This is a genomic window from Acinetobacter sp. AOR01_HL (assembly GCF_027855455.1).
Taxonomy (GTDB): domain Bacteria; phylum Pseudomonadota; class Gammaproteobacteria; order Pseudomonadales; family Moraxellaceae; genus Acinetobacter; species Acinetobacter baumannii.
This window is the reverse complement of the sequence record NZ_JAKTIM010000044.1, coordinates 1-57,671: the sequence shown is the minus strand read 5'-3', so window position 1 is coordinate 57,671 and position 57,671 is coordinate 1. Positions and strand designations below refer to the sequence as shown.

Annotated in this window: 48 protein-coding genes and 3 pseudogenes (1 of these 51 running past the window's edge); 30 read left to right on the top strand and 21 right to left on the bottom strand. The window is 39.4% G+C overall.

The annotated features are described in order from the left end of the window. Both MKL62_RS14390 and MKL62_RS14385 read left to right on the top strand, forming a co-directional pair. Positions 1 to 527 carry the 3' portion of an AEC family transporter gene (locus tag MKL62_RS14390; RefSeq protein ID WP_001084923.1) on the top strand. The gene continues 379 nt to the left of window position 1, outside the view, so the window shows 527 of its 906 coding nt (coding positions 380-906); its start codon lies beyond the left edge, outside the window; it ends in the stop codon at positions 525 to 527. A 94-nt stretch (positions 528 to 621) separates the two neighbouring features. Further along, a pseudogene (locus MKL62_RS14385) lies at positions 622 to 1,637 on the top strand (molecular chaperone DnaJ). Between the two features lie 79 nt (positions 1,638 to 1,716). On the opposite strand, the gene MKL62_RS14380 reads toward MKL62_RS14385, so the two are convergent. After that, positions 1,717 to 3,474 (bottom strand): Shedu anti-phage system protein SduA domain-containing protein, encoded by a 1,758-nt coding sequence (locus MKL62_RS14380; RefSeq protein ID WP_005128009.1) that lies wholly within the window; start codon positions 3,472 to 3,474, stop codon positions 1,717 to 1,719. A gap of 116 nt (positions 3,475 to 3,590) precedes the next feature. Next, the gene (locus MKL62_RS14375; protein WP_005128011.1) at positions 3,591 to 6,470 is read right to left on the bottom strand and encodes a valine--tRNA ligase; all 2,880 of its coding nucleotides are present in this window, start codon (positions 6,468 to 6,470) and stop codon (positions 3,591 to 3,593) included. Positions 6,471 to 6,666: 196 nt separating this feature from the next. Here MKL62_RS14375 and MKL62_RS14370 point away from each other — a divergent pair, with 196 nt between their 5' ends. Genes MKL62_RS14370 through MKL62_RS14360 form a run of 3 tightly spaced genes read left to right on the top strand, consistent with a single transcriptional unit; the run spans position 6,667 to position 8,686 of the window. After that, positions 6,667 to 7,344: a hypothetical protein gene (locus MKL62_RS14370; RefSeq protein ID WP_000120758.1), complete on the top strand. Its 678-nt coding sequence runs from the start codon at positions 6,667 to 6,669 to the stop codon at positions 7,342 to 7,344. Positions 7,345 to 7,369: 25 nt separating this feature from the next. Beyond that, positions 7,370 to 8,176 (top strand): SDR family NAD(P)-dependent oxidoreductase, encoded by an 807-nt coding sequence (locus MKL62_RS14365; RefSeq protein WP_001086059.1) that lies wholly within the window; start codon positions 7,370 to 7,372, stop codon positions 8,174 to 8,176. 54 nt (positions 8,177 to 8,230) lie between these two features. Beyond that, positions 8,231 to 8,686 carry a nuclear transport factor 2 family protein gene (locus MKL62_RS14360; protein ID WP_005128013.1) on the top strand — a complete coding sequence of 152 codons (456 nt, stop codon included), beginning with the start codon at positions 8,231 to 8,233 and terminating at the stop codon, positions 8,684 to 8,686. Here the strand turns inward: MKL62_RS14360 and MKL62_RS14355 are convergent. The 9 genes and pseudogenes from MKL62_RS14355 to MKL62_RS14315 form a co-directional block, all read right to left on the bottom strand. Then, positions 8,665 to 9,096 (bottom strand): annotated as a pseudogene (locus MKL62_RS14355) (YbjQ family protein); the annotation flags it as partial. The gene MKL62_RS14360 and the pseudogene MKL62_RS14355 overlap by 22 nt on opposite strands. Before the next feature lie 7 nt (positions 9,097 to 9,103). Beyond that, complete coding sequence (locus tag MKL62_RS14350) at positions 9,104 to 9,454, bottom strand: YbjQ family protein (protein ID WP_002126310.1); 351 nt, start codon at positions 9,452 to 9,454, stop codon at positions 9,104 to 9,106. A gap of 109 nt (positions 9,455 to 9,563) precedes the next feature. Beyond that, positions 9,564 to 11,018, bottom strand: a complete 1,455-nt coding sequence (adeK, locus tag MKL62_RS14345; RefSeq protein WP_001174793.1) for a multidrug efflux RND transporter outer membrane channel subunit AdeK — start codon at positions 11,016 to 11,018, stop codon at positions 9,564 to 9,566. Next, positions 11,018 to 14,194, bottom strand: coding sequence for a multidrug efflux RND transporter permease subunit AdeJ (gene adeJ, locus MKL62_RS14340; protein WP_000046678.1), 3,177 nt, complete (start codon positions 14,192 to 14,194; stop codon positions 11,018 to 11,020). Before adeJ ends, adeK begins: the two co-directional genes overlap by 1 nt. 12 nt (positions 14,195 to 14,206) lie before the next feature. Next, positions 14,207 to 15,457, bottom strand: coding sequence for a multidrug efflux RND transporter periplasmic adaptor subunit AdeI (gene adeI / locus MKL62_RS14335; protein ID WP_000986589.1), 1,251 nt, complete (start codon positions 15,455 to 15,457; stop codon positions 14,207 to 14,209). 24 nt (positions 15,458 to 15,481) lie between these two features. Next, entirely contained in the window at positions 15,482 to 16,108 is a 627-nt protein-coding gene (locus tag MKL62_RS14330; RefSeq protein WP_002004370.1) for a phosphatase PAP2 family protein, read from the bottom strand. A 184-nt stretch (positions 16,109 to 16,292) separates the two neighbouring features. Next, positions 16,293 to 18,353, bottom strand: a complete 2,061-nt coding sequence (locus MKL62_RS14325) for a site-specific recombinase (protein WP_000547894.1) — start codon at positions 18,351 to 18,353, stop codon at positions 16,293 to 16,295. A 14-nt stretch (positions 18,354 to 18,367) separates the two neighbouring features. Continuing rightward, on the bottom strand, positions 18,368 to 19,345 hold the full coding sequence (gene sdsA / locus MKL62_RS14320) for an All-trans-nonaprenyl-diphosphate synthase (RefSeq protein ID WP_000234081.1): 978 nt from the start codon (positions 19,343 to 19,345) through the stop codon (positions 18,368 to 18,370). A gap of 47 nt (positions 19,346 to 19,392) precedes the next feature. After that, positions 19,393 to 19,692: a hypothetical protein gene (locus MKL62_RS14315; RefSeq protein WP_000667115.1), complete on the bottom strand. Its 300-nt coding sequence runs from the start codon at positions 19,690 to 19,692 to the stop codon at positions 19,393 to 19,395. 96 nt (positions 19,693 to 19,788) lie between these two features. Between MKL62_RS14315 and rplU the strand changes: the two genes are divergently transcribed. The 7 genes from rplU to MKL62_RS14280 all read left to right on the top strand — a co-directional run bounded on the left by rplU (position 19,789) and on the right by MKL62_RS14280 (position 25,609). Further along, positions 19,789 to 20,100 (top strand): 50S ribosomal protein L21, encoded by a 312-nt coding sequence (rplU, locus tag MKL62_RS14310; protein WP_000271409.1) that lies wholly within the window; start codon positions 19,789 to 19,791, stop codon positions 20,098 to 20,100. Between the two features lie 18 nt (positions 20,101 to 20,118). After that, the gene (gene rpmA, locus MKL62_RS14305; protein WP_000201632.1) at positions 20,119 to 20,376 is read left to right on the top strand and encodes a 50S ribosomal protein L27; all 258 of its coding nucleotides are present in this window, start codon (positions 20,119 to 20,121) and stop codon (positions 20,374 to 20,376) included. Between the two features lie 240 nt (positions 20,377 to 20,616). Next, positions 20,617 to 21,312 carry an outer membrane lipoprotein periplasmic chaperone LolA gene (gene lolA / locus MKL62_RS14300; RefSeq protein ID WP_001056757.1) on the top strand — a complete coding sequence of 232 codons (696 nt, stop codon included), beginning with the start codon at positions 20,617 to 20,619 and terminating at the stop codon, positions 21,310 to 21,312. 127 nt (positions 21,313 to 21,439) lie between these two features. Further along, positions 21,440 to 22,228 (top strand): RsiV family protein, encoded by a 789-nt coding sequence (locus tag MKL62_RS14295; RefSeq protein ID WP_001177773.1) that lies wholly within the window; start codon positions 21,440 to 21,442, stop codon positions 22,226 to 22,228. A gap of 118 nt (positions 22,229 to 22,346) precedes the next feature. Next, the gene (serS, locus tag MKL62_RS14290) at positions 22,347 to 23,618 is read left to right on the top strand and encodes a serine--tRNA ligase (RefSeq protein ID WP_005128017.1); all 1,272 of its coding nucleotides are present in this window, start codon (positions 22,347 to 22,349) and stop codon (positions 23,616 to 23,618) included. Positions 23,619 to 23,685: 67 nt separating this feature from the next. Next, positions 23,686 to 25,059, top strand: coding sequence for a siroheme synthase CysG (gene cysG, locus MKL62_RS14285; RefSeq protein WP_000350922.1), 1,374 nt, complete (start codon positions 23,686 to 23,688; stop codon positions 25,057 to 25,059). A 76-nt stretch (positions 25,060 to 25,135) separates the two neighbouring features. Beyond that, positions 25,136 to 25,609, top strand: a complete 474-nt coding sequence (locus tag MKL62_RS14280; protein ID WP_005128026.1) for a tRNA (cytidine(34)-2'-O)-methyltransferase — start codon at positions 25,136 to 25,138, stop codon at positions 25,607 to 25,609. 49 nt (positions 25,610 to 25,658) lie between these two features. Here MKL62_RS14280 and MKL62_RS14275 read toward each other — a convergent pair whose 3' ends face one another. Next, on the bottom strand, positions 25,659 to 26,039 hold the full coding sequence (locus tag MKL62_RS14275) for a winged helix-turn-helix transcriptional regulator (protein WP_001001259.1): 381 nt from the start codon (positions 26,037 to 26,039) through the stop codon (positions 25,659 to 25,661). 115 nt (positions 26,040 to 26,154) lie between these two features. Here MKL62_RS14275 and MKL62_RS14270 point away from each other — a divergent pair, with 115 nt between their 5' ends. Continuing rightward, positions 26,155 to 26,715 carry a flavodoxin family protein gene (locus MKL62_RS14270; protein ID WP_000071880.1) on the top strand — a complete coding sequence of 187 codons (561 nt, stop codon included), beginning with the start codon at positions 26,155 to 26,157 and terminating at the stop codon, positions 26,713 to 26,715. 38 nt (positions 26,716 to 26,753) lie between these two features. On the opposite strand, the gene MKL62_RS14265 is transcribed toward MKL62_RS14270, so the two are convergent. From MKL62_RS14265 to rpoD, 6 genes are all read right to left on the bottom strand, one after another. Continuing rightward, positions 26,754 to 28,139 carry an APC family permease gene (locus MKL62_RS14265; RefSeq protein WP_000183443.1) on the bottom strand — a complete coding sequence of 462 codons (1,386 nt, stop codon included), beginning with the start codon at positions 28,137 to 28,139 and terminating at the stop codon, positions 26,754 to 26,756. 265 nt (positions 28,140 to 28,404) lie between these two features. After that, positions 28,405 to 29,589, bottom strand: a complete 1,185-nt coding sequence (locus MKL62_RS14260) for an iron-containing alcohol dehydrogenase (RefSeq protein WP_001118410.1) — start codon at positions 29,587 to 29,589, stop codon at positions 28,405 to 28,407. A gap of 1 nt (position 29,590) precedes the next feature. Further along, positions 29,591 to 30,124: a hypothetical protein gene (locus MKL62_RS14255; protein WP_000626048.1), complete on the bottom strand. Its 534-nt coding sequence runs from the start codon at positions 30,122 to 30,124 to the stop codon at positions 29,591 to 29,593. 80 nt (positions 30,125 to 30,204) lie between these two features. Next, on the bottom strand, positions 30,205 to 30,858 hold the full coding sequence (gene lipB / locus MKL62_RS14250; protein ID WP_000050858.1) for a lipoyl(octanoyl) transferase LipB: 654 nt from the start codon (positions 30,856 to 30,858) through the stop codon (positions 30,205 to 30,207). 183 nt (positions 30,859 to 31,041) lie between these two features. Then, positions 31,042 to 31,329 (bottom strand): YbeD family protein, encoded by a 288-nt coding sequence (locus MKL62_RS14245; protein WP_005128029.1) that lies wholly within the window; start codon positions 31,327 to 31,329, stop codon positions 31,042 to 31,044. 97 nt (positions 31,330 to 31,426) lie between these two features. Further along, on the bottom strand, positions 31,427 to 33,313 hold the full coding sequence (gene rpoD / locus MKL62_RS14240; protein WP_001281941.1) for an RNA polymerase sigma factor RpoD: 1,887 nt from the start codon (positions 33,311 to 33,313) through the stop codon (positions 31,427 to 31,429). A gap of 358 nt (positions 33,314 to 33,671) precedes the next feature. Between rpoD and MKL62_RS14235 the strand changes: the two genes are divergently transcribed. After that, positions 33,672 to 33,878 (top strand): PA3496 family putative envelope integrity protein, encoded by a 207-nt coding sequence (locus MKL62_RS14235; protein ID WP_000099358.1) that lies wholly within the window; start codon positions 33,672 to 33,674, stop codon positions 33,876 to 33,878. Between the two features lie 75 nt (positions 33,879 to 33,953). Then, positions 33,954 to 34,478 (top strand): YecA/YgfB family protein, encoded by a 525-nt coding sequence (locus MKL62_RS14230; RefSeq protein ID WP_001274941.1) that lies wholly within the window; start codon positions 33,954 to 33,956, stop codon positions 34,476 to 34,478. 122 nt (positions 34,479 to 34,600) lie between these two features. On the opposite strand, the gene trhO is transcribed toward MKL62_RS14230, so the two are convergent. After that, positions 34,601 to 35,533, bottom strand: a complete 933-nt coding sequence (trhO, locus tag MKL62_RS14225; RefSeq protein ID WP_000994655.1) for an oxygen-dependent tRNA uridine(34) hydroxylase TrhO — start codon at positions 35,531 to 35,533, stop codon at positions 34,601 to 34,603. A gap of 111 nt (positions 35,534 to 35,644) precedes the next feature. On the opposite strand from trhO, the gene MKL62_RS14220 reads away from it, so the two are divergent. Next, positions 35,645 to 36,130: a DUF1289 domain-containing protein gene (locus MKL62_RS14220; protein WP_005128031.1), complete on the top strand. Its 486-nt coding sequence runs from the start codon at positions 35,645 to 35,647 to the stop codon at positions 36,128 to 36,130. A 70-nt stretch (positions 36,131 to 36,200) separates the two neighbouring features. On the opposite strand, the gene gltA is transcribed toward MKL62_RS14220, so the two are convergent. After that, entirely contained in the window at positions 36,201 to 37,475 is a 1,275-nt protein-coding gene (gene gltA / locus MKL62_RS14215) for a citrate synthase (RefSeq protein WP_001287579.1), read from the bottom strand. A gap of 954 nt (positions 37,476 to 38,429) precedes the next feature. Between gltA and sdhC the strand changes: the two genes are divergently transcribed. From sdhC to sucD, 10 genes and pseudogenes are all read left to right on the top strand, one after another. Next, entirely contained in the window at positions 38,430 to 38,831 is a 402-nt protein-coding gene (gene sdhC / locus MKL62_RS14210) for a succinate dehydrogenase, cytochrome b556 subunit (protein ID WP_001984863.1), read from the top strand. Continuing rightward, the gene (gene sdhD, locus MKL62_RS14205; protein ID WP_030423616.1) at positions 38,831 to 39,196 is read left to right on the top strand and encodes a succinate dehydrogenase, hydrophobic membrane anchor protein; all 366 of its coding nucleotides are present in this window, start codon (positions 38,831 to 38,833) and stop codon (positions 39,194 to 39,196) included. The genes sdhC and sdhD overlap by 1 nt, the downstream gene beginning before the upstream one ends. 12 nt (positions 39,197 to 39,208) lie before the next feature. Further along, positions 39,209 to 41,044: a succinate dehydrogenase flavoprotein subunit gene (sdhA, locus tag MKL62_RS14200; RefSeq protein ID WP_000500957.1), complete on the top strand. Its 1,836-nt coding sequence runs from the start codon at positions 39,209 to 39,211 to the stop codon at positions 41,042 to 41,044. Between the two features lie 14 nt (positions 41,045 to 41,058). Next, positions 41,059 to 41,769: a succinate dehydrogenase iron-sulfur subunit gene (locus MKL62_RS14195; protein WP_000086385.1), complete on the top strand. Its 711-nt coding sequence runs from the start codon at positions 41,059 to 41,061 to the stop codon at positions 41,767 to 41,769. Between the two features lie 283 nt (positions 41,770 to 42,052). Further along, positions 42,053 to 42,182, top strand: a pseudogene (locus tag MKL62_RS14190) (hypothetical protein). A gap of 157 nt (positions 42,183 to 42,339) precedes the next feature. Continuing rightward, the gene (locus tag MKL62_RS14180; RefSeq protein WP_001984866.1) at positions 42,340 to 45,180 is read left to right on the top strand and encodes a 2-oxoglutarate dehydrogenase E1 component; all 2,841 of its coding nucleotides are present in this window, start codon (positions 42,340 to 42,342) and stop codon (positions 45,178 to 45,180) included. Further along, positions 45,180 to 46,376: a 2-oxoglutarate dehydrogenase complex dihydrolipoyllysine-residue succinyltransferase gene (odhB, locus tag MKL62_RS14175; RefSeq protein WP_000179879.1), complete on the top strand. Its 1,197-nt coding sequence runs from the start codon at positions 45,180 to 45,182 to the stop codon at positions 46,374 to 46,376. The genes MKL62_RS14180 and odhB overlap by 1 nt, the downstream gene beginning before the upstream one ends. 62 nt (positions 46,377 to 46,438) lie before the next feature. Next, entirely contained in the window at positions 46,439 to 47,872 is a 1,434-nt protein-coding gene (gene lpdA / locus MKL62_RS14170; RefSeq protein ID WP_000082610.1) for a dihydrolipoyl dehydrogenase, read from the top strand. Positions 47,873 to 48,019: 147 nt separating this feature from the next. Beyond that, positions 48,020 to 49,186, top strand: coding sequence for an ADP-forming succinate--CoA ligase subunit beta (gene sucC, locus MKL62_RS14165; protein ID WP_001048573.1), 1,167 nt, complete (start codon positions 48,020 to 48,022; stop codon positions 49,184 to 49,186). Between the two features lie 14 nt (positions 49,187 to 49,200). Beyond that, positions 49,201 to 50,091, top strand: coding sequence for a succinate--CoA ligase subunit alpha (gene sucD / locus MKL62_RS14160; RefSeq protein WP_005128037.1), 891 nt, complete (start codon positions 49,201 to 49,203; stop codon positions 50,089 to 50,091). Positions 50,092 to 50,504: 413 nt separating this feature from the next. On the opposite strand, the gene trpS is transcribed toward sucD, so the two are convergent. Then, positions 50,505 to 51,518 carry a tryptophan--tRNA ligase gene (gene trpS, locus MKL62_RS14155; protein WP_000072941.1) on the bottom strand — a complete coding sequence of 338 codons (1,014 nt, stop codon included), beginning with the start codon at positions 51,516 to 51,518 and terminating at the stop codon, positions 50,505 to 50,507. A 207-nt stretch (positions 51,519 to 51,725) separates the two neighbouring features. Here trpS and MKL62_RS14150 point away from each other — a divergent pair, with 207 nt between their 5' ends. The 4 genes from MKL62_RS14150 to MKL62_RS14135 all read left to right on the top strand — a co-directional run. Next, positions 51,726 to 52,649 (top strand): DUF808 domain-containing protein, encoded by a 924-nt coding sequence (locus tag MKL62_RS14150; RefSeq protein WP_000146246.1) that lies wholly within the window; start codon positions 51,726 to 51,728, stop codon positions 52,647 to 52,649. A gap of 29 nt (positions 52,650 to 52,678) precedes the next feature. Next, positions 52,679 to 53,578, top strand: a complete 900-nt coding sequence (ypfJ, locus tag MKL62_RS14145) for a KPN_02809 family neutral zinc metallopeptidase (RefSeq protein WP_001267353.1) — start codon at positions 52,679 to 52,681, stop codon at positions 53,576 to 53,578. Positions 53,579 to 53,815: 237 nt separating this feature from the next. After that, positions 53,816 to 55,318 (top strand): cation:proton antiporter, encoded by a 1,503-nt coding sequence (locus MKL62_RS14140; protein WP_000526259.1) that lies wholly within the window; start codon positions 53,816 to 53,818, stop codon positions 55,316 to 55,318. A gap of 458 nt (positions 55,319 to 55,776) precedes the next feature. After that, on the top strand, positions 55,777 to 57,671 hold a 1,895-nt coding region (locus MKL62_RS14135), incomplete at its 3' end, for a BapA/Bap/LapF family prefix-like domain-containing protein (RefSeq protein ID WP_270899786.1).

The window sequence follows — 57,671 nt, the reverse complement described above, 5'->3', positions numbered from 1 at the left end:
TTTTATTGGCGCTTTGCATTCCACTGGTAAACGTTATTTCGGTGCTCGCTCTAACCTCTAAAGAACACATGGCAATTAAGCCTGTTTTGATTGCACTCCTTAAAAACCCGTTGATTGCATCATGTGTGGTCGGAGCAGCAGTCAATGCACTTCAAATCCCAATTTGGGAAGGCTTTACTCAGTTTATTAAGCTTTTTTCAGTGTCGAGTTTGCCACTAGGGTTGTTATGTGTTGGCGCAGCTTTACAGTTTATGCAAATTAAAAAAGACATTATGGTATTGGCAGCAGATACGTTTGCTCGACTTTTAGCAGTACCTGCTTTGGCTTATATGGTCTGCATGTGGTTTGATTTACCAAGTTTGCAAACACAAATTTTAGTCATTTTCTTTGCGCTACCGACTGCTTCTGCTTCATACATTTTAACTAAGGTTTTGGGTGGCGATAGTCAGCTTATGGCAGCCGTGATTAGCTTTCAAACTTTATGCGCCGCCGTGACTTTACCACTGGTGATTTGGTGGATTTCTTAAGATATAAATTTTAGGCTTTTTAACACTTAAAGAATGCTGGCTACCTTCCTCATCTGATTATTGCTACACTTTTTTCTTTTTCAGGTGAATGAGTATGCCCTTTGATCTCAAAGTGAGTTTGCAGCAAAGGTCTGAGCCGTCTGCACAGCAGAAAAAACTGAATCGCCTGATTGATAAAATAGAACAGCAAAAAGTTAGCCTGAGCACATGGCAAAATGCACAAGCTGAGATTCAACAGCACATACGACAAAAACTGATGCCTGTGTATGGCGATTTGCATGAAGTGTTATTCCAACAGTTAGAGCAACTTTGGAATATGTTACATAGCCATGAGTTTTCCAAAGCAGACATGCAACAACTAGACGAAAAATTGCCCAGCTTGCACAAATGTTGAAGCGCTCCAAAATGCTGTCTGCTGAACAATTGAAGTTAGTGAAGCAGATCGATACCTTTTATCAGCAACATGCGGGGAAGTCTGTAAAAAAGAATAAAAAAGTGCAGCCAATAAAATCTGAATACCAAGAAAGTGTTGATCAACGTGCAGAGTTAGAAGAAGAATTTGAAAAGTATGCAGCTGAGCAACAACAAGCGCGAGAACAAGCTAAACAGCAAAGGCAGCAACAAAAACGTGAACAAGCTGAGCAAATGGCAGCGCAGTCACTCAAAACAGTTTATTTAAAAATTGCCGCGATGATTCACCCAGATCGTGAGCAAGATGAAACTAAAAAATTAGAAAAAACGGAGCTGTTCCAACAGGCAAGTCAGGCTTATGAAAAGCAGGATTTGTTTTATTTACTCAAACTCCAGTTACAGCTTGAACAGAATAAAGGGCTAGGTGCTAAAGACTTATCTGCCGAGCAGTTGCGGTTTTATAAACTGGCTTTAGATGCACAAAGTCAGCAGCTTGAAAGCCAAATTGCTGAGATTTTGGATTCTTTTCAATTAGCCAAGAATGTGAAAGCAGAGCATGTGCATATCAGTGATGTTTATAAAGCTGTAGATGCGGACTGTGCTGAGCTAAAGCAGCAGGTGAAGTGGGAAAAGGAACGCTTAAAGCATATGAAAAAGGTGAGTGGGGTTGAGATGTTGTTAGGGCATAGGGTTTTGTAAAACCTCTCCTGAGAGGAGAGGTTGGTTTATTCACACTGAAAAGTAATTAAATTTATAAAAACTTTTTTCGGTTTAGTGGTTACTTTGAACCTAACTCTTTTAAAAGCCAATTTAATTGATTTCTTGCAGTTGAGATGATTTCATCAAATACTAGAATTTCAACATTAGGCTCTGAATAAACTCTATTAGTTAATTCAGATGATCTTTTTCCACCAATTAACATCACTTTTATGTCTTTATTAGTATATGGTAAAAAATCATGTCTATAATGAGTGACTTGTTGATAATCAGCAAAAGCTAGAGGGTGCTTAGGGCGTTTAAATTCTATAAGTAAATATTGAGAAAAATAATTCTCACTTAACATTAAGTCTGGTCTCTTATCTGCTCTATCACCTGAATAATGTTTTTCTAGATATTTGTTAATTTGTTTTTTAAGCGTAATGTTGCTACTGAAAATTGAATATTGAGCACCTAAAATCCATAAGTTGTTTTCTAAACTTTTATGAACTTCACTTTCTAGAGTTTCATTTTCATCACAAAGCTCTTCAAAATAATCTAAGAACTTTAATCGGGTCTTTGTTTGTTCAGCAATAATTGCCAATTCAGCTAATCCAAAATCGGAGAGGGCTTCAGCTAACTTAGAAATATCATTTTTATCAGCTTCATTGATATAGTCTAAAATTGCTCTGTAGTCTGATTTTTCTAAAGAATCTAATAAAACGTTAACGATAGGTTCAAGCTTGGAATCTGGTTCACCATAATATTTTTCAAGAATAGATTTGATCGCTTTATCAGCAAATTGGCGTTTGAATTCTGGTAATAGAGCTAACCTATCTTGAGTTTTTTTGCGTAAGCGAGCATTTGCTAAATCAATATCATGCCGATATTCTTCTCTTATCTTTGCGATTAAAATAGGTTGAATTGTTTCTTCTAGCTTTTCTAAAAGTAAACTATTTTCAATGAATGATCCCCAGTCAGCAGTTACATGCTCACTTAACCAGTCTGCTTCAATTTCACCATAAATCTTATCTAATAATTTGGAAGGGAAGCTTTCATGCTTATCTAAACCGAAAAATGAGGGTTTACCAATTATTTTACCTTGGACACGAATTGATATACCTGCTTGTTTCAATTTTGACTTTTCTGAAGAAACGGTTAGCTGAAGTCTGACTAACCCTAAATTGTTAATACTTAATTGTTCATCATGATATTTTCCCCTTAAATCATCAATGTCTAACGTTTTAGAATTAATAACAATTTTAAAGTCCTCACTTCTCCCATACTCTCTAATTAAAAGAGATTTGAACTTTTCAGGATTTGGGATATGTAAATTTTGTTTTAAATTATTTAATGTGATTTTAGTTCCTTTTTTCTTAGGTTCACAATCTTCAACCTTGATAGATAAATCTAATTTTCCTAATTCAAGAGAAGCTGATAATGCTGTCGATGAAATTTCAAAACTAGAGCATTTACCTTTAGCCCAAGTCTCTAATTTCATGTGATCTGCTATCATCAGCCCAGCAAATTTACCAATCCCTTTTTTACCTTTAACTTTTCTTTTAAAAAGATTAGTTAATTCACCTCTGCGTTTACGTCGGTCACTTGCAATAAAAAGGTATTCATGCGTTAGTTCGTGTTCAGTCATTCCAGAACCAAAGTCATGGATGACTAAAGGAGTATTTGTCATTGCCTGATCAGGCAACTCTACGAAAACCGTATCAGCATCAGCATCCCAAGCATTATCGATCAATTCTTTTAAGGCTTGTTCAGATGAAGAATATGATTGTGAAAGTAAGGTAACTAGTCGAGCATCAATTTGAAATTTACTTTTTGACATGAATTTATAAAATATGATTATTTAAAATTATTCTATCATTTATTATTTTATTTGTTTACAAAGTAACCAATAAAAATCCCCTCAATTGAGGGGATTTTTTGAATCAAATCACAGCATTAAAGCGCAGCAATCTGCTCCATATTCGCTTTAACTTTCTCTAACTGAGCAGCAAACTCAGCAAGCTTCGCTTTTTCACCTTCAACCACCGCTGCTGGTGCTTTAGAAACAAAGCCTTCATTTGCAAGTTTATTTGCAATTTGGTCGTGTTGCTTTTGGATTTTATCCAAGTCTTTTTGCAAACGAGCAAGCTCAGCTTTAGGGTCAATTAAGCCTTTCATTGGTACAAATACCGATGCATGGCTAACAACGCTAGAGCAAGATAAAGGTGGCTCTTGGTCTTGATTCAAGAACTCAATGCTTTCAACTTTAGCCAATGCTTTGAACAATGCTTCAATACGAATGATTTGTTCACGTTCAGCGTCAGATGTGTTTTGAAGTAATACTGGCAATAAACGCGCATTACCTAAGCCCATTTCACCGCGAATGTTACGTACCGCACCAATCAAACCTTGAAGCCATTGCATATCTGCTTCAGCTTGTTCGTTGATTTTTGCTTGCTCAGGAATAGGGTATTGAGCAGTCATAATGGTTGGGCCGCCTTGACCAAGCATTGGTGCAAGTGTTTGCCAGATTTCTTCTGTCAAATATGGCATTAATGGATGAGCCAAACGTAAAGAGGCTTCCATCACAGCAAGTAATACACGGCGTACTTCAGCTTTACGCTCTTCTGAAACTTCTGCATCGTTCAGAACTGGTTTAGTTAACTCAACGTACCAGTCGCAATATTCATTCCAGATAAAGTCATAAATCGCTTGAGCAGCAAGGTCTAAACGATACGTTGCAAACGCTTGGTGTACAGCAGCTTCAGCTTTTTGCAGACGGCTGATAATCCATTGTTCTGGAAGTTCCCAAAGGTCAGGGCGGGCTTCTTGACCAACAGTTTGACCTTCAACATTCATGAGAACGAAACGAGTTGCGTTCCAGATTTTGTTACAGAAGTTACGGTAGCCTTCAACACGTTTTAAGTCGAACTTGATGTCACGACCAGTGTTTGCAAGGGCACAGAACGTGAAACGAACTGCGTCAGTACCATAAGCATTAATGCCTTCTGGGAACTCTTTGCGCGTTGATTTTTCAATCTTCGCTGCATCTTTCGGGTTCATTAGGCCAGTTGTACGTTTCGCAACTAAGCTTTCTAAATCAATACCGTCAATCAAGTCTAATGGGTCAAGTACGTTACCTTTAGACTTCGACATTTTTTGACCTTCACCATCACGTACCAAGCCGTGAACGTAAACCGTCTTAAATGGAATTTGAGATGAACCATCTTCATTTTTCATGAAGTGCATGGTCATCATAATCATGCGGGCAACCCAGAAGAAGATAATGTCAAAACCAGTCACCAACACGTCAGTCGGGTGGAAAGTTTTGAGTTCAGGCGTTTGTTCTGGCCAGCCTAAAGTTGAGAATGTCCAAAGTGCAGATGAGAACCATGTATCAAGTACGTCTTCGTCTTGTTTAAGTTCAACATCAGCCGCGATGTTATTTTTCGCGCGAACTTCTTCTTCGCTACGACCCACATAGATATTGCCATCTGCATCGTACCAAGCTGGAATACGGTGACCCCACCAAAGCTGACGTGAAATACACCAGTCTTGAATGTCACGCATCCATGCCATGTACATGTTGCTGTACTGCTCTGGAACAAACTTAATACGACCATCTTGAACCGCTTCAATTGCAGGCTCAGCAAGCGGCGCAATTTTTACATACCATTGGTCAGTCAGTAACGGCTCAATAATCACGCCTGAACGGTCACCGCGTGGCGCTTTTAAGTCATACGGTTGGATTTGGTCTAACCAGCCTTCAGCTTCCGCTTGAGCAACTAGTTTTTTACGTGCTTCGAAGCGCTCTAAACCAGCATAATCTGCAGGTGCAGTAATGGTTTTAGAAATTTGTTCACCAGCTTTGGCAATATATTCAAACTCACTTAAAACTTCAGCGTTTTTGTTGAAGATATTAATGATTGGCAAGCTATTGCGTTTACCTAACTCATAGTCGTTAAAGTCGTGAGCAGGGGTGATTTTTACACAGCCAGTACCGAAGTCTTTTTCAACGTAGTCGTCAGCAACGATTGGAATTAAACGACCTGTAATTGGCAATACAATATTTTTACCAACAAGGTGCGCATAACGCTCATCTTCAGGGTGAACAGCAACAGCAGTATCACCAAGTAAAGTTTCAGGACGAGTCGTTGCAACTACGAGATAGTCTTTGCCATCTTGAGTTTTAACTGATTTATCTTCAAAGAAATATTTAAAGTGCCAAAGTGAGCCTTTTTCTTCTTTGCTTTCTACTTCAAGGTCAGAAAGCGCAGTTTGAAGTTTAGGGTCCCAGTTTACTAGGCGCTTACCGCGGTAAATTAAACCGTCTTCGTGCAATCGAACGAATACTTCTTTAACGGCGTTTGATAAACCTTCATCCATCGTGAAGCGTTCACGTGACCAGTCTACAGACGAACCTAAACGGCGAATTTGTTTGGTAATTGTGCCGCCAGATTGCTCTTTCCATTCCCAAACTTTTTCGATGAACTTTTCACGGCCTAAGTCGTGACGAGTGATACCTTGTAAGCCAAGTTGACGCTCAACAACCATTTGAGTTGCAATACCAGCATGGTCAGTACCCGGTTGCCACAAAGTGTTTTTACCCATCATACGGTTATAACGGGTGAGGGCATCCATAATGGCATTGTTAAAGCCATGGCCCATGTGCAAACTACCAGTGACGTTTGGTGGTGGAATCATGATACAGAATGATTCACCGTGACCAGAAGGTTTGAAGTAACCTTGTTCTTCCCACGTTTTGTACCACTTCTTTTCGATCTCGGTTGGATCGTAGGTGGTGGCAATATTTTGAGCGGTTTGAGCGTCAGTCATAGTAGCTTAGATCGAATATGCATAAAAAATTGCATCTATTGTAGCAAAAAATTGCCTCGAAATTAATGTGCTGAAAACAGATAAACGGTTTTGTATTTTTTTCAAAAAACGGTAGATTTATGAAGCATGGATCACAATTTAATCGTGTAGCGGCACGGCAGAAAAATTACAAAAGAATTGAAAAGGGATGCGACACATGAGCTACAAAGTTTTTTTAAAGATTTCCGATTCAACCTATACCCAATTTGCTTCAATTCGAGAGAAATTACATGCTGGGGTAAGAGAAAGCCAGTCGAAAGTATTGGGGGATGTTCTTTCCGATTTGTCTTGTGAAATTATTGAGCAAGTTTTCTCTGTATTGTTAAAGGATGAGCAAGACAACTCTACTATGACTCAAAAACAGCGGTATGAGTCCGAGAAAGTTCTTCAGCAAATTTTAGATACTTTCCGAAAATATATGCCTTGGTCAGTCTCTTTTTTCGGTAATGAACGACTATTACCTTTGGTTGATTATATGACCTCACTCATGAAAGAATGTGAGCAAGATGTTTATATTACATACCCGATCACCCCTCAACTTGTACAACAGGCCCAAACACTGACGGAACAAATACGTGAGGGCAATATGCAAAGCGTAGAAAAAGCTTTTCAGACCTTAATTCAAATTGTGGATTTAGGTGTAACAAGCCTAGTACGTGAACCTAAAAAACGTTTAAAATTTAATTTGGTTGTCGATAAAACCCTAAATGGGGTCATTAATATGACAACGCATTTGGGCTATAAACGTTTGGAAAAATTGGGGACGCAGGTTGATCAAACGACCGCAACTCACTATATCAACCACTTTTTGGCCTTCATGCATCAAGCAGCATAATTTAAAAAGATAATAGGAAGTTAAAATGGCCAAACTTGATACTTTGCAAAATAAAGTGGTGTGGATTACGGGAGCATCTTCCGGTTTAGGTAAAGCTTTAGCTGGTGAGTTTGCTTTGCAAGGTGCTCAAGTGATTTTAACTTCGCGTCGCTTTGAAGAGTTAGAAGAAGTTCGCGTTGGTTTACTCCATCCGGATCAGCACTTGTCGGTAGTTGCAGACATTACCAATCAAGAGCAAGTTCAAGAGGCTTATGAGCAGATTTTAAAAGCAAAAGGACGAATTGACTGGCTTATTAATAATGCGGGTTTAAGTCAACGTGCTCTTATTCAAGACACCACAATGGCAACAGAACGGGCCATTATGGAAGTCGATTATTTCTCACAAGTAGCATTAACCAAAACTGTGTTACCGACCATGCTTAAACAAAAGTCTGGTCGAGTTGTATTTGTCTCTAGCGTGGCAGGGCTTTTAGGTACGCAGTACCGTGCGAGTTATTCGGCTGCTAAAGCTGCTATTCATATGTGGGCCAACAGTTTACGTGCCGAAGTTGCCGATCAGGGTGTTGAAGTTTCGGTTATTTTCCCGGGCTTTGTAAAAACTAATGTTTCGTTTAATGCACTAAATGGTGCAGGGCAACCTCAAGGCCACCAAGATGAAGCAATCGAAAATGGACTAGAGGCCGATGTTTTTGCAGAACAGTCAGTTAAGGCTTTAATGCAAGGACAGGAATATATTGTAGTGGGTGGTACTAAAGAAAAATTAGGCGTGATGGTTTCCCGTATGTCACCGAAACTACTCTATAAAATGATCCGGAAAACAAAAGTGAAATAAAAAAAAGATTTCGCCGTGCTAAATTGATGGAAAAACCCGCATAGAAGGTTCACCATGGATCAAGACTACCATCGTATTTTAGAGGTCATTACGCGTTTTCAATTGGTTTTTGACCAGAAAAATTGGGATGCGTTTGATGAGTTGTTGGCCGATCAACTTGAGGTGGATTATTTGCAGTTTAGAGGGGAGCCTTTATGTGTAGTGTCTTGTCATGAATATAAAGGTTCACGGCAACAAGCTTTGTCACATTTGCGGCTACAGCACAATTTAAGCAATCCTCTTATTCGGATTGAACAAGACCAAGCATGGTTAGAATGTAATTATCAAATTTATCGTTTTTCGGAAAATGATTATTTTCATTCTTTTGGTCGCTATTATTTTACTTTGGCAAAACAACAGGGCATATGGAAAATTACCGGAATTTGCCAACACTTAACTAAAAATATTGGCAATCCGCGTATACATTTTTCTGCTATGGGGCAGTGTTCATCTTTGACTGCTGTTCCGTAGGCAAATACCTCTACCATTCCACCTTGCATACCCAGTTCGGTTGTACTCAGCCGAACTCCCATAATGTGATTGGCACCGACACTTTGAGCTTGTAGTTTTAGTCGTACAATCGCCTCGCGGCGAGCACGTTCAACAATACTTTCATAACTGGTCAGCCGACCACCTAAAATATTTTTTATAGAGGCCAGTACATATTTAAAGTAGTCATGCGAAATAACCACATTACTGCTAATAAAATGTCCCAACTGGTCGCTTGTGGCAAAACGATTGGTATCAATTCTGATATGGGCAAATTGTTGCTCTTTTTCTAGAAGTTCATTTAAATGTTTTCGTTCAATATGGCGGCCAAAAGCCCAACCAATACTGAAAAGAATGAGAAAAATAACAAGCTGAAAAATAAGATTGTCCATTTTCTACCTATGCACTAAATGGATCGGGTAGATGAGGTGTTTGAGGCTGCACAACTACTGCTGTGCCATATACAAATAATTCAGAAGCACCTTGGGCAATATTTGAGGTAGAAAAACGAATACCAACAATTGCATTGGCACCAAGTTGTTCTGCTTTAGCAATCATACGTTGCATAGCCTCTTGGCGAGATTCTTCTAATAATTCGGTATAACCCGTAAGTTCACCACCTACAATATTCTTTAAACTTGCCATCAAGTCGCGACCCACATGCTTACTACGGACGGTACTCCCGTAAACGACATCAAGCTGCTTTAAAATTTGGTGGCCTGGAACACTTTCTAAATTACTTAATAACATTGTTTTTTATCAAACTAAATTTCTTTAGCTTTCAAGATAAAAAATATTCAGATGAGTTGCAATAAAAAAGCCCACCGAAGTGAGCTTTTATAAGAAAGTGATTTAAAACTTATTGCTTTTTAAGTTCAGCACTAGATGGTTGGTGAACCACTGTATCTGAAGTATTTGCTTTTAAACCACCACCTAGAGTTTTGTATAACTCGATTTGGTTGTTTAAGTTTGCTTGTTGAAGCAATAACAAACCTTGTTCAGCTGCATATGAAGAACGCTGCGCATCAAGAACAGTCAAGTAACTATCAATACCAGCACGGAAGCGGGCATTTGAAAGTGTGTAGTTGCGGTTAGTTGCTTCTACTAGACGTTGCTGAGCGGTTAAACGCTCACCAATGTTGGCACGAGTTGCAAGCGCGTCATTAACTTCACGGAATGCAGATTGAACTGATTTTTCATAATCAGACAATGCAATTTTCTGATCAGTTTCAGAAATTTTTACATTGGCACGACGTGTACCCCAGTCAAAGATTGGTAAATCTAAGCTTGGACCAACTGACCATACAAAACCACCAGACTTAAATAGATCACTTAAGTCAGTTGATGCATAACCAGCTGAACCTGTTAAGCTAATGGTTGGGAATAAACGTGCTTTTGCTGCACCAATATTCGCACCCGCAGCGCTTAAGTTGTATTCAGCAGCTTTTACATCTGGACGGTTATTTAACAAGTCACTTGGTAAACCGGCAGTAAACACATTTTGTTGAGCAATGCGTTTTACAGGTTGTGTAGGTAACAAGTTTTGTGGAACAGGTTGACCTACAAGCAAGTTCAACAAGTTTTGTGCTTGAGCAATTTGAGTTTTGTAGTTCGCTACATCATTACGCGCAGTTTCTACAGAAATCTGTGCTTGACGTAATGGAACTTCACTGTCGATACCTACATCAAAACGTTTTTTGTTGAGATTGTAAGAATCTAACTGTGCTTTAAGCGTTTGCTCTGCCAGTCTTAAGTTTGCTGTTGCAAACGAATAATTTAACCATGCTTGAGCAACTTGGCTAATCAGACTGATTTGAGTCGAATCACGAGCACTTTGTGTTGCAAGATAACTATCTAAAGCAGCATCTTTGAGGCTACGAACACGACCCCAGAAATCTAGCTCATAAGCAGTTACACCCAAACCTACTTGATAAGTAGAGTAGGGGTTATTCGGATCACGGCTTTGAGAAACCTGACGAATTGCACTACCACTTGCACCGATTGTTGGAAGCTGGTTGTTCTGTGTAATCTGATATTGCTGTTGAGCACGTTCAATATTGAGCGTTGCTGTACGTAAGTCACGGTTATTGGCAAGAGCCAAATCAATCACTTCAAGCAAACGCGGGTCAGCAAAGAACTGTTTATAACCCTGTTCAGCAATAGACGTACCAGAAGCGCTGTTATATGCATAGCTTTGTGGTATATCGGTTTTCACGACTGGTTCTGGGCCGCGCATGCTTTGACAAGCTGCCAAAGCAAGCGCAAGTGCAGATACCGCAATGCTACGACCTGAAATAGACCATACTTTTTGCATCACGATTTATGCTCCTGAGTGTTTATGGTTTTTGGTTTGTACTTAAAGATACTACGAATCCACACATAGAATACAGGGATAAAGAAGATACCTAAGAACGTCGCGCTGAGTACGCCACCAAGTACACCAAAGCCTACAGAATGCTGACTTCCTGCACCAGCACCTGTTGAAAGTGCAAGTGGAAGTACACCGAAACCGAAGGCTAGGGTGGTCATGATAATTGGACGTAAACGCATTTTTGCAGCATGTAAGGTTGCATCAAGTAGATCTTCACCTTTTTCCTGCAATTCTTTTGCGAATTCAACAATCAAGATCGCATTTTTTGCAGAAAGACCGATAACCGCAATAATCGCTACTTGGAAGTAAATGTTATTTGAGAGATTTGGATCTCCTTTAATAATCATACCCAAGTAGGTCAATACGATTGCACCAATGACACCAAGTGGTACCACAAGTAAAACCGAGAACGGAATTGACCAGCTTTCATATAGTGCAGCCAAGCAAAGGAATACGATTAACAATGAAAGTGCGTATAAGAACGGCGCTTGAGCACCAGACTCACGTTCTTCAAGTGATAAGCCTGTCCATTCATAGTCGAAACCTTGTAAGCCCATAGATGGTAACTTACCAATAATTTCTTCCATTGCTTTCATGGCATCACCAGAGCTCACGCCAGGTGCAGGTGTACCTTGAATGTTAACCGATGACACGCCGTTATAACGTTCGAGACGTGGAGAACCATACGTCCATTCGCCTGTAGCAAATGCCGAGAATGGAACCATCTCACCTTTGTTATTACGTACATACCATTTGTTTAAGTCTTCAGGCATCATACGGCTGCCCGCATCACCTTGAACATAAACTTTTTTCACACGACCACGGTCAACGAAATCGTTAATGTATGAGCCACCCCATGCAATACGCATTGTATTGTTGATTTCGGCAATACTAACGCCCATAGCACCAGCTTGAGCCTGATCTACATTAATTTGATACTGAGGAGTATCTTCCTGACCATTTGGACGCACACCTACAAGACGTTTATCTTGTGATGCCAAACCTAAAATCGTGTTACGAGCTGCAATCAGTTTCTCATGGCCTTGACCACTTGAATCTTTAAGCTGCAAGTTAAATCCGGCAGTTACACCAAGTTCAGGCATTGCTGGAAGCTGTAACGGCATAACATATGATGCATCTTTAATGATCATATTTAATGCCATACCACGCTGAATCAATGAACCAATTTGAGTTTCTGGTGTCGTACGTTTGCTCCAGTCTTTCAACTTAACGAAGCCAATACCAGCGTTTTGACCAACACCTGTGAATGAGAAACCAGAAACAGTGAAAATAGATTCCACGGTATCTTTTTCATTCATAAAGAAGTTAGTCATGGTGTCAATCACTTTACCAGTACGGTCAAGCGTTGCATTTGGTGGTAATTGTACAAGTGTCATGACCACACCCTGATCTTCTTCTGGTAAGAATGAAGACGGGAGTTTTTGGAACAAGAAGACTAAAAGGGCAACTACAACAGCATAGAGCACGCCAGAGAAGATTTTGCCTTTAAGCATGCGGCTAACACCATTTTGGTAGCTATGTGACATGCGGTCAAAACCATTGTTAAAGCTTCTAAAGAAACGCGCAAAGATATTATTGCTTGGTTCTTTATTAGGATCATGCTGTTTCAAGATAGTTGCACAAAGTGCCGGTGTGAACGTCAACGCTACAATTAACGACAGAACCATTGCAGTTACAAGGGTAATCGAGAACTGGCGGTAAATTACACCTGTTGTACCACCAAAGAAAGCCATTGGTACGAATACCGCTGTCAATACGCTGGTAATACCTACTAACGCACCAGAAATCTGCTGCATTGAGCGAGAAGTGGCGGTAACCGGATCGGTATGGTCTTCACTCATCACACGCTCAACGTTTTCGACTACAACAATGGCGTCATCGACCAGAAGACCGATTGCCAATACCATAGCGAACATGGTTAAGGTGTTAATTGAGAAGCCAAAGATATTAATGACCGCAAATGTACCTAATACAACTACTGGAACTGCAAGCGTTGGAATAATCGTTGCACGCCAGTTTTGTAAGAATAGGAACATGACAATGAATACCAAAATCACGGCTTCAATTAATGTGTGTACTACACTTTCAATTGAAAGACGGATAAATGGAGTCGTGTCATAAGCCAGTTTATCTGCAAGACCTGTTGGATAGTTCTTACGTAGTTCAGATAAACGTTGTTCAACTGCTTCGGCTGTGTCGAGTGCGTTAGCACCTGTTGCAATTTTAATTGCAAGACCAGCTGCCGGTTTACCGTTAAACTTCGAGTCGAATTGATAGTTATCCGAACCTAATTCTACGCGAGCAACATCTTTTAATCGAACCTCAGCACCTGATGCTGTGTTCTTTAAGAAGATATTTTTAAACTGTTCAGGAGTTTGCAATAAGCTTTGTGCATTTACTGTTGCGTTAAGAACTTGACCTTGTACAGCCGGAGCACCACCTAACTGACCTACAGCAACTTGCGAGTTCTGCGCTTGTAAGGCAGTTGCAATATCACTAGGAGTAAGTTGATAGCTTGTTAATTTAGCTGGATCAAGCCAGATACGCATTGCGTATGAGCCACCGAAGACCTGTACCTCACCAACACCGGCAACACGGCTAAGCGGTTCTTTAATTGACGAGTTTACGTAGTCTTTAATGTCAGAGTCTGACAGGTTGTTATCTGGTGAATAGAATGCAATAACTTGCAAGAAGCTCGCACCAGATTTAGTAACTGTTACACCTTGACGTTGTACATCTTCAGGTAAAAGCGCAGTTGCAGATTGCAATTTGTTTTGAACTTGAACCTGTGCAATATCAGGGTCAACACCTTGTTCAAAGTTTAATTGAATAGATGCCTGACCATTACCAGCACTGTTAGATGAAATATAACGTAAGCCATCAAGACCATTCATTTGTTGTTCAATGATCTGGGTTACAGTATTTTCAACTGTTTCAGCCGATGCACCAGGATAAGTCGCAGCAATCGTTACGGTTGGTGGTGCAATCGTTGGATATTGTGCAATAGGCATTTTTGTTAGCGTAAGAATACCCGCCAACATAATGACTAATGCAATCACCCACGCAAATATGGGGCGATGAATAAAAAATTGTGCCATTCAATCTACCCCTTATGCATTTGAAGCTGCTTTCTGTTCTGCTTGAGGTTTACCTGATTGAGCCGGTTTCGCAGCATTTGGTGCTGCACCTTGAGAGTTTGCTGGTTGAGCTTGATAAGGTTTTGCTGATACTTCTTGCCCTTCTTTAACTTTGGCAACACCATCAACAATGACTTTATCGCCGGCTTTTAAGCCGTTAGTCACAATCCAGTTTTGTCCTTGAACACCAGAGGTTTCAACAGGACGGCTCTCAACAACCCCTTTAGCATTAACAAGCATCGCTACAGCTTGTCCTGTAGGTAAACGAGTAATGGCAGCTTGAGGAATCAGGTAAGCATTTGGAACAACGCCCTGAACAATTTGCGCAGTGGTATACATACCCGGAAGCAATAAATGATTCGGGTTAGAGAATACGGCACGTAATGTAATTGTTCCTGTATCTTGGTTTACAGAAGCGTCAGAGAAAGCAAGTTGCCCTTCGATTGGATAGGTAGAACCATCTTCAAGCTTTAATTTTACTTTCGTGTTGTTACTGTTATTTAAACTGCCTTTGCTTAGTTGCTGACGTAAACGCAATAACTCAGCACTAGACTGATTAATATCAACATAGATAGGATCTAATTGTTGAATCGTTACCAACGGGTCAGTCTGGTTTGCAGTAACCAAAGCACCAGCCGTTACTGAAGAACGACCAGATTGGCCAGAAATAGGAGAGCGAATTGTAGAATAACCAAGATCTACATTTGCATTTGTTACTTGAGCCTTAGCTGCTGCAACTTGTGCTTCTGCAACATTGACTTGACCAAGTAAGTCATCATATTCCTGTTTAGACACAGCATTACTAGAAACAAGTTGTTTATAACGATTTAACTTGGTACGTAGTGAAGCTAGATTTGCCTGTTGTTGTAGGAGTGATGCTTTTGCATTTTCTAACGTTGCACGGTTCGTTCTAGAGTCGAGCTCATAAAGCGCCTGACCTTCACGAACATAGCTTCCTTCAGCAAATAAACGTTTTAAAATCACGCCACTTGTTTGAGGACGAACTTCAGAAATTTGATATGCTGAAGTACGGCCTGAAAGCTCAACGCTTTGTTCAACACTTTGTGGTTGAGCAACAATAACACCTACTTCTGCAGGCGGCATTTTCTGAGCAGCAGCAGCTTGCTGTTTCTCATCGGAGCCTTTGCTACAACCAACAAGCGCGATACTTGTTGCTAATGCGCAAGCAGTAAGGGCTGGTGCCCAAAGCTTAGCCGACATCATTGTTCCACCTCGTTTAGATAAAATCTAAAAATATATTTGTTTTCTACTTAACCTACTTTGTGTTTGTAATAACCAGAGCCAAAGCAGTGCAATCCAAATAAAACCAATGCCCCAACCAGCGAGTACGTCTGTTGGGAAATGAACTCCTGCATATATTCTTGAAAGCCCCATACACACAAACCAAAGACAGGAGATCAAAACAATATAAGGAGAGTTAATGTTGTGCTTATGGCATAACATAATCATTGCCAGACAAGCCAGTGTTGATGCATAAACACTATGTGCACTTGGGAACGATGCACCGTAACTTTCAACAATATGATATGCCTCAGGAGGTCTAGGCCGGTTAACACACCACTTGAGCAGCCAACCCATGGTGATACTGCCAATAACTCCCAAGCTAATGAAAATAACAGTAATATATTTTTTATACCATGCTAAATATATACATACTAGAAAGGATAAAAAACATACAAAAGGCATGCCGCCTACGCGTGCAAGAAAGGTGGTTATAGTATTAAGATAATCTAAACGATGGTGACTCAATGTTTGAACGGTGAGCAAGTCCAAAGATTGAAGACTTGGTACAAAAAGACCAAGAACACCTAATCCTAAAAAAACGCAACCAATACAAAGCAATAGATAGGGCATAAACACACCTTTGCTTATTCATATAGTTTTTCACTATTGAACGCCGTTGAAAGTGTACTTGCCAGTACACTTTTTTTCAAGCCTGATAGATCATCGTAAATTCATTTTGAAATTTTTTTAACATTTGGAAAAACAATCACAACAAAATTGACGGACATCACATTTTGTGTACAAAGCAAAACATTTAGTGTTCTGCTTTTTTCCCACTATTGGCTTGGGCATTTTCTTCTAATTCTAGAGGCTGTTTCGGTGGCCAAAAGAAGTCACTTGGTCGGGTAAGAAAATGGGTCATGACCAGTTTAGCTAATGGCTTCCATTGTTCAAAGCGAACTCGACGTGCACGTAATGCCACAATAATAGTGAGTGTGAAACTCACAAATAAGTTGGTGAGACCAATACAGAGTACGCCTAAAAATGAAACTATAATCAAGCCAATATCAGGACTACCATTAATAGTCATTAAACCTTGAATGAAGTTCGCTGACGCAAAGGCAATGTGACGAATATCTAGAGGTAGGCCCAAAATAAAGCCAATTGTTCCCATACTTCCTAACATTACGCCAAATAGGAAATTACCTGCGAGCGCCCCTAAATTACGTTCAATATATTCTGCAAAACGGTTCAGGCGTTCTTGTCCAAATAAGTTTCTTAAACGTCGATGTGCTTTTAAACGTGGTCCTACTTTTCTATAAACTGCCATGTTGTCGAAGTAGCCCGCAATTAGGCCAGATAAAAACAAACACACCCCAGCAATCGCTGCATGCGGAACGGCTAATGAGGTAAAAGGGTTTAGGCTATGTAATAGATAAGTTGCCTTGGTATGAGTTAATAAAGGCTCATCAAGATAGAACTGCCAAGCAAAGGTAATAAGAGCAGCAGTAGGAATTGCAATCGAGATATTACCCAAAATAGCAATAAACTGAGTTCGAATAATATTGATAATAAGTGCGGCTAATTCTGCAATTTGTGCCGTTTTAGAGCCTTTCCGTTGCTGAACTGTGGCTGCAAGTGCGGCAGCTGTCATTGCGGGTTGTTTTGTTGCAACAGTAAAGTGCAATACATGAATCAGAATAAAGCCCAGTGAATAGTTCATACTGAACGTAAAGGCTTGCATGAGCGGAGCCATCGTCATACGTGCAGCAAGAATTTTTAATGAGGCCATACAGGCAATAATCACACCTGCACCAGCAGCGGCTTTATACATGCCCCAAAAGCCTTTGGTGTCTGTACTTACATAGTGTTCGCCAGTACGGCTTGCATTCTCTGTGACTTGAAAGGCAATAAGCTCACTGGTCGTGCTGAGTAACGAGCGAACACTTTTTTCACTATAATGTGCTTTAGTTAAGTCTGAAATTAAGTTTCCTAAAGAAACGTAGCGTCCCTCGCTATCATCTACAACTAGATAGAGTAATAATTCAATCCGATCTAAACACTGTTCAAGTAAAGACAAAAGATAGGTCAAACTTAAACTTACACCGATTCTTTTGGTCGCTCGGCGTATTTTTAAAACGACGTCTCGACACTGCTCTAGCATTACAAATGCTTGAGAGGCATCAGGAGGTGGAAGCACAGCAATGTCGTTGCTAGAAATATCCTGTTTTTTGTACTTCTCTATAAACTCAATAATTTCACGGTTTTGTACCAAAAATGGCGATTCATATTCGGTTAATTCAGGTTGAGCGTTAATAAATTCAGGATAAAGACCGATACCACTAATACGGTAAGATAAGACAGTAATTGCCTTAATCATTTCTCGCTGAATGGCATGCTTTTCATCGACATTACTGTTACTTTGCCCAATAAGTCCGAACAAAGTTGCCCAATCCTTGTCATCGACATTGTTTAACCAGATTGAATCACTTTCTAAATAGAAAATTTTTCCAATCAGAATTTTAAGCTGACTTGCATCTTCAATAAGTGGCAGAAAATGGCCGCCAAGTCTTTGCCCAAGCTGGTTCCAGAAACCATCTAAAGACAAAATACCGCTATCTGCATATAAGCTGACTTGCTTATATTGATTAATGAGGCGTAATAAAAAGGTTTGTAAAAGGGCTGGAGCGGTAGGAGTAAGTAATAGGCTATCAATAAAGGCTTGTATTTTTTGCTCTATTTCATCCGTATCTTGGGGATCGGATGGCCGTAAAGCATTGACTAGGTCAATGAGAATATTTTCGTCAATAACAGCTTGAGGGCTTTCAAGCTGTTTCTGGATTTTAAAAAAATGTTCTGAAAAATTTATATGCATAGGCAAAATAATATCTACTGTATTCGATGTAATGCAAGCCGAGTTAAATTAATCAATGCTTGACGATAAGGTGTATCAGGCAAGATTGATAAGGCTTGCAGTGCTGCTTCTGTTTCTTCTTGGGCACGACGCTGGCAATAGTCTAAAGCACCAGACTTTTGCACAATTTCAATCACTTTAGGTAATTGGTCAACACCACCAGTCGCAATACTGCGTCTGATAATGGCATGCTCTTCACCGGTTGAATGTGCTAATGCTGAAATTAACGGTAAAGTCGGTTTACCTTCCATTAAATCATCACCAATATTTTTACCTAATGTTTCAGCATCTGAAGTGTAGTCTAAAATATCGTCAATAATCTGGAATGCATTTCCGAAATGACCTGCAAATAATCTTAAAGGTTCGCGGTAAGCTTCTTGTCCTGCCAAAATAGCCGCACCTTCGGTTGCAAGTTCAAATAAACGAGAAGTTTTCCCGTGAATAATTTTTAAATATGTTTCTTCGGTTGTATCCGGTTGATGCTGAGATTGGAGCTGTAATACCTCACCTTCAGCAATTTCACATGTACCTGTTGAGAAGTCTTTTAATAAGGTCATGTTGTTTAAATCAACCAAAAGGTCAAAAGCGCGGGCAATAAGGAAGTCACCAACCAATACGGCCGTTTGATTGTTCCATGTTGCATTTGCAGTAGGGCGACCACGGCGAAGTCCAGATTCATCAACTACATCATCATGCACTAAAGTTGCGGTATGAAGCATTTCAATAATAGCTGCCAGACGCTGTGCATTTTGCATATTGTCGAGGCCGCAAGCGCGTGCTGCAAGTAAACACATGATTGGGCGCATACGTTTGCCGCCAGCTTCAACTACATGTTTACTCACTGACATGACCAAGCCGACTTTTGAGCTAATTCCTTCATTAATCAAGTGATCCATCGCAGCAAAGTCTGTAGCAACAGGAGCGAGAATGTCTTGCTTAAAATCGATGACCATATGAAGAAAAACCCCGTATTGGTAGATAAGTGGCGTTAGTGTATCAATTAAAAGTGCATTAAACAGGGAAACAAGCAATTGATATTAATCATTTGTATGTTCATGAAGAGTTCTTTGTTCTTTATTTCGGCAAAACCATGTGTTTCCGACAAAACAATAAATTTTAATAACGTCAACATGAATACAGCTTGTTCTTGTTGCAAGTTGTGTTTGGAACTGTATTTTAAATTCCATTCAGAATCAATGAAAAGTACTAAAATCAAATTGAAGCTATTTTTATTATGTAAGAATGATGGCTTCTGTTGCTTAGTTAAAGATAAAGCACTTGTCGTTTGATCAAATTTCACTTAAAATCTGTCGCCTTGTATAACCCCAGTGGCGTTCGTTTTAAGATCGATATATCCCTTTATCGGCACGACGACACGGGCTGATTGGAGTACGTTATGTACGCAGTAATCCAAAGCGGTGGTAAACAGCACCGTGTAGTTGAGGGTGAAACCCTTAAAGTTGAATTATTGAAGGCTGAATCTGGCGCAACTATTACATTTGATGATGTATTAATGGTTGTAAACGGTGACAACATTCAAATCGGTGCTCCAGTTGTAGCTGGCGCTAAAGTAACTGCAGAAGTGATTGGTCATGGTCGTCACGACAAAATCCGCATCATCAAAATGCGTCGTCGTAAACACTACCGTAAACAACAAGGTCACCGTCAATGGTTCACTGAGTTGAAAATTACTGGTATTTCAGGCTAATCACGAGGAGTAAGAGACATGGCAACTAAAAAAGCCGGTGGATCGACGAAGAACGGTCGTGATTCAAACCCAAAAATGTTAGGTGTTAAAGTTTACGGTGGCCAAACTGTAACTGCTGGTAACATCATCGTTCGTCAACGTGGTACTGAATTCCACGCTGGTGCAAATGTTGGTATGGGCCGTGACCATACTTTATTTGCTACTGCTGACGGCGTAGTAAAATTCGAAGTGAAAGGTCAATTTGGCCGTCGCTACGTAAAAGTTGAAACTGTTTAAGTTTTAGCTTAAGAAAAAGCCCACATTTTGTGGGCTTTTTTTATGGAAATACATCAATATTGTCTTCATGATGATGAATGAAATTCTACAAACAACATGAATAACATAACAAAATATCTTATTTTCTCAATGATTAGCACAAAGTTTGTCGGTTAATATAAGTCTTGAATGAAGAGCTTGTTTAGCTGGATTAATTGAAAGGCTAGCAAGTTATCTTACAGCAACTAAAAAGGTGATGACATGAATATGCTTCGTAAAACCATGTGTGCTATTACACTCAGCGCCTCAGTGCTTGCTCCTGTAATGAGTACTACAGCGTTCGCTGCACCCGTAGCAGCACCGGAGCAACAGGCAATTGGGAACTTGGTAAATCAGTTATCAGGCTTACAGCGTTTGACTGCCGATTTTGAACAAACAACGAAAGCGAATACAAAAACTGTAGCACAGAAAAAAGGCTTAAGTGCTCAGCATATGAACCAGACATTTAAAGGTTCAATGAAAGTTGAACGTCCGGGGAAATTTTATTGGGAAACTGTAAGTCCCTCTAAGCAAACTATTGTAACAAGTGGAAAAACAGTCTGGATTTATGACCCTGATCTACAACAGGCTGTGCGCCAAAGCCTAGATGATCAAGTCGCTGATACACCGGCTTTATTACTCTCTGGTAATACTAACCAAATCATGAAGTCTTACCGAGTAACTCAGCCAGATAAATCTAAGTTATATTTCACTTTATTCCCTAAAAAAGAAGATGGAGCTTTCCAAAGCTTAACGATTAGTTTTGGTGCCAACAAAGCACCTACACTCATGGTATTGCAAGATTCTTTAGGTCAAACGACTTATGTTCGTTTCAAGAATGTTAAAGTAAATGCCTCAATTCCGGCTTCAACTTTCAATTTTACGCCTCCGAAAGGTACCGATATTATTGATCAATAAGTCTGATTATTTAGAAAGCCATCTTTACGATGGCTTTCTTTTTATATATCAAGCCTAGATACATTTTTTAACCCCGTCTTAAACTTACGCTTTGTATAGTGGTAGGAGTGAGTTTACGGGGATTAACATGCAACTTTACGATAAAAAAACTATTTTCATTCTTCCAATGTTAGCTGCCATGGTTGCGGTGAGCGGTTGTCAGCCAAAATCTACGGCTAAAGATGAACAACCGGCTTCTAGTGCTTCAGTAAAAGAGCAAAAGCAAGCTGAAGTCCCTGTCATTCAAGCAAAAGTTGTTCCTGTAAAGCTGCCAAAACCTAAAGTTTGTCTTGAAGACGGCTGCACTGAATATGATTTTCAGACCGTACAAACCAATCAAAAATGGATTAATGATTATTTTACGAACCGTATAAAAAAAGCAGACCCGAATGCTTTTGCAAATTTGGCTGATAAACCTGTTGAGGTACCGGAAGGGGAGCCGAGCTCAAGTCAGAGTGCCATCTATGTCCGTTATTTAGGGCAAAATTATAACCTTGCAACCTTTGCATTCCAGACATATTCATACTCTGCGGGGGCAGCACATGGTATGTCACATCAAGAGTTTGTAAATTTTGACTTGCTAAATAAAAAGCACATTACCGTTGAAGAACTTATTAAGCCAGATGTTGAAAAACAGTTGGTTGATGCACTTTTTGATGCAAATACTAATTGGCTTCAAGAGCACAATATTAGCCGCGAAAAACTGCAATTAAGTGATAATTTCTACTATGGTGCAAATGGGATTGTTTTTGTCTATCCAATTTATGAATTAGCTTCTTATGCAGAAGGTATGTCTGAATTAACCTTGCCATATTTTGAAGCAGCTAAATATATTAAACCTGAGTATTTACCGAGTGTACCGAACTATAACTTATAAAATATAAGATCTATTCTAAGAATTGTGTGAAAGCTATTCGTTATGAAGATGATCACTATATTTTTTAGTGTTAAGGGCTTACACTATAGCCAGTTTTTTACCCATATTATGATTGATTATGATCGACCCTAAGTTACTCAGAAATAATATTGAAGTCGTTAATGCAGCTTTGGCAAAACGTGGTGTTCAGTTAGATGTTCAAGAATGGGCATCTTTAGAGACTCGCCGTAAAGACTTGCAATCAAAAACTGAAAAGTTACAGGCAGAGCGAAATGCCGGTGCTAAACAAGTGGGTCAGATTAAAAAATCCGGTGGTGATGCTTCTGAAATCATGGCACGTATGCAAGCCATTGGTGATGAAATTAAAGCTGCCGAAGTTGCTTTATCAGATCTACAAAACGAGATTGAGCAAAAAGCGCTTAGCATTCCTAACTTGCCGGACGAATCTGTACCAGCTGGTAAAGATGAAAATGATAACGTTGAAATCTCAAAATGGGGTACACCTCGTCAGTTCGATTTTGAAATCAAAGATCATACTGATTTAGGTGAGTGGATGGGCGGACTAGAGTTTGAAACTGCCACTAAACTCACAGGCTCACGTTTTAGTGTGTTGAAGGGACCTTTAGCTCGTCTACAACGTGCTTTAACTCAGTTCATGCTCGATACCCATACTTTAAAGAATGGTTATACCGAAGCTTATGTGCCTTATTTGGTAAATGCTGATTCATTACGTGGGACAGGTCAGTTACCAAAATTTGAAGAAGATCTATTTAAACTTCAAGGTGAAAAAGAATACTACCTCATCCCTACAGCAGAAGTTCCAGTCACTAACTTTGTCCGTGATGAAATTATTGATGCAGATCGCTTACCATTAAAATATGCGGCCCATACACCATGTTTCCGTAGTGAAGCAGGTTCTTATGGTCGTGATACACGTGGTTTAATTCGTCAGCACCAATTTGATAAAGTTGAAATGGTGCAAATCGTTAAGCCTGAAACATCTATGCAGGCACTTGAAGAGCTTACTGCACATGCTGAGGGCATTTTACAGGCACTTGGTTTGCCTTACCGCAAAATTTTGCTCTGTGGTGGTGATATGGGCTTCGGGGCGACTAAAACTTATGATTTAGAAGTTTGGGTTCCAAGTCAAAATACTTACCGTGAAATTTCAAGCTGCTCTAATATGGGTGATTTCCAGGCACGTCGTATGAAAGCACGCTACCGTATGGATCAGAAGAAGACCGAATTGGTGCATACTCTAAATGGTTCAGGCCTTGCTGTTGGGCGTACTTTACTTGCAGTAATGGAAAACTACCAACGCGAAGACGGTTCAATTGAGATTCCAGAAGTATTACGCCCATATATGGGTGGTGTAACGTTTATTGATTAAGCTTTGCATCTAAATTGTGCACGGTTTTTGCTTAAACATAGTCAGATGATTGATGTAGAGGTTTAAGGTGGATATTTTTCCAATCTCTTTGAAGTTGCAACAGCAACGTTGTCTGATTGTGGGCGGAGGGCATATTGCTTTACGCAAGGCAACCTTATTGGCTAAGGCAGGAGCAATAATTGATGTTGTTGCTCCTGCAATTGAAGATCAGCTTCTGCAATTAATTACAACAACAGGCGGCGTGTCGTTTATTGAAGCTTTTGCTGAAAAGTTTTTAAGTACACCCTATCGTTTAGTTATTGCAGCGACCAATGACGCAGAAGTAAATAAAACAGTTTTTGAGCAGTGTGAAGCACGCAATTTACTTGTAAATAGCGTCGATGATATTCCACATTGTCGTTTTATGGTGCCTGCGATCATTGATCGATCTCCATTAATTGTTTCAGTGGCTTCAAATGGAACATCTCCTGTTCTATCTCGTCAAATCCGTACGCAGTTAGAAACCTCTATTCCACATGGCATGGGCAAGTTAGCTGAGTTTTCAGGAAAATGGCGCAATCAGGTTAAAGAAAAAATTTCTAATCCAGATGAGCGCCGTATTTTTTGGGAAAACTTGTATGCAAGCCCCTTAAAGGAACAAGTTTTTAATGACAATCTAGATGTTGCCGATAGCATGCTTGAACAAGCATTGCAGGAGTGGAAAGCACCTAAAGGCGAGGTTTATTTGGTGGGGGCAGGTCCTGGTGATCCTGAACTCATTACTTTAAAAGCTTTACGTTTAATGCAGCAAGCTGATGTGGTCATTTATGACCGCCTTGTTTCTGCACCTATTTTAGAATTGTGTCGTCGAGACGCAACAAAAATATATGTTGGTAAAGCACGTTCTAACCACAGTGTTCCTCAAGAAGGTATTAATGCATTATTGGTTGATTACGCAAAAAAAGGTAAACGTGTTTGTCGTTTAAAAGGGGGAGACCCTTTTATTTTTGGCCGTGGTGGCGAAGAGATCCAAGAGTTATTTCAAGCTGGCGTCCCATTTCAAGTTGTTCCCGGTATTACTGCTGCGTCAGGGTGTTCAGCTTATGCAGGTATTCCGCTTACCCATCGTGATTATGCTCAGAGTGTCCGCTTTCTTACAGGCCATCTAAAAGAAGGTTCTCCTGAGTTACCGTGGAATGAACTGGTATACGAAAACCAGACATTAGTACTGTATATGGGGTTAGTGGGATTAGAGCGTATTTGTGAGCAGCTGATTGCGCATGGACAACGTCCAGATATGCCAGTCGCATTAATTTCAAAGGGTACGACACCTGAACAGAAGGTTGTGGTGGGGTCACTTGCTGATATTGCATCTAAAGTGACAGAACATCAAATTCATGCGCCGACTCTCACAATTATTGGTGAGGTTGTACGTTTGCGTGAACAGTTACAGTGGAATTAGTCGGCTTATTGATATCTGCAAAAGAGATGTAATTATTGCCTGAGCTAACCAATAAGTAATTTAAGTGAGTAATTAAGTGATTCATGTTGTTCTATACGAGCCTGAGATTCCTGCTAATACAGGTAATATTATTCGTCTATGCGCGAATACAGGCGCTCAATTGCATTTAGTTAAGCCTTTAGGCTTTGAACTGGATGATAAAAAGCTTAAACGTGCAGGGCTTGATTATCATGAATGGGCAAGAATGCAAATTTGGGACAACATAGAGCTTTGTCTTGCGGACTTAAAAGCAAAAGGTGTTGAGCATGTTTTTCCTTTAACTACGAAAGGTTCTGCTACCCCTCATACAGTTGATTTAAATAGACCTGTGGCTTTATTGATGGGGCCAGAAACACGTGGCTTGCCTGAACATGTTCGTCTGAGGTTCCCTCAAGAACAATGGATTCGTTTACCAATGGCAGAAAACTCAAGAAGTTTAAACTTATCTAATGCAACTGCCGTAATTGTATATGAAGCATGGCGTCAGCAAGGCTTTAAAAAATTAGGTTAATTTCTTAAGTACTGAATAAAAATAAGGCCCTTAGTGGCCTTATTTTTATTTAAGCTTGTTCTAGTATTTTTTCGTCATAGATGATTTGGGCTGCTAAAACTTGCTCAATATTAGTTTCAGCCCACTCTTTTAACTGATACGCCATAGCAGCTACATTTTGCCCAAGTGGGGTGAGGGAATAATCGACACGAATAGGGGAAGTATCCTGAATTTTTCGTTCGATAAAACCGTCTCTCTCTAACATTTTTAACTTCTGAGACAAGACTTTAGGTGAAATCCCTTCAATATTTTTTTTAAGTAAGTTGAAGTGCTGAGTTTCATGCTCAAGAATATTTAAGATGAGTAAAACCCATTTGTCTGCAATTTTTTCAAAAAACAGTCGAGCAGGGCAATGTTGTTGAAAAATATTATATTTTAGACATTCATTCATCTAATTTACCCTCTCTTTTCTAAAAAATAGGATAGTTACCAAATGGTAACTAATTGACACCTAGTATCTAAAATATATCATTAAATGGAATTTAATAAAACATAGGTTTTCTTCCATGTCTAATTCTAATATTGCGGTTGTATATTTCTCGGGTTATGGCCACACTAAAGTAGTGGCTGAAACTTTTGCTAATGAAATTAATGCTCAACTTATCCAGATTAATCAGGAAGGTAATATCACTGACCAAGATTGGGAAACATTGAATAATGCAAAAGGCATTGTGTTTGGTGCGCCGACTTATATGGGTACAGCACCATGGCAATTTAAAAAATTTGCTGATGCAACTTCAAAGGTTTGGTTCACACGTGGTTGGCAAGATAAAGTTTTTGCAGGCTTTACGAATAGTGCAAGTTTAAATGGGGATAAACAAGTTACGCTTATCCAACTGCAAACTTTAGCATCACAGCATGGTGGTATTTGGGTGAGTCTGGGCTTATTGCCAGCGAATACCAAAGATGCAACACGTGAAGATGTAAACAACTTAGGCGGTTCGGTAGGACTTTTAGTTCAATCACCTTCGGATGCAAGTGTAGATGAAATTCCAACAGGAGATTTGGAAACAGCTAAAGTTTATGCAAAACGTGTACAAGCCATTGTAAATAAAATATATGGTTAATGAGTCCATAAAAAAGGCGCTTTTAAGCGCCTTTTTTATTATTCATGCTCATTATGTTGAGGAGCATTATATTTAAAGCCTTTGGTTTTATAGGCAAGATAACCTACTCCAAACACTGCCCAAGCTAAGCCAATTTGCAAAGCAAGCTTGTCAATTTCTAACCACATTAAGAACACACTAGCAAAGCCAAGCGTTGGTACAATAATGTAATTAATAATATCTTTGATAGATTTGTTTTTACCATCTCTAAGTGCGTAGCGCGAAATCACCGAGAAATTTACAAAACTAAAAGCAGTTAAGGCGCCGAAACTAATTAAGTTAACAATATGCTCAAGGTCTAAAAAACCAGCAGATAAGGCAACCACACCAACAATAAGAATATTGTAAGTCGGAGTATGCAATCTTGGGCTAATATGACCAAACAGCTTTTTATTGATAACCCCATCACGACCCATTACATACATTAAGCGAGATACACCAGCATGTGCTGAAATACCGGATGCCATTACTGCAACTACAGCAAAATATAAAACTAATGTTTTAAATGCAATGCTGCCAATTGCTGCAACCATAACAGGTTGTGATTCATCTAACGGTTTAAAATAGATGTTTGGGTTGCTAGGGAAATACAACTGGATAAAGTAAGTGCTTACAATAAAAATAATACCTGCGAGCAATGCTGTTGAGAAAATCGCTTTTGGAAGCGTTTTTTCAGCATCTTTAGTTTCTTCTGCAAGTGAAGATAAAGCATCAAAGCCTGTAAAAGAAAAGCACAGTACTGTTGCACCACCAATCAAAGCACTAATAGAAGTCATATCATTCCAAAAAGGAGTTAATGACCATAATTCGGCTTTATCGGGATTAAGCGTACCATCAGCATATACGCCTTGGGTAAGAAGAATATATACTTGATAAACAAAGTAAAAAATAACACCAAGTTGAATAACCACAATTGTACTGTTAAAACGCGCGACAAAGCGTGCGCCAAATAAGTTAATCACAGTCATTAATGCAGTTAAGCCAATAACCCATAGCCAATTATTTACTTCTGGAAATAAAGCTCTTAAATAAATATCGGCCAAAATGATATTGACGAGTGGTGAAAGTAGATAGTCTAGCCAAGATGACCAACCCACCATAAAACCAACATTAGGGTGAATTGACTTTTGGGCGTAGGTATATGCTGATCCTGAAGAAGGATAGCGTTTGATCATGTGTCCATAACTGATCGACGTCAATAAAATTGCAACTAAGGCAAAGATATAAGAAGTAGGTACATGTCCACCACTTCGTTCTGATACTAAACCAAAAGTATCAAATAAAGTTAATGGCTGAATATAAGCTAAACCAATAATAATGATGTGCCAAAGCACAAGATTCTTTTGAAGTTTAGCTGTTGGTTTAGTCCCAGATAAGTTTGTCAACGGCGTTATCCTCATAATCGTTGATCAAGGATCAGCTTGGTGTTAAGGATCGTTTGAGACGAACGATCCCCCCTACATAAAAGATAAAGTGCGCCAATCTATCCTAAATTGATGCAAATTGTCAGTACTTTCGTGGATTTTTTAGCAAATTTTTTGCCATATTTCCAAAGAAAATGATGAATAAAAATTCATAGATATAAAAAAGGTCTGATTTGTCATAAAAATCAGACCTTTAGCTTTTTGCTTTAGATATCTAAATCTTAACTTACCAAGCTTTTTGTAAGATCTCTCGTAGATCTTTTAAGCTTGCTTCTTTAGGATTATAAATAATTGAGCCATCATTTAGTGCTTTCTCTGCCACTTCATCAAGCTGTGCTTCAGTAACTTTACCTGTTTCACGTAAGGTACGTGGTAATTTGGTTAAGCTAAATAAACGATCACGCATTGCTAAAATAGTTGCGATTGCTCTGTCTGCACGCTGAGTAGCAGGAGTCTGGGCATAAATATCCGCACCTGCAAGTGGTAATAGCAACTCGCCAATTTTCTGACCATTGACTTGTTTATTGTACTCAAGCACATAAGGTAAGAATAAGTTCATGCACAGCCCGTGGGGCAGGTGAGCAACTGCACCTAATGCATGTCCTAATGAGTGTACAAGGCCTACCATCGAGTTAGAGAATGCAATGCCTGCCATTGTAGAAGCTTGTGCAAGTTCTAAACGACCTTGTGAGTCATTTGGATTTTCTAAGACATTAAATAGATTTTCGCTAATCTTTTTAATACCCGCACTTGCATAGGCATCGCTAAGCGGGTTAGCTGCCATACAGGTGTATGCTTCAACACAATGTGTTAATGCATCCATGCCCGTCATTGCAGTTAAGTGAGGTGGTAACGTTAATGTCATGCGTGGATCTAAAATCGCAGCATGTGGCATTAAGTAATATGAAGCAAATGCCAATTTAACATTCTTTTGTGTATCAGATACAACAGCAACCATGGTCACTTCAGATCCCGTACCTGATGTAGTCGGGATGACGAAAAATGGTTTTAATGGTTTTGGTAGGTTGTGTGCACCAGAATATTGAAGAAGATCATCTCCACCTTCTGATACTAAAATGTTAGTTGCTTTAGAGGTATCGATAACAGAACCACCGCCCACAGCAATAATCGCATCACATTTATTTGTGCGATAAGCTTCCGCGGCAAGTCGAACAACTTCAAGACTTGAGTCTGGTGGAACATCATCAAAAACATGACCAATGACTGCATCAGTTGTGCTAAAAGCAGCTTCAATAGGGTTTAACAAGCCATTTGCACGAACACCTTTATCGGTAATGATAAGAGGGCGTTTTGCACCTAAAGTCGCAAGTTCAAACGGAATATGTTCTAAAGCAGCATTACCGGCAATGACTTTTACAGGACAAAAGAATTCGTAATATGGTTTAGCCATGTTATGCGCTCCGCTTGAAGTAAGACTTAGCTACTTTTAAATAAATATTTGCAGCTTGGTTGAATTTTTCTTTTAGGGTAAGTTCAGTTGGGTATTCTTTAACAGCGAGTGAAGCCACCAATTTCGGTAAAATGAGAGACTCCATTTTATTGAGGCAGCGAACTAAACGAATTGCTGCGGATACATCACCATCAGCAATCATACGGTCATTTGCAAAGGCTTGAGCAGTACTTTCCTGAAAAGAGAAAACCAAAAAAGCATGAGTTACATGCTTAAACGTAATGGTTAAATCAGGCTTTTTTTCCGCTCTTTTCAGCAGTTCTAATTGTTTATCTTCTGTCACTCGTGCAAAAAATGCTGGTCCATTTGGGAAGACATTCATTGAAAGTACAAAGTGAACAGGAAATTTAGACACTTCCTCTTGTATTTCACTATCTACTTGACTCGCCATGACTAAGCCTCGACCAACAACGTCCATCATGAGCTTAACGTAGGCAAGTTGCAGAGTGGGCTTTACAGCTTTTGTCGAAATCACTTGCTATCCCTTCTTAAAATTATGCAAAAGCAAATTTAGAGTAATTACTCTAATATATTTTTATTCCATCTCAAAATCATTTATTCAATTTTGACTTCTGGGTCATTAAAGTACCCAGTAGCTTTAATATACTCAATAAAGTCCTGACAAAGTTGTTCAAATGATGGATATGGAGTCACTAAATCTTGTATGCGGACCATTTCTAGCCCTGCATAACCACATGGGTTGATGGTTTGAAAACCAGTTAGAGCACAGTCCAAGTTTAGAGCTAAACCATGATAACTACGTCCACGGCGAATTTTGAAGCCTAATGAACCAATCTTTCTGCCATCCACATAAACGCCTGGTGCATCAGGTTTTGCATATGCTTCAATGTTATATTTCTTTAAAACATCTATCATAAATTGTTCAGCAAAACTGACCAATGTGCGTACATTCCATTTCAGTCGATTAAGGTCAAACATAAAGTAAGCGACGAGTTGACCAGGACCATGCCAAGTTACTTGTCCACCACGGTCAGTTTGTACCACAGGAATGTTTGATGGAATCAGAATATGTTCTGGTTTTCCTGCCTGACCTTGAGTTAGTACTTCGTGATGCTGGAGTAACCACAGCTCGTCTGCTGTATTTTCATCACGTTGATTGGTCAGGTTCTTCATCGATTCGAATTTGCTTTGATAATCTTGTAAATCGTTCCACTGACGAATAATCAAAGTGGGTTTATCAAGGCTCATTAAACATTTTCCTGTGCATGGTACTTAACAGAAGGGAAGTCTCTCAACTTTAAATTATGAGAGTATGCTTTTGATGAGTTTAAAGTATTTTGCCTAAACGGTTCTAAATATTTGTAATTATTTCTATAAAGATTGGTATAAATAAAAATGCCATGACATTAAATTTATCATGGCATTTTAAAATTAAAGCGCAGTTCTTATTTGTGGACAAGCAGCCAAGTCTGCATACAAAGCATGCACTTGTTCCAATTCATCAAAGCGTAATTGCGCGGTTAATGAATGGTATTTGCCTGTACGTGATTCTTGTACTTTTAACGTTGTTTGGTCAAAGTCAGGAAAATGTTTCACTAGAATATCAACGACAGCTATACGTAATTCTTCACCCGCATCGCCAATGAGTTTAATTGGATAGTCCATTGGAAATATCCAAAGGTCTTCACGGAGTTCGCGAGATGGAGTGCGGTCTAACATAAGTAACCTCATCATGTGAAACGCCTGCATCATCGCAGGCGTTTATAGCTCTTTCTATTAAATGGGGACTAGTCTCGAAATTTCAAGATTTCAAAAATTAGTCATTCTCTAGGAAAGAACGCAAGTGTTCAGAACGAGAAGGGTGACGTAATTTACGCAATGCTTTCGCTTCAATCTGACGAATACGCTCACGTGTTACATCAAACTGCTTACCTACTTCTTCTAAAGTATGATCAGTTGGCATATCAATACCAAAACGCATCTTCAATACTTTTGCTTCACGTTCAGTTAAGTTTTCTAAAACTTCACGAGTTGCTTCTTTTAAGCCTTCTGAAGTCGCAGCATCAATTGGAGAAGTGATGTTCTGGTCTTCAATGAAATCGCCAAGATGCGAATCTTCATCATCACCGATTGGAGTTTCCATTGAAATTGGTTCTTTCGCAATTTTAAGAACCTTACGAACTTTAACCTCATCCATTTCTAAGCGTTCACCTAACTCTTCAGGAGTAGGTTCACGGCCCATTTCCTGTAATAATTGACGCGATACACGGTTAATTTTGTTAATCGTTTCAATCATGTGTACAGGAATACGAATCGTACGAGCCTGATCGGCAATAGAACGGGTAATTGCCTGACGAATCCACCAAGTCGCATAAGTCGAGAATTTATAACCACGACGGTATTCAAACTTGTCTACGGCTTTCATCAAACCAATGTTCCCTTCTTGAATCAAGTCAAGGAACTGTAAACCACGGTTGGTATATTTTTTCGCAATCGAAATTACCAAACGAAGGTTGGCCTCTACCATTTCTTTTTTCGCACGACGAGCTTTGGCTTCACCAATTGCCATACGTTTAGAAATATCTTTAATTTCACTAACGTTTAGGCCAAGCTCTTTTTCGATATCTGCAATTTTTTGCTGGAAGGCTAAAACATCAGGACGAACTTTTTCCAAGTGAGCCTTGATTTCAGCTGGAGCTTTAGCAATTTGTTCATCTAACCAAGCAGGATTAGATTCCTGTTTCGGGAAAGATGTACGGAACTGGTTACGGTCCATACGGCCACGACGTACTGCATAACGCATAATTTCACGTTCATTGGCACGAATTTGTTCATGAGTTCCGCGAATCATTTCTGAAATGATGTCAAATAAACGTGGAGTAAATTTAAACATCATAAATACAGTTGCTAAAGACTCAAGAGCTTCATTTGCTTCAGGGCTATTACGGCCATGTTTTTCGATGACAGCTTTAGTTTGAGCCCATGCAGCTTCTAATTCAGCAAAACGAACTTTTGCAACTTCAGGGTCTGGACCTGAATCACCTTCAGAATCATCATCACCTTCAGACTCTTCTTCTTCATCGTCATCATCAAGCTTAACTTCTTTCGTTGACTTTGTAGATGATTCGTCTTCTTCCTCAAGCTCTTCAACATCTTCTAAAACTTCAGGAATATCTTCGTCAGTTTCAGGGTCTAAATAACCAGATAAGATATCGGCAAGACGGCGTTCGCCAGTTAAAAAATCATTATATTCTTTTAATACAACTTCAACAGCATTTGGCCAGTAAGCGATTGAGTTCAAGACATCACGAATGCCTTCTTCAATACGTTTAGCAATGCTGATTTCACCTTCACGGGTTAACAGTTCTACTGTACCCATTTCACGCATGTACATACGTACAGGGTCTGTCGTACGTCCAGGCTCATTTTCAACAGATGCAAGTACGGCAGCAGCTTCTTCTTCAGCAACTTCATCAGTTGCATCAGCTGATTCGCCGAACATGGTATCGTCAGATTCAGGTGCACGCTCGTGTACAGGAATACCAACGTCTTGAAGCATCTGGATGATGTCTTCAATCTGTTCGCTTTCAGTAATCGAGTCCGGCAGATGATCGTTAACCTCAGCGTAAGTTAAGTAACCTTGTTCTTTGCCTCGGCTAATCAGAGCCGCTACTTGAGAAGTAGGGGAATGCATATCGCTCATCTTTGCTTACTCTTTGTTGAATCTGTGGCAGTGAAAAACCGTGCATGATAGCACAATTTGCTTGAAATGTTTGGGCTTTGATCGGTGACCGTTAAATAAAAAATATCTTTGAATTCACGACTATTTTTTGAATATTGGGCTAAAATCATTTTTTTCAAGGTTAAATCATAGAAAAATTTGTAGAAATCTTCGCTTATCAAAAGATTGTTCTGTTTTATAAATACACAATTTTTTGGGTGAAAAAAAGTACAAATGAGCAATTAAATGAAAAAAATATAAATAAAACTTGACAAGGAAAAGTAAGACAGATAAATAGCGGCTAGACCCATTCACATTTTTTCATTATGAGGTAGTTTTAGTGTCTTCTACAGATTTTGAACTAGATGATAACTACGGCGATGATGATGATGTCGGTTTTGATGAGTCATCAGGCAAAATCAGTGCAAAAGAATCGTTGGAAAAACGTAGATTAATTGATGATCTATTGGCACAGCGCCGTTTAGAGCGTGAGTTAAAAGATTTCGATTATGATTTAGACGATGATGATCTTGATGACGAAGACTAATCAAAACTAAATAGGGCATCGTCAGCTTAAGTGCTATGCTATCGTCAATTTCTTTTTAAAGTCAGGTAACACACAATGAGTGCATTAGATTTAGACCAATTAAGTGAATATCTAGATGGAGACCACAATGAGTATGGTCTAGACTTTGCTGCAACTCATGGATTTTTGTGTGCAATTGCAGTAGGCCCTCAGTTTGACCGTTGGTTAGATGAATTGTTCGAAGGTAACCAGAAAAAGGTTCCGGCTGAAATTATTCAACAAATCAAGGTTTGGCTAGAGTCGATTCGTCAAGATTTAGCAAATGAAAATGGGATTGAATTTCCATTTGAAGTTGAAGAAGCTGACGTTGAATCAAGCCTAGGCGATTGGAGTGTAGGGTTTGTTGATGCAATGTTCTTAAACGAAGAGGCTTGGTTTGCCCCTGAGTATGAAGAACAATTGGTTGATTTGACTTTACCAATCATGGTTTTTAGCGGAATTGATGAAGAAGATCCACAGATGGAATCTTTCCGTCGCAATGGACAGTTAATGGATGAACTGGCAGAAGAAATCCCAGATAATTTGAATGAGTTATATTTGATGTACCATACTCCAAATTAATTTATTAGAAGAAATAATAAATAACGTCCTTTCTAGGGCGTTTTTTATTGTCAGAATTTATTTATATGAATTAAAAAAGGCATCTAGAAAACTAAATGCCTTTTTTGAAACTCTATTAAATCTTATAGACGTTTACGTTTAGCGGCAGCAATTTGTGATTGGCGCATACGGAAGCCAGCTTTTTGTTTTTCAGTGGTTTTATCAATACAGTACAAGCAAGAAACACCATGTTCATAGCTTGGTAGCGCAGACTCTTCAGGAGTTAAGGGCCAGCCACATGCATGACATTTAATATTTGCACCTTCTTCAACACCATGAGTTACAGCAGTACGTCCATCAAATACGAAACATTCACCTTCCCAAAGGCTTTCATCAGGAGGAGTTTCTTCTAAATATTTAAGAATACCGCCTTTAAGGTGATAAACCTCTTTAAAGCCTTCTTGAAGAAGTAAAGAAGTTGATTTTTCGCAGCGAATACCGCCCGTACAGAACATCGCGATTTTCTTATCTTTATGTTGTTCTAACTCTTTTTTTACATATTCAGGAAATTCGCGGAAAGTTTCTGTTTTTGGGTCAATCGCACCCTTGAAAGTTCCGGCTTTATATTCATAGTCATTACGTGTGTCGATTAGAATCACATCATCACGTGCAATAAGCTCATTCCATTCTTTAGGATCAAGATAGTGACCCACTAAATCACGAGGTTTTACTTCAACGCCTAAAGTCACGATTTCTTTTTTAAGCTTGATTTTCATTTTACGGAAAGGTTTGTCAGAACTATGGGATTCTTTATATTCCATAGCGTTAAAACCTTCGTTTAACAGAAATTGATGAATCGTATCAATTGCTTCACGGTCCCCAGCAACGGTACCATTAATTCCTTCACCTGCTACAATCAGAGTTCCGCAAAGGTTAATTGTTTTCACTAAGTCTAAAAGACGTTGTTGAAGATCAGCTGGATCTTGAACTTCTTTAAATTGATATAGTGCTGCAACAACCCAACCCGCGGTCGCTTGCTGTTCTACAGGTGCAAGCTGTTCTACAGTAGCGTTCATGGAAAACTCCAAATGTATTAAGATAGAAATTTAAGGCGCATATTTTAGCGCGAAAATTCGTAATAAGCGAGAAAACCATAAAAAGTATATGGTTTATTTAAGGAGTCTGTTTTGAGTAGTGATCATCGAATGCTCTCTCTCACCCCATGTGCAGGGCGTTGTTCAACAGTTTTTGGTGATCAGGTGTGTCGTGGTTGTCGCCGCTTTAACCATGAAGTGATTCAATGGAATACCTATACGGCAGAGCAGCGTTTAGCTGTCTGGAAGCGTTTAGATGATCAATTAGACCAGATTTTAGTACCTATGTTGCCGCAGGTGAATCTACAGCATGTAGAAGGATTTATATTAGGTAAACGTGTCAGGTTAATGGAAGGGGCGAGTAAAGGGCGTAAACTCTACCATGCCTTAAAAATATGTGAAAAGAATAAGCATTTAGCTCATGAGAGTGGTTTGGGGATTTCAGAAGCACAAGTTAAAGAAGTATGGACTGAGTTTGAAAGACGTATTTTAGCTTTGGCTAAAGCAAGTTATGAGTTGGCTTGGCTAAGAGCTGATGGTATTAGTCATCACTTGTTAAATATGTTTGAAGAAGAATAACTTTTAAAAACTTATTTATAAAAAAAAGCTGCCATTAGGCAGCTTTTTTACATTAATGTTCTTTCGAATATTAACGCTTGATGTCACGTTGCACTTCACCAGTGTAAAGCTGACGAGGACGACCAATTTTGTAAGGACCGCTGTGCATTTCTAACCAGTGGCTGATCCAACCAACTGTACGTGCAAGAGCGAAGATAACAGTAAACATTTCTGTTGGGATACCAATCGCTTTAAGGATGATACCAGAGTAGAAGTCTACGTTAGGGTAAAGTTTACGTTCAACAAAGTACGGGTCGTTCAATGCAATACGTTCAAGTTCCATAGCAAGCGCTAATTGAGGATCATTGATACCTAATGCTTCAAGAACTTCGTCACAAGTTTGCTTCATCACTTTAGCACGTGGGTCGAAGTTTTTGTAAACGCGGTGACCGAAGCCCATAAGTTTAACTTCTTTGCGTTTAACTTTTTCCATGAACTCAGCAACATTTTCAACGCTACCGATTTCATCAAGCATTTTAAGAACTGCTTCGTTCGCGCCACCGTGTGCAGGACCCCAAAGAGCAGAGATACCAGCAGAGATACACGCATATGGATTCGCACCAGTAGAACCAGCAAGACGAACTGTAGAAGTAGACGCGTTTTGTTCGTGGTCAGCGTGAAGCGTAAAGATACGATCCATTGCACGAGCAAGAACAGGGTTTACTTTGTAGTCACGGTCTGCAGGAGTTGCAAACATCATGTGTAAGAAGTTTTCCGCGTAATTTAAGTCATTACGTGGATAGATGAATGGCTGACCTACAGTATATTTGTAGCTCCAAGCAGCAAGCGTTGGAATTTTAGCAATCAAACGAATCGCAGTAATTTCGCGGTGGTTGATGTCTTCAATGTCAAGGTTGTTGTGATAGAAAGCAGATAATGCGCCTACTACACCAACCATGATTGCCATAGGGTGAGCATCACGACGGAAACCATTGAAGAAACGGCTAACTTGATCATGAACCATAGTATGAGCACGAACTTTCGCATCGAACTCAACTTTTTGTTCAGCAGTTGGTAACTCGCCATTTAATAATAAATAACAAGTTTCAAGGTAGTCTGCTTGAGTCGCTAACTGGTCAATCGGGTAACCGCGGTGTAATAAAATACCTTTGTCACCATCGATAAATGTGATTTTAGACTCGCATGAAGCTGTCGCCATAAAACCAGGATCAAAAGTAAAGTGACCTGAGGCCAATACATCTTTAACGTCGATTACATCGGGACCTAATGTGCCACTGTAAATTGGTAATTCAATTTCTTTGCCATCAAGATGTAATACGGCTTTTTTGCCAGTTGCTTCAGACATTCAATAGATCTCCTGTCCTGGTGAATGATTATCTGACTCGAAATCCTAATTTTCTCATGTGCGAATCAGACGGTGTCAAAATTTGCTATAAGATTAGTGAGTACTGAAATTTTGTCAATTATACTTATGGATAAAAAATGACGTTCCCACAGAGAGTTAGTCATCAAGACCCGAGCAAAAAAAGTCAGTAAAATCACTGCATCGGGATGGTATCATAAGTCAATTCAAGAAGAACGTGCAGAAAAAAAATGAAGCGTGAGTACAATTGTAAGCAAATTTTTAAATAAAAATTAAGACTAGGGGAGCGTTATAAAATGCCAATCCGATTAAAAAAATCATAAAACTCAGGCTGTAATTTTAAATTGTGATTCAAAAATCGCCACATTATCACTATTTGATAATTCCAAAAGTTGTCTTTTTTTTAAGTTTAATTGTTTAAAAAATAGCTCATTGAACAGTCTAGAAAAAATTAAAACTCATTTTTTGTAAAAATAGTGATCATTGTTAACAGTCAAGTAGCACTTTATTTCTTTTGATATAAATACGGATAATCCCTCTTTATAGATAAAACTGAATAAAATTAGCAGGTAAGAAGAAGTTTTATTTATATTTTTGTCTTGAGTTGATGATTTATTAACTTTATCTTTAGTCTAAAATGCACTTATTTTAAATAAAACTGTAGAAAAGCAATTTTTTATAAAAGATGAGATTAAACAAGCACATGTTTTGTTTAATCTTAACTTCGGGATAGGAAAGGATGCTGTTTGGCTATGTGAATGATTCTTATTTGATGAGTTTTTGCGGAAAAGCCAAAGTCGATTGTTTGTATTTTGATATTTCGCGTTTTATAATTCAGTGTCGTTTATAGGTTAGGCATGAGCTGTGCTTGCCTAACAATGCCAGCTTTCCTTGGAATTAATTCAACAAACTCCGGTCGGAGTTTCTACCTACAGGATGCCCGCTGTGAAAAGCAACAGACCTGTCAATTTGTCCATGGGTCAGGTGTTAGCGGTAAATTTACGCTCACCCGTGGCTATTGCATCAATTTTACACCGTTTATCAGGTGTCATCGTTTTCTTATTAGTACCAGTTCTCTTATGGATTCTAGATAAATCATTATCTTCACCAGAAGGATTTGACTACGTTAAAAATGTCGTTTTTGGAAATATCCTCGTACGTTTTGTTGTGTGGGTATTTGTAGCCGGCTTGATTTTCCACTTTATTGCTGGGGTTAAGCATTTGCTTGCAGATCTAGGTTTTGCTGAAGAACTGCAAAGCGGTCGTATTGCAGCGACAATTTCATTGATCTTATCTGTGGTAGCCATTATCGCAGCCTTTGTATGGATTATGTTCTAATGAAAAGTGCTACAGGTTTAACAGGTTCAGGTTCTCGTGATTGGTTTATCCAGCGTGTAAGTGCTGTGGTATTGGCAGCTTATACTGTTGTTCTTTTTGGTTGGATCCTCTGCAAAGGCGGATTTGACTATCAACAATGGGCTGGCTTCATGAGGACATTACCAATGAAGATTTTCTCTTTATTGGCAATTTTGTCGCTTATCGCACACGCATGGATTGGTATGTGGCAGGTTTTTACTGACTATGTCACTACTCGTCAAATGGGTCCTTCAGCGAAAGGTTTACGCCTTGTACTGACTACGGCTGTCATTATTGCAGTGTTTGTGTACGCAATCTGGGGTATCCAGATTTTCTGGGCGAATTGATAGGAAGATATCATGGGCGCGATAAACCCTAAAGAAGATTATTCAAATATTCAAAACCTCACTTTCGATGCTGTTATCGTTGGTGGTGGTGGTTCTGGTATGCGTGCATCTTACCAACTTGCTCAAGCAGGTTTGAAAGTTGCTGTACTTACTAAAGTTTTCCCAACACGTTCACATACAGTTGCTGCTCAGGGCGGTATTGGTGCGTCGTTAGGTAACATGCAAGAAGATAACTGGCATTTCCACTTTTACGATACAGTAAAAGGTTCTGACTGGTTAGGTGACCAAGACGCAATCGAATTTATGTGTCGTGAGGCGCCAAAAGTTGTTTATGAACTTGAACACTTAGGTATGCCGTTTGACCGTAACGCTGATGGTACAATTTACCAACGTCCGTTCGGTGGTCACTCTGCAAACTATGGTGATAAACCAGTTCCACGTGCTTGTGCAGCTGCTGACCGTACTGGTCACGCTTTATTGCACACGCTTTATCAAAGCAACGTGAAAATGGGTACTCAATTCTTCGTTGAGTGGATCGCTCTTGATTTGATCCGTAACGAAGCGGGTGATGTACTTGGTGTAACTGCAATTGACCAAGAAACTGGTAACATTGCAGTATTCCAAGCAAAAGCAACATTATTTGCAACTGGTGGTGCTGGTCGTGTTTACCGTGCATCAACAAATGCTTATATCAACACTGGTGACGGTCTTGGTATGGCTGCTCGTGCTGGTATTCCATTACAAGATATGGAATTCTGGCAATTCCACCCTACAGGTGTTGCGGGCGCAGGCGTATTGTTGACTGAAGGTTGTCGTGGTGAAGGTGCGATCCTTCGTAACAAAGACGGCGAACCATTCATGGAACGTTATGCACCAACTTTAAAAGACTTGGCTCCGCGTGACTTCGTATCACGTTCTATGGACCAAGAAATTAAAGAAGGTCGTGGTTGTGGTCCAAAAGGTGATTATATCTTGCTTGATATGACTCACTTGGGTGCTGACACAATTATGAAGCGTTTACCATCTGTATTTGAGATTGGTAAAAAATTCGCAAACGTTGACATCACTAAAGAACCAATTCCAGTAGTACCAACAATCCATTATCAAATGGGTGGTATTCCTACGAATATGCATGGTCAAGTGTGCTTACCAGAGCCTGGTACAGACAACTACACTAAACCTGTAAAAGGTTTCTATGCAATCGGTGAGTGTTCATGCGTATCAGTACATGGTGCGAACCGTTTAGGTACTAACTCACTTCTTGACTTGGTTGTATTTGGTAAGGCTGCTGGTGAGCACATTATCGATTACGTAACTAAGCATCATGGTGATGAATATGCACCGCTTCCAACAAATGTATTAGAGCAAACTTTAGCTCGTGTACGTAAATTGGATGAATCAACTTCTGGCGAAAATGCTCAAGAAGTTGCTGATGCAATTCGTGATATCGTTCAAGACCACGCAGGTGTATTCCGTACTCAAGCATTGCTTGATAAAGGTGTTAAAGAGATTCTTGCTCTTGAACCACGCGTGCGTAACATTCACTTGAAAGATAAATCTAAAGTATTTAACACTGCACGTGTTGAAGCGCTTGAAGTTGAAAACTTATATGAAGTTGCAAAAGCTACATTAATTTCAGCTGCTGCGCGTAAAGAATGTCGTGGTGCGCATACGGTAGTTGATTATGAATTACCAGCTGATCACCCAACTTATTCATACGGTCGCCGTGATGATGAGTGGATGAAACACACTTTATGGTATTCATCAGATAACCGTTTGGAATATAAGCCAGTGCGCTTCAAGCCGTTAACTGTTGATCCAATTCCACCAGCACCACGTACATTCTAATCGGGAGTATAAAGATGAGTAGAGGTACTCGTACATTCGAAATCTACCGCTATGATCCTGATAAGGATAAAGCGCCGTACATGCAAACTTTCAAGCTTGAGTTGACTGATAAGCACCGTATGTTGCTTGATGCATTGCTTGCTTTGAAGGTTCAAGACGAAACGTTAACATTCCGTCGTTCTTGCCGTGAAGGTATTTGTGGTTCTGATGGTGTGAATATCAATGGTAAAAATGGTTTGGCTTGCTTGCAAAACCTTAACGATTTACCAGAGAAAATCGTAATTCGTCCATTACCTGGTTTGCCGGTTGTTAAAGATTTGGTTGTTGATATGAACCAATTCTATGATCAGTATGACAAAATTCAGCCATTCTTGATCAATAATCAACCTGCTCCACCTAAAGAGCGTTTGCAATCTCCTGAAGAGCGTGAACACTTAAATGGTTTGTATGAGTGTATTCTTTGTGCATGTTGTTCAACTTCATGCCCATCATTCTGGTGGAACCCTGATAAATTCTTGGGTCCTTCAGCGTTATTGAATGCATATCGTTTTATTATCGACTCTCGTGATACTGCAACTGCAGAACGTTTGGCTCGTCTTGACGATCCGTTCAGTTTGTTCCGTTGTAAAGGTATTATGAACTGTGTGTCAGTATGTCCTAAAGGTTTGAATCCAACAAAAGCAATCGGTCATATCCGTAATATGTTGTTAGATCAAGCGGGTTAATTCTGCGCAAATAGAGAACGCACATCCTTGATGTGCGTTTTTTTTTAATTTTATAATACGTGTCTTATACTTTAGTCGGTAAAAGAGGGGTTTTTATATAAAGCACCATATATTAATAGATAAAATTGGATATGTATTTCGCCAATTTATAGATGGTATGTGTCAAAAAAATCAATCGTTCGTTAAGAACATGATACGATTTGCCACAAAGTTATAGGTGAAAAAAGCGTATACTAGTGAAATTAAATTAAGTGGCACGATCTTAGATCTGTGCTTAATTTTTATGGTTAAAGTCATTTTAGAAAAGTTAATTTTAAAGTTAATTTTTCTAAAAAGATTTGCAAAAAATTGCTCGGTTTTTTATCGAGTATAAGGTGAGTGATGATGCCATTGAGGGCGTTGTGATTCATTAATTACCTATGGAGTTTTCTCTCTAGGTAGTATGACGCCCCATGGTCTTGAAGACCTGTTGGGTAAGTAGTGTCATTTTTACCAATTTGACATTATGCATCATGGGTATGCTTAAAAGGCAGCCTGTAATATTTTTTGCAATAGGAAATGGGTCCACAAATGCAAGAAGTTGCTGACGCATTGCGTCTTGACACTGAACTTTCCGCTGATAGTGCAGCGTATATTGAAGAACTTTACGAGCAGTACCTGACTTCCCCAACCTCCGTCGCTGAGGACTGGCGCCAATATTTCGATAAATATCCAAAGGGTGACCAACCACACAGCGCTGTGCGTGAGCAATTCCTATTACTAGGACGTAATGCTAATCGTGTTCAACCTGTTGTACAAAGTACTGTAAGTACTGAACATGAGCGTCGTCAAATTGGCGTTTTACAACTCATTGCTGCTTATCGCAATCGCGGACATCAAAAAGCTAAGTTAGATCCGTTAGGTCTTGCTAAGCGTGAAGATATTCCTGATTTAGATCTTTCAGCACACGGTTTAACCAAATCAGATTTAGACACAGTATTCAACACAGGCAATCTTGAGATCGGTAAAAGCGAAGCAACGCTTGCTGAGATGATTGAAGCAATGGAAGCAATCTATTGTGGTTCGATCGGTGTTGAATATATGCATATCGTGGACACAAAAGAGAAACGTTGGATTCAACAGCGTCTTGAAAGTGCCCGTGGTAAATTCAATTTCTCAAATGAACAAAAGAAAGGCTTCTTAGAGCGTTTAACCGCTGCTGAAGGCTTAGAAAAATATCTCGGTAATAAATACGTCGGCGCTAAACGTTTTGGTGTTGAAGGCGGCGAATCTTTTATTCCTATGGTAAATGAGATTATCCAGCGTGCTGGTGCCGTAGGTTGTAAAGAAGTTGTTATCGGTATGCCACACCGTGGTCGTTTGAACCTTCTTGTTAATATTATGGGTAAAAACCCTGCGGACTTATTTGGTGAGTTCGAAGGTAAAGCACTTCATAAGAAAGGTTCTGGTGACGTTAAATACCACCAAGGTTTCTCAAGTAATGTAATGACTCCAGGTGGTGAAGTTCACTTGGCATTGGCATTTAACCCATCTCACTTAGAAATCGTTGGTCCTGTAGTCGAAGGTTCTGTACGTGCGCGTCAAGTACGTCGTAGAGACATCGGCGGTGATGACGTATTACCAGTTATTGTTCATGGTGATGCTGCATTTGCAGGTCAGGGCGTAAACATGGAAACCTTCCAGATGTCACAAACTCGTGGCTATACGGTTGGTGGTACAGTTCATATTATTGTGAACAACCAAGTTGGTTTCACAACTTCTGATCCACGTGATGCGCGTTCGACAGAATACTGTACAGACGTTGCTAAAATGATTCAGGCTCCTATCTTCCATGTAAATGGTGATGATCCTGAAGCTGTTATCTTTGCTACTCAATTAGCACATGATTTCCGTCACGAATTCCGTAAAGATGTAGTCATCGATTTGTTCTGTTACCGTCGTCGCGGCCATAACGAAGCAGATGAGCCATCTGGTACACAACCATTGATGTATCAAGTGATTGCTAAGAAAGCAACTACTCGTACACTTTATGCTGATCAATTGGTACAAGAGAAAGTACTTGACCGTGCTGAAGCTGACCAAATGGTTGAAGATTATCGTGCTGATTTAGAAGCGGGTAATCATGTAGCGAATGCTTTGATTCTTGAACCGAACACTAAAATGTTTGTAGATTGGACTCCATATTTGGGCCATGAATATACAGACGATTGGGATACTTCATTTGACATAAACCGCCTTAAAGAATTAGGCGAGGGCATGAGCAAGCTTCCTGAAGGGTTTGTAATGCAGCGTCAGGTTCAAAAAGTAATTGAAGACCGCGTGAAAATGCAAACTGGTGAAACTCCATTGAACTGGGGTGCAGCAGAAACTTTAGCTTATGCAACTTTATTAGATGAAGACTATCTAGTTCGTATTACTGGTGAAGACGTGGGTCGTGGTACCTTCTCACACCGTCATGCAAAATTGCATAACCAAGTTGATGGTTCAACTTACATTCCTCTTTGCCATGTGAAAGAGAACCAACCACGTTTTGCGATTTACGACTCTCTTTTATCTGAAGAAGCAGTTCTTGCATTCGAATATGGTTACGCAACTACGATTCCTAAGAGCTTAATTATTTGGGAAGCACAATTTGGTGACTTCGTAAACTGTGCTCAGGTTGTGATTGACCAGTTTATTGCTTCTGGTGAGACTAAATGGGAACGTGTTTGTGGTTTAACAATGTTGTTGCCGCATGGTTTCGAAGGTCAAGGTCCAGAGCACTCTTCAGCTCGTTTAGAACGTTTCTTACAGTTATGTGCTGAAGACAACATGCAAGTGATCACTCCAACGACACCTGCACAGATTTTCCATGCATTACGTCGTCAGGCTGTACGCCCAATTCGTAAGCCATTAATCGTAATGTCACCGAAATCTTTACTTCGTCATAAACTTGCGACTTCTACTTTAGAAGAGCTAGCACATGGTTCATTCCAGACTGTAATTGACGAAATTGATCAAATTAACAAGTCAGATGTAACTCGTCTTGTACTTTGTGGTGGTAAGGTTTACTACGATTTACTTGAAAAACGTCGTGAACAAAACTTGACTAATGTGGCTATTGTGCGCATTGAGCAATTGTACCCATACCCAGAACAACGTCTTGCTGAGATTTTGGCTGCTTATCCGAATGTGAAAGAACTCGTTTGGGCACAAGAAGAGCCGAAGAACCAAGGTGCTTGGTTATTTATCGCACCACGTTTATATGACGATATCTTAAAATCTGGCAAACAAATCCGTATCAGTTTTGCAGGTCGTGAAGCTTCTGCTGCACCAGCTTGTGGCTCACCGTACTTGCATGCAAAACAACAAGCTCAGCTAATTAATGATGCATTGGCAATCGAAGCTGAACAATCAGGAGATTCTCAATAATGGCAACCGAAATTAAAGCACCGGTATTCCCAGAGTCTGTTGCAGATGGAACCATCGCAACTTGGCATAAAAAGGTGGGTGAACCTGTATCACGTGATGAAGTAATCTGTGATATTGAAACCGACAAAGTTGTTTTAGAAGTTGTTGCTCCTGCAGATGGTAGCTTGGTTGCAATCATTAAAGGTGAAGGCGATACAGTTCTTTCTGACGAAGTTATTGCTCAATTCGAAGCTGGTGCTGGCGCAGCGGCTGCTGCTCCTGCGGCAGTAGAACAAGCAGTTGCTCAGACTCAAGCTGGTGCTGCTCCTGTTGTTGAGCGTAATGAAACTGTATCTGATCAAGCTCCTGCGGTACGTAAAGCTTTAACTGAATCTGGTATTGCTGCTTCTGACGTACAGGGTACTGGTCGTGGTGGTCGTATCACTAAAGAAGATGTTGCAAACCATCAAGCTAAACCAGCTGCTAACGTTACTCCATTAAGCGTTGCTGTTGGCGAACGTATCGAAAAACGCGTTCCAATGACTCGTTTACGTAAACGTGTAGCTGAGCGTCTTCTTGCAGCTACTCAAGAAACAGCAATGTTAACTACATTTAACGAAGTTAACATGAAGCCAATCATGGAATTACGTAAGCAATATAAAGATGCTTTCGAAAAACGTCATGGTGCTCGTTTAGGCTTCATGTCATTCTTCGTTAAAGCAGCAACTGAAGCGCTTAAACGCTACCCAGCTGTAAATGCTTCAATTGATGGCGATGATATCGTTTATCACGGTTACTACGACATCGGTGTTGCAGTATCTTCTGATCGTGGTCTTGTTGTACCAGTATTGCGTGATACTGACCGTATGAGCTATGCAGAAGTTGAAGCAGGTATTGCTGCTTACGCTGCTAAAGCACGTGATGGTAAATTATCTATCGAAGAAATGACTGGCGGTACTTTCACAATCACTAACGGTGGTACTTTCGGTTCATTACTTTCAACTCCAATTTTGAACCAGCCGCAAACTGGTATCTTGGGTATGCATAAAATCCAAGAACGTCCTATGGCGGTAAATGGTCAAGTTGAAATCTTGCCAATGATGTACTTAGCGCTTTCTTATGACCACCGTATGATCGATGGTAAAGAAGCTGTAGGTTTCTTGGTAGCAATCAAAGAATTGTTAGAAGAACCAGCTAAACTCATTCTTGATCTTTAATTTCTTCGAATAAATACCTACCAGGATAGAGTAATCCTCTATCCTGGTTTATGGAGATAAAAATGTCTCAACAATTTGATCTTGTTGTCATTGGCGGTGGTCCTGGTGGTTATGAAGCTGCGATTCGCGCTGCTCAACTAGGCTTCAAAGTCGCTTGTATTGAAAAACGTATTCACAACGGTAAGCCTTCTTTAGGTGGTACTTGCTTAAACGTAGGTTGTATCCCTTCTAAAGCTTTGCTTGATTCTTCTCATCGTTATGAAGATACAGTGCATCATTTAGCTGATCACGGTATTACAACTGGTGAAGTGAATTTCGATCTTGCAAAACTTCTTGCTCGTAAAGACAAAATTGTTGACCAATTAACTGGCGGTATTGATCAATTGCTTAAAGGCAACGGTATCGAGTGGTTAAAAGGTACAGGTAAATTACTTGCTGGTAAAAAAGTTGAGTTTGTTCCACATGAAGGTGAAACTCAAATTTTAGAACCTAAATACGTAATTCTTGCGTCTGGTTCTGTGCCTGTAAATATTCCTGTAGCTCCTGTAGATCAAGATATTATTGTTGATTCAACTGGCGCATTAAACTTCCCTGAAGTACCTAAGCGTTTAGGTGTAATTGGTGCAGGTGTAATCGGTTTAGAACTTGGTTCAGTATGGCGTCGTCTTGGTGCAGAAGTTGTTGTATTTGAAGCAATGGATGCATTCTTGCCAATGGCTGATAAAGCACTTTCTAAGGAATATCAAAAAATCTTGACTAAACAAGGTTTAGATATCCGCATTGGTGCAAAAGTATCTGGTACTGAAGTAAACGGTCGTGAAGTGACTGTTAAATACACTCAAGCTGGTGAAGACAAAGAACAAACGTTTGATAAGTTAATCGTTTGTGTTGGCCGTAAAGCTTATGCTGAAGGTTTATTAGCTGAAGATTCAGGTATTAAATTAACTGAACGTGGTTTAGTTGAAGTAAATGATCACTGTGCAACTTCTGTAGAAGGTGTATATGCGATTGGTGACTTAGTACGCGGTCCAATGCTTGCTCATAAAGCAATGGAAGAGGGCGTAATGGCTGTTGAACGTATTCATGGTCATGCAGCTCAAGTAAACTATGACACAATCATTTCTGTTATCTATACACACCCTGAAGCGGCGTGGGTTGGTTTAACTGAAGAGCAAGCTAAAGAAAAAGGTCATGAAGTAAAAACTGGTCAATTCGGTTTTGCTGTAAATGGTCGTGCTTTAGCTGCTGGTGAAGGTGCAGGTTTTGTTAAGTTTGTTGCTGATGCAAAAACTGACCGTTTATTAGGTATGCATGTGATTGGGCCTGCGGCATCTGACATCGTTCACCAAGGTATGATCGCACTTGAATTTGTATCTTCTGTTGAAGATCTTCAGTTGATGACTTTTGGTCACCCAACATTCTCTGAAGTTGTTCATGAAGCTGCACTTGCTGTAGATGGTCGTGCAATTCACGCGATTCAACGTAAGCGTAAATAAAATAAAGAGCGGTCCTCCGCTCTTTTTCACATTCGATGGTGTGATTAAAAAATCATCAAGTTGATAGACGTAGACAGCAATTTGCTTATACAACATGAGAATGTTGCGCAAATTGAAGACAACAAACAAAGTTAAGTAGGTAACTAAATGAACTTACATGAGTATCAAGCTAAAGCGTTATTGAAAGAATATGGTATGCCGGTACAAGAAGGTATCTTGGCAACCAATGCAGACGAAGCAGTTGCTGCATTTGAACAGCTTGGTGGTAAATTCGCTGTAATGAAGGCGCAAGTTCATGCTGGTGGTCGTGGTAAGGCTGGTGGCGTTAAAGTTGCAAAATCTAAAGAAGATGTTATCGAATTTGCAAACAATATCATTGGTACTCGTCTTGTAACGTATCAAACAGATGCAAATGGTCAACCAGTAAACAGCATCATTGTTGCTGAAGACGTATATCCAGTTGAGCGTGAGCTTTACTTGGGCGCGGTTGTAGACCGTTCTAGCCGTCGTATTACTTTCATGGCTTCTACAGAAGGTGGTGTAGAAATCGAGAAAGTTGCGGAAGAAACTCCAGAAAAAATTATCAAAGTTGAAGTTGATCCATTAGTTGGTTTACAACCATTCCAAGCACGTGAAGTTGCGTTTGCTTTAGGTTTGAAAGACAAACAAATCGGTCAATTCGTGAAAATCATGACAGCTGCTTACCAAGCATTTGTTGAAAATGATTTCGCTTTATTTGAAATTAACCCACTTTCAGTTCGTGAAAATGGCGAAATTTTATGTGTAGACGCGAAAGTAGGTATTGACTCTAACGCACTTTACCGTTTACCTAAAGTTGCTGCTTTACGTGACAAATCTCAAGAGAATGAGCGTGAATTAAAAGCATCTGAATTTGATCTTAACTATGTTGCTTTAGAAGGTAACATTGGCTGTATGGTTAACGGTGCTGGTCTTGCAATGGCAACTATGGACATCATTAAACTTTATGGTGGTCAGCCTGCAAACTTCCTTGACGTTGGTGGCGGTGCAACTAAAGAGCGTGTAATCGAAGCGTTCAAAATCATTCTTGCTGATACGTCTGTACAAGGTGTTTTAATCAACATCTTCGGTGGTATCGTACGTTGTGACATGATTGCTGAAGCAATTATTGCAGCGGTTCAAGAAGTAAACGTAACTGTTCCAGTTGTTGTTCGTTTAGAAGGTAACAACGCTGAGTTAGGTGCGAAATTACTTGATGAATCTGGTTTGAAATTAATTTCTGCGAACGGTTTGTCTGATGCCGCAGAAAAAGTTGTAGCTGCAGTTAAAGCGTAAGGGGAGTATCAATCATGAGCGTATTAATTAATAAAGACACTAAAGTATTGGTACAAGGTTTTACTGGTAAAAACGGTACTTTCCACTCTGCACAAGCTTTAGACTACGGTACAAAAGTTGTTGGTGGTGTTACTCCAGGTAAAGGTGGTACAACTCACCTTGACTTACCAGTATTCAACACAATGAAAGAAGCTGTACGTGAAACAAATGCAGATGCATCTGTAATCTATGTACCAGCTCCATTCGTTTTAGACTCAATCGTTGAAGCGGTTGATTCAGGGGTTAGCCTAATCGTTGTGATCACTGAAGGTGTTCCAACAATCGACATGCTTAAAGCAAAACGCTATTTAGAAACTAACGGTAACGGTACTCGTTTAGTTGGTCCTAACTGCCCAGGCGTGATCACTCCAGGTGAATGTAAGATCGGTATTATGCCTGGTCACATCCACCAACCAGGTCGTATTGGTATCATCTCACGTTCAGGTACATTGACTTATGAAGCTGTTGCTCAAACAACTAAGCTTGGTTTAGGTCAGTCTACTTGTATCGGTATCGGTGGTGACCCAATCCCAGGTATGAACCAAATTGAAGCTCTTCAATTGTTCCAAGACGATCCAGATACTGATGCAATCATCATGATCGGTGAGATCGGTGGTACAGCGGAAGAAGAAGCTGCTGAATTCATCAAATCTAACGTGACTAAACCTGTAGTAGGTTACATCGCTGGTGTAACTGCGCCTAAAGGTAAGCGTATGGGTCACGCTGGTGCGATCATTTCTGGTGGTCAAGGTACTGCTGAAGAGAAATTCGCTGCATTTGAAAAAGCAGGTATGGCTTACACTCGTAGCCCAGCTGAGCTTGGTTCAACTATGTTGCAAGTATTAAAAGAGAAAGGTTTAGCTTAATTGCTTCCTTGAATCTTTAAAAAATACCGCATCTGAAAAATGATGCGGTATTTTTTTGTATTATTGAAAAGTTAAATAAAATTGATATAAGGAATAATTTGGTTAAAAAAGACAAAAAAAAACGCAATGATTGGGGTGATCACTGCGTAGAACAACGAATCTGTTAAAAACAGTTTCGGCTTAAGGAGAAATGTCGTGAGGTTCATATCAACCTACTCAAGTTATATTAGTGACGCATTCTTATTTGTTCATTAAGGTTCACGTTAATTAGTGTTACTTCACGTTAAAAGGGTAAAAGCGTGTGAATCATAATAAATATATAGAAATTCTAAAAAATTAAATTATTGAATCTAAATATAATTATAAAAAAAAGCCCCGTAGGGCTTTTTTGATTTATATCTCTAATATAAAAATTAGAACTTAAATAAGCCTAAGCCATCTTTAACTTCGTCCAAAGTCTGCTGGGTAATGATTCGACATTTATCAGTACCTTGGCGTAAAACATCCATAATGTAGTCAGGATCTTTAGCAAGTTCTTCTCGACGTTCACGTATAGGTGTAATTAATTCTTTTAGTACACCTTCAAGACGTTTTTTAACTGTACCATCACCAAGACCACCACGGCGGTAGTGTGCTTTTAGCTCTTCAACTTCTTCTTTATTTGGATCAAATGCATCTAAATAAGTAAATACAATGTTTCCTTCAACTTGGCCCGGATCTTCGATGCGAAGATGATTTGGATCGGTATACATCGCATTTACAGCTTTTTTAATGTCTTTGTCAGAAGCATTTAAAACAATGGTATTGCCTAATGACTTAGACATTTTCGCTTTACCATCAAAACCAGGTAAACGAGCCATATTAGAAAGCAATGCTTTACATTCAGGTAAAAGGTCTTGACCAATTTGACGGTTTACACGACGCACGATTTCGTTAGTTTGCTCAATCATTGGAATTTGATCTTCGCCTACTGGTACTACAGTCGCTTTAAAAGCCGTAATATCAGCTGCCTGTGCTACAGGGTAGCAAAGGAAACCGGCAGGAATATCACGTTCAAAACCACGCATTTGAATTTCAGATTTGATGGTTGGGTTACGCTCCAAACGAGCTACAGTTACAAAGTTAAGATATAACATTGTAAGCTCATTCAGAGCAGGCAAGCATGACTGTACACAAATTGTGGTTTTAGTTGGATCAATGCCTACCGCTAAATAGTCTAGAGCAACTTCTAAAATGTTACGGCGAACTTTATCTGGGTTATCGGCATTGTCTGTTAACGCTTGTGCATCTGCTAATAAGAGATGTTGATGATGGCTATCCTGTAGACCTACACGAGAACGCAAAGAACCGACAAAATGCCCGAGATGAAGTTGTCCGGTTGGGCGGTCGCCTGTCAAAATAATTGGACGCTGATCAACATTACTCATTATTTATTCCACTATGGTATTGGCTTAATCAGGGATAATAAGCCCTGCAATATAAAAGATTGGCATTATTGTACGGGAAATAAAATTTTTTCGTCAGCAATTGGGGAAACTTTTCTTAAAATAATATTGTGAATTTATTCAGTAAAATTACAAAAATTGAAAAAAATCATATTACAATAGTTTAATAAATACAAACTTGGATAAGAAATGGCAAGTGGCTTACTTTTACTACTAGATGATATTGCAACAATTTTAGATGACGTCGCCTTAATGAGCAAAATGGCAGCAAAAAAAACTGCTGGTGTTTTAGGTGATGATTTGGCTTTAAATGCACAACAGGTTACAGGTGTCCGTGCTGATCGCGAATTACCGATTGTGTGGAAAGTTGCTAAAGGCTCCTTTGTTAATAAGCTCATTTTAGTTCCTCTAGCTTTATTAATTAGTGTGATTGCTCCTTGGTTGATTAATCCTTTATTAATGCTTGGCGGGCTATTCTTATGTTATGAGGGTGTTGAAAAAGTTCTTCATACCATTACACATAAAAAAGCCTCAACCTCAGAAGAAGCACAAAAAGAGTTTGATAGTGAAGAGTTAGACTTGGCAACTTTTGAAAAAGATAAAGTGAAAGGAGCTATTCGTACAGACTTTATTTTGTCAGCTGAAATTGTGGTTATTTCTTTAGGTACTGTGGCAACTGCAACTTTAATGACTAAAGTTAGTGTCCTCAGCATTATTGCAGTTGTGATGACGATCGGCGTTTATGGTTTGGTCGGCATGATTGTTAAGATTGATGACTTGGGTCTATATTTAACAAAACAGGCTGCTTCTTTTAAACAAACTATTGGTCGCGGGCTGCTTGCATTTGCGCCACTTTTAATGAAGTTATTGTCTATCGTCGGCACTATTGCGATGTTCTTGGTAGGTGGAGGGATTATTAATCATACGATTCCTTTACTCCATCATGTCACTGAAAATACAGTTGACCATGTGGAAACTATACCTGCTGTAGGCAACATCATTGGTGCTTTAACCCCAACGCTTATTAACTTTGCAATAGGAATTGTTGCTGGTGCAATAGTATTGCTTATTGTTAGTTTGATACAAAAAATGTGGCCAAAAGCTTCTAGTTAATCAGGCCATCTACAAAGAAGAGGGAAATTATGCGCTGGAAAGGCCGTCGAGTCAGTACCAATGTTGAAGACCGTCGAGGTGGAGGCGGTGTTAGGGCAGGTGGTATTAGTATTATTGGTTTGGTTGTAGCATTTGTTGCATGGAAATTTTTTGGTGTTGACCCACAACAAGCATATCAGGCAACGCAGCAGGTCACTGCTTCGCAACAATCAAATGCAACTGCACCCGAAAGTTTAACAGCCGAGCAAAAAGAAGCTTCGGATTTTATTAGGACGATTTTAGCCGATACAGAGGATACATGGACTCCTATATTTAAACAGTTAGGTAAAACTTATACGCCACCAAAATTAGTCTTGTTTAGTGGGATGATTCAGTCAGGCTGTGGTACAGCTCAGTCTGCAATGGGTCCCTTTTATTGCCCGGCAGATCAGAAGGTTTATATCGATACAGAATTCTTCAAAGATATGCGTGAGCAAATGGGAATATCTGGCGAACAAAATCAGACAGAATTATCGAGACAAGATCAGGCAGGGGACTTTGCCCAAGCTTATGTAGTTGCCCATGAAGTAGGACATCATGTTCAAACTTTGCTTGGTATTTCATCTCAAGTACAACAGGCTCGTGCACAAGTCAGTCAAAGAGAAGGTAATCAGTTATCTGTACGTCAAGAATTACAAGCTGACTGTTTAGCGGGTATCTGGGCCAATCATAATCAACAGCGTACTCAGTTTTTAGAGCAGGGGGACGTTGAGGAAGCAATGGATGCCGCGCAAAAAATTGGAGATGACTACTTACAAAAACGAGCAACAGGACAAGTCGTTCCGGATAGCTTTACTCATGGTAGTAGTGAACAGCGAATGCACTGGTTCCAAGTCGGTTTAAAAACCGGTGATATTAGCCAATGCGATACTTTTAATAATTCTATCTAAATCTATAAATAAGATGAGTTTACAAGGTGTTTAAGTAGGCTCATCTTTTTAATCATCCCTCCAACATAATTAATGTTAAGAAATTTAACTAATTGATAGAATGATTAACGTAATTCGTTAAACTTGTATTTCAACTTTTTAATTGCTTGGGCACACATGAGGTGTCTATTTTCTCGTTCTGTTCAGTTCAGCTGTCTAGATTTTTTATTTGGTCATTGACCCAGAAGAAGGGTGTTCATGGGTAATTTTTTCTTATTACAAGCATTTACGGTTGTATTTGCCTTATCAATTGCGACCACCATATTTAATAAGCGTATTTTGGGCTTTCCTCAGGCTATCGGTGTACCTCTTGTTTCTGCGATTTTTGTCTTCATTTTGCAATGGGGAGCCAGTCTTTTAAATGGTAATCAATTCATTACTATCAATATTCATAATATTGAGGAAGCAGTACGTCATATCGATTTCTATGATTTTTTAATTAATGGTGTTATTTGCTTTATTCTGACGTCTTCAGCACTTAAATTTAAAATTTCAGATCTAAGAAGCTATTGGAAACAGATTAGTATTTTAGCCACTATTGCCTTGGTAATCTGCGCTGTATTGTTTGGTAGCTTACTTTACGGTTTCCAATTGTTAGTTGGGCATCATGTACCAATTTTGGTTCTTCTATTATTAGGTGCAGCATTAGGTGCAACAGACCCGATCGGTATTAAAGGTGTTTTAAGTTCAATTCGTGCTCCTCATCATCTCATTGTTAAATTAGAAGGAGAATCTTTATTTAATGATGCGATGTGTATTGCCTTATTTATGACATTACTGAATGTTTTACAGGGTGAACATTTTTCATTGGTTGCGACATTAGAAGCTTTGCTTTATGAAATTGTGGTTGCTGTTGGTATTGGGTGGGCATTTGGGATAGGTACTTTACGCTTATTGCGTGGTAAACACGAAATGGAATCCCTGATTTTAACAACTGCATTACTTGCAAGCGGAGCATATTTGGTGGCTCTATTTGCCCATGCATCCGCACCGATTGCCTGCGTAATTGGTGGTTTAATCGTCGGCAATAAATGGAAAGAAATTCGCGAAGAGCGTGAGATCAGAGAGGTTAACCATTTTTGGCATACAGTAGAAGGGATTATCAATTCATTCTTATTTACCTTAATTGGCCTTGAGTTATTTATTCTTGACTTAAACTTTAGCCTGATTTTAGGCGGAATAGTTGCTTTCTTTATTCTGCATATTTCTCGTTTTGCCGCCAACTTTATGTCTTTTGCTTTCTTCCCAACAATGCGTAAGACTAAAAGTTACAATGGTAGTTTAACTATTTTATCTTGGGGTGGTGTTCGAGGAGGGATTTCACTCGCTTTAATTTTGGCGGTTGCGAATATTCCGGCGCTGAGTCCTTATAGTAGTATTCTGATTGGATATACCTTTATTAGCGTATTGTTATCTGGTGTAGTATGTGGACTTGGACTTCCTGCGGTAATGAATGCGTTTTATTACAATCCTAATGAAGAAACGGAAGGGCTTAAAGGCTTTTATCAAAAGCTATGCCATAAAATGAATCGCCGTGGCTTTCAATATATAGTTGGAGAAGATGCATTAGGAAGAGAAACAATTACTATCTTTAACCCAGATGTTATTGTTGATCAAAAAACAGAAGACGGGATCGCAACCATGCATGATCCAAATAAGTTACAAGAAGTAAAACGTTTCGAAAGTCCCGATAATTTCTAAAAGTAAATAAAAAAATAATTTTTATTTGAATATAAAAATGAGGCTTTAGTGTAATAGTAAAATATTATCTAAGGCCATTTTTTTTCTATATATATCATTATTAATATATTTTATTTTATTGAGATATTAAAACTTGTTATATAAAAATTTAAATTAAAATAATTTTCAATGAATGTTCAATAATAAGAAACTAATTTTGTTTTATATATAAAACAGTTAATAAGCTCATTGAATAAATTATAAGTAGAAAAATCAGATTTTTATTTATATAAAATTTGTATTAATTAATTTTTTTTCTTTGAGTACTTTAGTATTTGTTTTTTTATTTTAAAGTGTTTAATGTAAAAATGATCACATTACTTAATGTTTTTAAGTTGTAGGTCAAAAACTCGAAAACATTAAGTAAAAAGAATTATACTTAAAATCATTTAAATCAATAATATAAAAGGAATATAGATATGCCTGAGATACAAATTATTGCCAAGGATAATCATAAAACCTTGGTAACCACAGAGGGAACTTCTGCAAAACTTTCAGAAGCGTCAGTTGTGTTGGTGAAAGTGGCTGCCAGTGATGTATTGGTAGTGAATAGGGAGGGTACCAATGCAGTCATACGTCTGAAAAATGGCGAGACTATTGTTATTGAAGGCTTCTTTAGTGGAACAGCTGAGCCTAAAGATAACAGTCTGGTTTTCCAAGATGAAAATGGACAGTTAATTTGGGCAAAATTCAAAGATGCTGAAAATGATGCAGATGCTGATAGTGATGCGGACTCAGATGCTGACAGTGACGTGGAACCACAAGCACTTTTAGGTGAAGATTTACCAGCAGCTCTACCAGCAGAAGCTCCACAAGAGTTGGTATCTGATGTTATTTACCAACCTATTTCTTCAATTGAGCCTCTACTTTATCATGATGCAGGCGTGAACCCATGGTTATGGGCTGCTATTCCACTAGTTGCAGGCGGTATTATCGCTGCAGCATCAAATCATGATAGTAATGATGATTCTTCAGTACCTGCTGACACCACTCCACCAAGTACCGGTGGCGTAACTTTCTCGGTTGACCCTGTTACTTCTGATAATGTGATTAATGCATCAGAAGCATCAGGTAATGTCACCATTACAGGTGTTTTGAAAAACATTCCAGCAGATGCGGCCAACACGGCCGTTACAGTTGTTATTAATGGGGTAACTTATAATGCGACTGTAGATAAAGCAGCAGGCACGTGGACAGTAAGTGTACCGGGCAGTGGCTTAGTTGCGGATGCAGATAAAACAATTGATGCCAAAGTAACGTTTACAGATGCAGCAGGTAATAGCAGCAGTATTAACGATACACAAACTTATACACTTGATACCACTGCACCAAATGCACCAGTGATTGACCCTGTTAACGGAACAGACCCGATTACAGGTACAGCAGAACCTGGTTCAACAGTGACTGTGACTTATCCGGACGGTAGTACGAAAACTGTTGTAGCAGGACCGGATGGTACTTGGACTGTGCCAAACCCAGGTTTGAATGATGGCGATGAAGTTACAGCTGTAGCAACAGACCCTGCTGGCAATACATCAGGACCAGGAACAGCTATTGTTGATGCAGTTGGTCCAAATACGGATGGTGTTAATTTTGCTGTTGATTCGGTAACAGCTGATAATGTGATTAATGCATCAGAAGCGGCTGGCAATGTCACGATTACAGGTGTATTGAAAAACGTTCCTTCAGATGCGGCTGCTACAGCCGTTACAATTGTTATTAATGGGGTAACTTATACTGCAACTGTAGACAGTGCAGCAGGTACATGGACAGTAAGTGTACCAGGTAGCGGTTTGGTTGCTGATACTGATAAAACGATTGATGCTAAAGTAACCTTCACTGATGCAGCAGGTAATAGCAGCACAGTTAACGATACACAAACTTATACACTGGATACAGCTGCTCCTTCAGCACCAGTGATTGACCCGGTTAACGGGACAGATCCAATTACAGGTACAGCAGAACCTGGTTCAACAGTGACTGTGACTTATCCAGATGGTAGTACGGCAAGTGTTGTAGCAGGACCGGATGGTACTTGGACTGTGCCAAACCCTGGTTTAAATGATGGTGATACGGTAACAGCAGTAACAGAAGATCCAGCAGGCAATACATCAGGCCCAGCAACAGCAGTGGTTGATGCAGTTGCGCCGACAGTAGCACTTGATGATGTACTCACTAACGACAGCACACCTGCATTAACAGGTACTGTAAGTGACCCAACAGCAACTGTAGTTGTCAATGTGGATGGCGTTGACTATCCGGCAGTGAACAATGGTGACGGCACCTGGACGCTTGCAGACAATACACTTCCAAC

Bases quoted from the DNA above. Each gene is read 5' to 3' on its own strand.
- MKL62_RS14140 (WP_000526259.1), top strand. From the start codon at position 53,816: ATGGGTAATTTTTTCTTATTACAAGCATTTACGGTTGTATTTGCCTTA.
- ypfJ (WP_001267353.1), top strand. From the start codon at position 52,679: ATGCGCTGGAAAGGCCGTCGAGTCAGTACCAATGTTGAAGACCGTCGA.
- lipB (WP_000050858.1), bottom strand. From the start codon at position 30,858: ATGAGCCTTGATAAACCCACTTTGATTATTCGTCAGTGGAACGATTTA.
- adeJ (WP_000046678.1), bottom strand. From the start codon at position 14,194: ATGGCACAATTTTTTATTCATCGCCCCATATTTGCGTGGGTGATTGCA.
- sdhA (WP_000500957.1), top strand. From the start codon at position 39,209: ATGGGCGCGATAAACCCTAAAGAAGATTATTCAAATATTCAAAACCTC.
- MKL62_RS14370 (WP_000120758.1), top strand. From the start codon at position 6,667: ATGAGCTACAAAGTTTTTTTAAAGATTTCCGATTCAACCTATACCCAA.
- MKL62_RS14365 (WP_001086059.1), top strand. From the start codon at position 7,370: ATGGCCAAACTTGATACTTTGCAAAATAAAGTGGTGTGGATTACGGGA.
- MKL62_RS14245 (WP_005128029.1), bottom strand. From the start codon at position 31,329: ATGTTAGACCGCACTCCATCTCGCGAACTCCGTGAAGACCTTTGGATA.
- MKL62_RS14295 (WP_001177773.1), top strand. From the start codon at position 21,440: ATGCAACTTTACGATAAAAAAACTATTTTCATTCTTCCAATGTTAGCT.
- gltA (WP_001287579.1), bottom strand. From the start codon at position 37,475: ATGTCTGAAGCAACTGGCAAAAAAGCCGTATTACATCTTGATGGCAAA.
- sdhD (WP_030423616.1), top strand. From the start codon at position 38,831: ATGAAAAGTGCTACAGGTTTAACAGGTTCAGGTTCTCGTGATTGGTTT.
- sdsA (WP_000234081.1), bottom strand. From the start codon at position 19,345: ATGGTCATCGATTTTAAGCAAGACATTCTCGCTCCTGTTGCTACAGAC.
- trpS (WP_000072941.1), bottom strand. From the start codon at position 51,518: ATGAGTAATGTTGATCAGCGTCCAATTATTTTGACAGGCGACCGCCCA.
- MKL62_RS14180 (WP_001984866.1), top strand. From the start codon at position 42,340: ATGCAAGAAGTTGCTGACGCATTGCGTCTTGACACTGAACTTTCCGCT.
- rpmA (WP_000201632.1), top strand. From the start codon at position 20,119: ATGGCAACTAAAAAAGCCGGTGGATCGACGAAGAACGGTCGTGATTCA.
- trhO (WP_000994655.1), bottom strand. From the start codon at position 35,533: ATGAACGCTACTGTAGAACAGCTTGCACCTGTAGAACAGCAAGCGACC.
- MKL62_RS14195 (WP_000086385.1), top strand. From the start codon at position 41,059: ATGAGTAGAGGTACTCGTACATTCGAAATCTACCGCTATGATCCTGAT.
- adeI (WP_000986589.1), bottom strand. From the start codon at position 15,457: ATGATGTCGGCTAAGCTTTGGGCACCAGCCCTTACTGCTTGCGCATTA.
- rpoD (WP_001281941.1), bottom strand. From the start codon at position 33,313: ATGAGCGATATGCATTCCCCTACTTCTCAAGTAGCGGCTCTGATTAGC.
- lolA (WP_001056757.1), top strand. From the start codon at position 20,617: ATGAATATGCTTCGTAAAACCATGTGTGCTATTACACTCAGCGCCTCA.
- serS (WP_005128017.1), top strand. From the start codon at position 22,347: ATGATCGACCCTAAGTTACTCAGAAATAATATTGAAGTCGTTAATGCA.
- sucD (WP_005128037.1), top strand. From the start codon at position 49,201: ATGAGCGTATTAATTAATAAAGACACTAAAGTATTGGTACAAGGTTTT.
- MKL62_RS14330 (WP_002004370.1), bottom strand. From the start codon at position 16,108: ATGCCCTATCTATTGCTTTGTATTGGTTGCGTTTTTTTAGGATTAGGT.
- odhB (WP_000179879.1), top strand. From the start codon at position 45,180: ATGGCAACCGAAATTAAAGCACCGGTATTCCCAGAGTCTGTTGCAGAT.
- MKL62_RS14380 (WP_005128009.1), bottom strand. From the start codon at position 3,474: ATGTCAAAAAGTAAATTTCAAATTGATGCTCGACTAGTTACCTTACTT.
- MKL62_RS14360 (WP_005128013.1), top strand. From the start codon at position 8,231: ATGGATCAAGACTACCATCGTATTTTAGAGGTCATTACGCGTTTTCAA.
- rplU (WP_000271409.1), top strand. From the start codon at position 19,789: ATGTACGCAGTAATCCAAAGCGGTGGTAAACAGCACCGTGTAGTTGAG.
- MKL62_RS14150 (WP_000146246.1), top strand. From the start codon at position 51,726: ATGGCAAGTGGCTTACTTTTACTACTAGATGATATTGCAACAATTTTA.
- lpdA (WP_000082610.1), top strand. From the start codon at position 46,439: ATGTCTCAACAATTTGATCTTGTTGTCATTGGCGGTGGTCCTGGTGGT.
- MKL62_RS14275 (WP_001001259.1), bottom strand. From the start codon at position 26,039: ATGAATGAATGTCTAAAATATAATATTTTTCAACAACATTGCCCTGCT.
- MKL62_RS14350 (WP_002126310.1), bottom strand. From the start codon at position 9,454: ATGTTATTAAGTAATTTAGAAAGTGTTCCAGGCCACCAAATTTTAAAG.
- sdhC (WP_001984863.1), top strand. From the start codon at position 38,430: ATGCCCGCTGTGAAAAGCAACAGACCTGTCAATTTGTCCATGGGTCAG.
- sucC (WP_001048573.1), top strand. From the start codon at position 48,020: ATGAACTTACATGAGTATCAAGCTAAAGCGTTATTGAAAGAATATGGT.
- MKL62_RS14230 (WP_001274941.1), top strand. From the start codon at position 33,954: ATGAGTGCATTAGATTTAGACCAATTAAGTGAATATCTAGATGGAGAC.
- MKL62_RS14325 (WP_000547894.1), bottom strand. From the start codon at position 18,353: ATGCATATAAATTTTTCAGAACATTTTTTTAAAATCCAGAAACAGCTT.
- MKL62_RS14270 (WP_000071880.1), top strand. From the start codon at position 26,155: ATGTCTAATTCTAATATTGCGGTTGTATATTTCTCGGGTTATGGCCAC.
- MKL62_RS14260 (WP_001118410.1), bottom strand. From the start codon at position 29,589: ATGGCTAAACCATATTACGAATTCTTTTGTCCTGTAAAAGTCATTGCC.
- adeK (WP_001174793.1), bottom strand. From the start codon at position 11,018: ATGCAAAAAGTATGGTCTATTTCAGGTCGTAGCATTGCGGTATCTGCA.
- MKL62_RS14375 (WP_005128011.1), bottom strand. From the start codon at position 6,470: ATGACTGACGCTCAAACCGCTCAAAATATTGCCACCACCTACGATCCA.